This is a genomic window from Flavobacterium araucananum (genome assembly GCF_002222055.1).
Classification (GTDB): domain Bacteria; phylum Bacteroidota; class Bacteroidia; order Flavobacteriales; family Flavobacteriaceae; genus Flavobacterium; species Flavobacterium araucananum.
In genome coordinates this window covers 1-57,671 of the sequence record NZ_MUGS01000015.1, presented here as the reverse complement: position 1 = coordinate 57,671, position 57,671 = coordinate 1, and the positions used below count along the sequence as shown (strand labels likewise).

Sequence of the window (57,671 nt, the reverse complement as noted above, 5' to 3'; positions counted from 1 at the left end):
AACTGTACCTTCAACCCCTAGTGTTGGCGAAACCTGGATTGCAGAAAATGGAGTTGACGGAGTAAGCGGAATTATTGAAGTTACGACAACAGCAGTTGGAAATGTTTTTACACATAATATTGTTCTTAAAAATGTAAAACTGGTAAAAGGCAATAGTTCATTTAAGTTAGCCACTAACTATGTTTTAGGAAATTTAGAAGTGGTTGTTGCTCCTTAAAAAGCTGTTTCAACCAATTGAATTTTACTTTTTATTCTTACAAAAAAACGTCCGTTTTTCAAGCTGATTTCAATAGATAATCAGAAAGAAAAACGGACGTTTTTTTTATATTTTAAAGCTATTAAAAGCAGCCTGAAAAGAGTTCTTATTTAGTATTTTGCCTAAAATAAACTTCAGTAGCCCCTAAGCCATATTTTTGATAATTGGCATCCTGAAAATCTATTCCGTCGTATCGACCCAATAAAAAATCAAGTTCAGCTTTTAGAATTCCTTCACCAACACCATGAATAAAAACAATTTTAGGGATGCGATTTCTAATTGCAAATTCAATGTGTCTTTTTGCCGTTTCAGTCTGTAACGTCAAAATATCATAGTTTGACATTCCGCGTTTATTAGGGACCAGTTTTTCGATGTGCAAATCAAATTCAGGAGCCGAAATTTCGCGCTTATCCTTCTTTTCTTTTACAAAACTTCTCGCTTTTGGCTCTGTTTTCTCTTTTGTAATTTCATCTAAATCAATTCTTTTAATAGAATTCATTAAATTACTGGAGTCCTGAATCTTAATTAACTCGTTGACAAAAAATGTCATCGTAAAACCATCCTCAGTTTCTATCACAACTTCCTTATTTTTTACAGAAACTACTGTTCCGTTTATGGCTTCGTCCAAGACTGAAACCTTATCTCCTTTCGTCAGCATCTTGATTCTCTTTATCTTGGTTTTTACTAGGTGTTTTTGCACTTAACTGCATCATTCCATACATGAAAACTGCAATTGCAATTACCATAATATAGATGTTTTTTTGGGCTGAAACCTGCTCATATAACGCAACCGAAATCGCAAGAATCATTATTAAAATTTTAAAAGCTTTCATGTTTCTAAGTATAAGATTTCAAAAGTATGAAACTTTAAAATAGTACGTCATTACTTTTTAAATCCTATCACACTTTTTTTTTGTAAAATTGCAAAAAAATATCACATTGAATACAGAGCAATACATGATTCCCTGTCTGTCTAAAACACTGTTTGGAGTTGAGTGTTTGGGATGCGGTTTTCAGCGTGGGCTATTCTTACTTTTTCAGGGCGAATTTTTTGCCGCTTTCAAGATGTATCCGGCAATCTATTCTACTCTTTTATTTTTCGTTTTTGTTGCTTTGCATTTCCTGGATAAAAGAAGAAATTACAACAAACCACTTTGGATATTTGGCATTATAAATCTTCTTTTTATGCTTGGCGGATATTATTACAAACACTTTTTGACGTGATTTTTTTAACCGAAATTCTCTTGAAAATTACTTTTTAATTTGATTCAGAATATCGTTCATCATCTCGATTTGCACTTTCTGAATTTCGATTAATTCCTGTTGCTGGTGCATAATCAAGTGATCAATTTTATCATGAATCATTCTAATTTCCAACTCTGATTTAAGGTTGATCATATAATCTTTTTTGGCACGATTTCGATCTTTTTCTTCCTGACGATTTTGGCTCATCATAATTACAGGAGCCTGCAAGGCTGCAATACAAGACAGGATCAAATTCAACAAAATAAATGGATAAGGATCGAAACCTTTGTTGACCAAAATATAAACATTGGCACCAATCCAGACTACGATAAAAAGTAAAAACGAAATAATAAAAGTCCAGCTTCCGCCAAAGTCAGCTACCTGATCTGCTATTTTTTGTCCAAAACTTCTAATTTCTGCCTCATCTTCGACAATACTAACAATTGACTTATCTTCTTTTAGAGAGGATATAACACTTTGCTCAAGATCAGAAAGTGTTCCAATTTCTGTAGATAAATAATTCGAGATGTATTTTTGACGGTATTCATTCAGCTCCTTCACCGCAATACAATCTGTATCATTAAAAGAAGGAAAATCTTTTATAATAAGTCCTAAAATGGGATCGTGAATAGATTTTCCTAAAATTTTCTCATTTTCAGGAAAAGAAAGATCTGAAATAGCACTTTTGAATGTCGAATTATTTTTCATTTTTATAAATTTTACGGGCTAAATTACGCATTTAACTTCTTAAGAATCTTATAAAAAATGAGCTTTTATATTTCTTTTATTTATCACAAATACAATTCTCAAAACAAAATTTCTTTAGATAATTCGTGCCCTTATTTACAAAAAACGCATTACTTTTAACGTTTTAAAATCACCACTCAATTTTGCAATTGTGACGAAAGACAATATCATACAAAATATAAAGGCTCTCAAAAGCCATTCAAATATAAATTACGGGATCAAAACCAAAACGGAAGATTTTACCGAAAAGCTTTTTTATACTCTTTTTGATTCAAATGCAGCCTTAGATGAAAGTATCGACGAGCTCGAAATCAGGTTTAAAGAGATCGCTGTTTTAGCCTGCAAAAAACCACAAGACTTATGCGAATCGATTTGGGATCGCTTTCTGGAAAAATTACCGGGGGTTTTAGAAAAACTGAATCAGGATGCGGAGTATATTTTAGAAAATGATCCGGCATCCAATAGTATCGATGAAGTTTATCTAGGGTATCCGGGTTTTTATGCCATTGCCATCTACAGACTAAGCCACGAGTTATATCATCTGGATTTATTGTTGTTTTCGAGATTAATGAGCGAATATGCACATCGAATTACGGGAACAGATATTCATGCAGGTGCTGATATTGCCTCTCCATTTTTTATTGATCATGCTACCGGAATCGTAATTGGCGAAACAACGGTGATTAAAAAACAGGTAAAAATTTATCAGGGTGTTACTTTGGGCGCATTGAGTGTGAGTAAGGAAATGAAAAATGCCAAAAGACATCCAACGGTAGAAGCGAATGTATGCATTTATGCAAATGCTACTATTTTGGGAGGAGAAACCGTTATTGGCAAAAATAGTATTGTTGGGGGAAATGCCTGGGTGACCAAATCAATTCCCGAAGATTCTATCGTAACCAACACTACAACAACTGAAGTTAAAATAAAAGAAAAAAAATGAATACACAAAAATTGCTAAACCTAATTGGAAATACTCCATTGATGGAAACTGTCAATTTGGTTAAAAATAAAAATGTAAAACTTTTACTTAAACTTGAAGGAAATAATCCGGGCGGAAGCGTAAAAGACAGAGCGGCTTACAACATGATTGCTGCTGCGCTGGAAAGAGGCGATATTAAAAAAGGAGATAAACTTATTGAAGCTACAAGTGGTAATACCGGAATTGCGCTGGCAATGATTGCACAATTGTTTCAGATAGAGATCGAATTGATTTTGCCGGAAGATTCTACAAAAGAAAGAACACAAACGATGCGTGCTTATGGTGCTACAGTTATTTTAACGCCTGCCAGCGAAGGAATTATTGGTTCGAGGGACTATGCCGACAAAAAAGTTGCAGAAGGCGGTTATATCATGCTAAATCAATTTGCGAATGATGACAACTGGAAAGCGCACTACAAAACAACTGGTCCTGAAATCTGGAATGATACTGACGGAACTGTAACCCACTTTGTATCAGCAATGGGAACAACGGGAACAATCATTGGTACTTCGACTTATCTGAAAGAAAAAAATCCTGCAATTCAAATCGTAGGTGCACAACCAAGTGACGGATCTCAAATTCCGGGAATTCGAAAATGGCCACAAGAGTATTTGCCTAAAATTTTTGATGCTTCAAAAGTCGATGCTGTTGTTGACGTTAGCGAAGAAGAAGCCAAAAAAATGACAAAACGTCTGGCGCTTGAAGAAGGTGTTTTTGCAGGAATGAGCAGCGGAGGTTCTGTTGCCGTTGCCCTAAAAATTGCCGAACAATTAGAATCCGGCGTGATCGTAGCGGTTATTTGCGATCGTGGCGATCGTTATTTATCTTCGGATTTATTTGATTAAAAAAAAAGACAAAGGTTCAGAGTTAAAAAGCAGCAAAGGTAAAACTTTGAAATCTTAAAAAAAACTTTGAACCTTTGGCACTTTGCAGCTTTGAACCTGTTTTTTAAACATCAAATTCAATTCTAAACTCAGCACCTTTATTTTTTCCTTCGCTTGTTGCGATTAAACTTCCTTTGTTTTTTTCGATAATTTTTTTGCACAGATACAATCCAATTCCTGTCGAAGATTCATTTGCAGTTCCTAATCGGCTCATTTTGGTGAATTTCTTAAACAATTCATCAATCTGATTTTTATCAAAACCTATTCCTCTGTCCGCAACCGTAATTATAAGTTTTGAGTCTTCGTTATAAATTCTCACTTTGACCTCGCTGTCAAAATAAGAGAATTTGATCGCATTACTAACTAAGTTTACCAATACCTGAATAAGCAAACCTTCATCAATTCTAAGCTTAGCTTCTTCGAGTTCTAAACTCAGACTTAATTTTATATTTTTATCAATCAGGCGTTGCTCTACCTGTTCGTTAATAAAAGGTAAAATGCCGGGAAGCAAAATAGTTCTTATTTCCTGATTGCCTTTTACAACGCGATCCTGTTCCTGCAATAATTTAATAAAATTTTCGATGTATCTAAATTGCAAATTTGTCGATTCGCATATTAACTCAGCCAATTGACGAATAGATTCTGAAGGGTTTTCGTGAATAATAAGTTTTGCCAGACCTTGCGGATTTCCTGCAAAATTTTTTAAATCATGCGAAAGCATATAGATCAAGTCTTGTTTTTCGTTTATAAAACTTTCGGCTTCATAAATCGATTCCTGAATGTTGCACAATAACAATCCTGCTTCATCTGTATACTCTGTTGGTAAAATAGATAATTTTCTATTATTTCTATAATCATCCAGTGATTTTGAAGCAATTGAGATTGGTTTTATCAACTGATTCAGAACCAAAAGAGTTACTAAAGTGGCCAGCAAAGTCATTATTAAGGAAAAAATCAAAATCGAAGTAGGCGAAACACTGTGATTGTAATAAAGGACAAAAAACAAAATCCCGATCAACGGAATGTGTATTCCTATAAATGCGACAAATAAAAATTTGAAGGCATAACTTTTTTTCAAAAAGCTAATTTGTGAAAGATTATGATACAACTTCATAAAAATATAACAATCTATAGATTAAAAATAGCAGATTTGGGCTAATTGCTAAAAACAAAGTTAACTTTTAAACTCAATTAAAATAATAAATTAGGCAATTTGATAAAATATTTTAAAAATTAAATTTGAAAAAGTTTACAAACCCTTATTTTTGCGCTATGGGAAGAAAAAATACAGACAAAGTTGTCTTTCATCAAATTCAGGTTCTGGATGCCGGAGCAAAAGGAGTATCAGTGGCTAAGGCTCCTGACGGAAAAGTAATCTTTATCCCGAACGTGGTTCCGGGTGATGTAGTTGACGTGCAGACTTTCAAAAAAAGAAAAGCCTATTATGAAGGTAAAGCCGTAAAATTTCACGAATTATCAGAACATCGCATTGAACCTATTTGTGATCATTTTGGTGTTTGTGGTGGTTGCAAATGGCAAAATATGAAATACAGCCAACAACTGTATTACAAACAAAACGAGGTAAAAAATCATTTGCAACGTATTGGAAAGGTTGAACTTCCGGAATTCGAAACTATTTTGGGTTCTGAAAAACAGTTTTTCTACAGAAATAAAATGGAATTTTCGTTTTCTAACAGCCGTTGGTTAACCGAAAAAGAAATTGAAAGTACCGAGGATTTAGGAAATAGAAATGCCTTAGGATTTCATATCCCAAAAATGTGGGATAAAATCCTTGATATCAGCAAATGTTATTTGCAGGAAGATCCGTCGAACGCGATTAGAAACGAAATTAGAGATTTTGCCAACGAACATAATTTAGCATTCTTTAATCCAAGAGAACAATCCGGTTTATTGAGAACCTTTATGATTCGTACGGCTTCAACCGGAGAGATCATGGTTTTGATTCAGTTCTACGAAAATGACAAGAAAAATCGTGAACTTATTTTAGATCATCTTTACGAGAAATTTCCTCAGATTACGTCATTACAATATGTCGTAAACTCAAAACAAAACGATACTATCTACGACCAGAATATTAAGTTATATAAAGGCAGGGATTATATTCTGGAAGAAATGGAAGGTTTGAAATTTAGTATCAATGCTAAATCTTTTTACCAAACCAACTCTGATCAGGCTTATGAGTTATACAAAATAACACGCGATTTTGCCGGACTTTCGGGCGACGAAACTGTTTATGATTTATATACCGGAACCGGAACGATTGCACAATTTGTTTCTAAAAAAGCAAAAAAAGTAATTGGCGTAGAAAGTGTTCCCGAAGCCATTTTAGATGCTAAAGCAAATGCAGAACGCAATAATATAACGAATTGTGAGTTTTTTGTAGGGGACATGAAAGTCGTATTTAACGAAAGCTTCATTGCGCAACACGGCAAACCGGATGTTATTATTACAGATCCGCCAAGAGACGGAATGCATGCTGCAGTTATTGATCAAATCTTGAAAATTGCGCCTAAAAAAGTAGTTTATGTAAGTTGTAATTCTGCAACACAAGCACGTGATTTAGCTTTAATGGACGAGAAATACAAGGTAACCCGCGTTAGACCGGTTGATATGTTTCCGCAAACACATCATGTCGAAAATGTTGTACTTTTAGAACTTCGATAATAAATTTTAAATGAAAAAAATAATCTCTCTTTTATTAGTATTTACTTTTGGTTTGTCCAGTTGTGAAAAAGATGATATTTGTGATGCAAATACTCCTACTACTCCCCGACTTGTAATTTCGTTTTATGAGATTAAGGAGCCAACAAAAACCAAAAATGTAAACAATTTGATGGTAATTGGAGAAGGGCAAACAACCGGAATTATTTTCAATAAAAGTGTTGCTGACACTACAAAATATGTGGCAAACGGAAACACCATTTCTATACCGCTAAAAACAGATGCGCTTACGACAACCTACAAATTTGTGTACAACTCGTTAAGTACAAATGCTGCTGCCAGAAATACAGACATTATAAAATTTAATTATACACATCAAAATGTATATGTATCCAGAGCATGTGGTTTTAAAACTACTTTTTTGCTCGATGCCGCAAAACCTTTTGAACAGACAGATCCGGCTGGTGATGGCTTATGGATGCAACAAATTTTTGTAAAAACTCTTAACGTTGAATCGGAAAATGAAACACACATTGAAGTATATTTTTAGTATTTGCTTATTGTTTTCAATGTTTTTGGGTCAGTCTCAGGAAACGGCAACAAAAACAGTAACAAAAGAAACGGCTAAGGCAAAACCAAAAACTGAAACTGCAAAACCAGCGCTTCAGGAAGTAAAAAAAGACAGCATCAAAACAGATCGCTACGGGCTTCGTGTGGGAGTAGATTTATACAAACTTACCCGCGGTTTTTATGACAAAAACTATAAAGGAATTGAAATAGTAGGTGATTTTCGTTTAACCAAAAAATACTATTTTGCGGCTGAACTTGGTTTTGAAGATAAAACTACTGATGATGACAGACTAAACTCTACAGCAACCGGAACGTATATCAAAGCGGGTTTTGACTATAATACTTATCAAAACTGGCTTGACATGGAAAACGTTATTTCAATAGGTTTACGAGGCGGTTTTAGTACTTTTAGTCAGCAATTGAACAGTTATAAAATCTACAATGCAAACCCGTACTGGGGTGAACAACCTGCTATTGTCGATGGCCAAAAATATAGTGGCCTTACAGCAGGCTGGCTTGAAGTGGCAATGGGGCTAAAAGCAAAAGTTTTTAATAATGTCTTTGTAGGATTTGGCGTTCAGCTAAAACTCTTGGTATCTAATACAAAACCATCGGGTTTTGACAACTTGTACATTCCGGGCTTTAACAGAACTTATGACGGAAGTTTTGGCGTAGGTTTTAATTATACGGTTTCTTACTTTATACCGCTTTACAAGAAAAAAACAATTATTCCTGAAATCACAAAAACAAAAGGAACTCCTAAAAAATAGTTCTTCTTAAAATAAAAAAAGCCACGAATTAAATCTTATAATTCGTGGCTTTTTACTTTATGTATATTTTTTAAGACAATTGAAATTGAACTGTTGCATTCGAATGAATCAAAGCAGTATCAAAAACAGGAACAGAAAGATCTTCCGGTTTTATAACCATCGGAATTTCGGTACAACCTAAAATAATACCTTCGGCTCCTTCTTTTATCAATTGATTTGCAATTTCTAAATACCTTTTTTTAGTTGCAGTTGTAACAAGGCCTTTCCCTAACTCCTCGAAAATCGTGGTATGAATAAAATCTTTATCCGCCTCGTTTGCCGGAATTATAGCTTCGATACCCAGATTCTTCAATTTATCTTTAAAAAAATCCAGTTCCATTGTAAATTTAGTACCCAACAAGCCAACCTTTTTTAAGCCTTGTTTCTCAATTTCGATCGCTGTTACAGTCGCAATATGAATAATTGGTAAATCTATCGCTGCTTCGAGTTTATCCGCAATAACATGCATTGTATTTGCACACAAAACAATAGCTGTTGCTCCGCCTTGTTTAAGAAACTGACACCCTTTTAAGAGCATCTTAAAAGTAGAATCCCAATCGTTGGCTTCGTTATTCTTCTTTATATCAGCATAATTAAAAGAGTACAACAAACATTCTGAGAAATTAAGATCTCCCAATTTGTCATTGATACCCTCATTTATAAGTTTATAATAATCAGCCGTAGAAACCCAGCTAATTCCGCCTATAAGTCCAATTATCTTCATAAAAACTAAATTAATTATCCTATTTCTCTAATTCCTTTTATAAAAATCCATTTCATGAACAACTTTTCACCGTCTTTGGTTTTTACAGCCTGAAATTTAGGCGAAATCAAAGTGGCGACAATAAAAGCGGTCATCGGAATCCAAAATCCAGTTAATCCTGTATACATCGCTACCAAATACCTGCCTGCAATAAATAGAATCGCAAAACATCCTAATTGGTATAAAAAAGCTCTTACTTGTAATTTTGACATTTTTTCTTTTTTAAGGTTCAGAGTTACAAAGGTTCAAAGGAACAAAGTTTTTCGCTTTGCTCTTTTGAACCTCTTACTCTTTTATTATTCGTTAATCTGTAGATTTATCATTTTTATTCAGAATCAAAATGACAAAGTATTTCCCTTTGTTCCTTTGAACCTTTGCTCCTTTGCACCTAGTTATTCATTAACCTGAAACTTCGTTCTCTTACTTCCCTCGTACATTTCGTATTTTACCAAACGTGCTTCAAGGCTTGCGTTAAAAAGTTTGATTTTGCGAGATGGTTTTAGTCCTACGAATTTTAGTGCTTCAAGATTTGCTGTAATAAACCAGGCATTTGTTCCCGGATAGCTTTTCTTTAAAGTATCTCCAATATTCTTGTAAAACTCTTCCATGTGAATATCTAAACGCTCATCATAAGGAGGGTTAAAAACCATGTGCAACTTTCCTTCAACAGCTTTTTCTGTATCAAAAAAGTTCTCTTCCTGAATGGTGATGTAATCTTCTAAATTGGCATTTTTGACATTGTCTTTGGCTTTGTTTACAGCGCTTGGCGCTTTATCAAAACCTTTAATCGTATAATGAAATTCTTTTGTTTTTTTCATCAGACTGTTTACAATTTGCTCAAACAAATCATTATCCCAGTCTTTCCATTTTTCGAAAGCAAATTCTTTGCGGTTAATATTTGCCGGAATATTGCAAGCGATCATAGCTGCTTCTGCCAGAAAAGTTCCGGAACCACACATTGGGTCCAGAAAATGACTTTGTCCTTCCCAACCGGACAATAATAAAATTCCTGCTGCCAGAACTTCGTTGATTGGTGCAATATTAGTTGCCGTTCTGTAACCACGTTGGTGCAATGAATTCCCGGAAGTATCTAATGCAACCGAAACCTGATCTTTATCGATATGCACATTGATTCGTAAATCCGGAAATGCTTTATCGATACTTGGTCGTTGTCCTGTTCTTTCTCTAAACTGATCTACAATTGCATCTTTACATTTTTGCGAAACAAACTCAGAGTGGTTAAAATAAGTCGAATGCACGGTTGCATCAATCACAAAAGTTTGATTGGCATTCAATAATTTTGACCAGTTTACACCAGAAATACCTTTATATAATGCCTGCTCATTATTGGCTCTAAAAGAGTAAATAGGTTTTAAAACCTTAAGGGCGGTACGCAACGATAAATTAGCTTTATACATAAAACCTTTATCGCCTTTAAAGCTTACCATTCGCACCCCTTTTTCGACATCCTGAGCACCAAGATCACGTAATTCCTTCTCTAATATTTCTTCAAAACCAAAAAAACATTTGGCAATCATTCTAAAATTTTCTTCCATCTTTATTTTTGTATTAAAAAAAACTCCGATCGTAAACCCATATCTGATTATTCAGGTATCGTCACGAAATAGTTATTTTTCGGCAAAAATACACTAAATTTGCGGTACTTTGAATTAATTGAAATAGAATAAATGTCTGAAGCACCAAACTCATCAACACCAAATCAGGACCGTAACACCGAAAATTGGTTTACTTCATGGTTTGATACTCCATATTATCACATCCTTTATAAAGATCGAAACTATCGCGAAGCGCAGATTTTTATGGATAACCTAACGCATTATCTCAACCTGCCCGAAAAAGCTAAAGTTCTTGATTTAGCATGCGGTAAAGGACGTCACTCCATTTATCTAAATCAATTAGGTTTTAATGTTTTAGGAGCAGATTTATCTGAAAACAGTATTGCCGAAGCGAGCAAAAACAGTAACGAAACCCTGCATTTTAAAGTGCACGATATGCGTGAACCTTTTGAAGAAAAGTTTGATGCTATATTTAATTTGTTTACCAGTTTTGGCTATTTCGAAAACGACGATGATAACCTAACTACCTTAAAAGCAATTAAGGAAAGCCTGTCTGAATATGGTTTTGCCGTTATTGATTTTATGAACGTGGCCAATGTAATCGAAACCTTAGTTCCTGAAGAAGTGAAAACCGTTGACGGAATCGATTTTAAAATTAAAAGATATGTTCAGGACGGACATATTTTTAAGGAAATAGATTTTGAAGATCAGGGACGAAATTATCACTTTACCGAAAAAGTAAAAGCCCTAACGCTAAAAGACTTTGAAGAATTAATGGCCGAAGCCGGAATTTTTCTTCTGGATATTTTTGGAGATTATAAGCTCAAAAAATTTCATAAAACCGAAAGCGAACGATTAATCATGATTTTTAAGTAGCTGTTTAATTGTTTAATCGTTGATTTGTTTAATCGCCAAGCGAACTAAACAACAATTAAGTGATTAAACAAATCAACGATTAAACCAAAACCGGATGAATTACTTACTACCTTTATTTTCTGTACTTTTAGGGTATATTGTGGCTTTGTTTTTAAAACCAAAAAGCAAAACCAATCTAAAACTATTGCTTGCTTTTAGCGGTTCATTTTTACTTTCGTTAACCGTAATGCATCTATTACCTGAAGTTTACGAAACACACAATCATAATATTGGTATCTTTATTATGGTCGGAATCTTATTTCAGATCATCTTAGAATTTTTCTCAAAAGGAGCTGAACACGGGCACGTTCACGGACATGCACAAATGAGTCAGATCCCGTGGTTACTTTTTATAAGTTTGTGTATTCATGCCTTTTTAGAAGGTTTTCCGGTAAGTCATCATCATGGTTTAGCATTGGGTATTGCCATTCATCACCTGCCAATTGCAGTAATTCTGACCACGTTTTTTATCAATGCAAACCTGAATAAAAAAGCCATTTTTGTTTTCATGCTTTCTTTTGCTCTGATGACACCGCTTGGCACAATTGCAGCTGAATACCTGCCTTTTCTAAACGAATATTATACAGAGATTACCGCAATTGTCATTGGTATTTTATTTCATATCTCTTCGACCATTATTTTTGAAAGCAGCGAGGGACATAAATTTAACGTAGCCAAAGTTTCTATGATTGTTCTGGGAATCCTGCTGGCATTCTTTTTATAATCTGGACGTGTCCCGCAAAAATGCGGCTCGGGTCTTCGGCTTAATTCCTAATAAACAAAAACTACGGATAAAAAGCCTTGTTTTTCTAAATCGGGAGATACCGCCTTTACCCTTCACGCAATATAGTATAGCGTAAAAATCATTTTCAGGAGATTCAAAAAACTTTGTAACTTTGTCTTAAAGCTTTGCGATAGCAACTTAGAACCTAAAAAACAAAAATGACCTTTACCAAAACTACAGAACAATCCTCGAAATACGAACATTTAGAAAAAATGTCTGTACAAGAATTATTGACCAATATCAATCAAGAAGACAAAACCGTTCCTGACGCTGTCGAAAAAGCAATTCCTCAAATAGAAGCTTTAGTAGCACAAGTCGTTGCTAAACTAAAATTAGGCGGACGCTTATTTTATATCGGAGCCGGAACATCAGGTCGTTTAGGTGTTGTAGATGCCTCAGAATGCCCTCCTACTTTTGGAGTTCCATTTGATTTAGTAAACGGTATTATTGCCGGTGGCGACACTGCGATTCGTCGTGCTGTAGAAAATGCCGAAGATGATGCCCAACAAGCCTGGATCGATTTGCAAGCCAATGCAATACAAAAAAATGATGTCGTTATAGGCATTGCCGCATCGGGAACAACACCCTATGTTATTGGTGGTCTGGAAACCTGCAATCAAAATAATATCGTTACAGGTTGCATAACCTGCAATGCCGGAAGTCCGTTGGCACTTACCGCACAATTTCCTGTAGAAGTTGTTGTAGGGCCTGAATTTGTAACCGGAAGTTCCAGAATGAAAGCCGGAACAGCCCAAAAATTAGTCCTTAATATGATTTCGACCGCTGCCATGATTCAGCTGGGAAAAGTAAAAGGCAACAAAATGGTCGACATGCAATTAAGCAATATAAAATTAGTAGATCGCGGCGTTAAGATGATTATGGGCGAAATTCCCGTTTCGTATGATGTAGCAAGCGAATTACTCAAAAAATACGGCAGCGTACGAAATGCTGTCGACAATTATAAAAAGTAAAAAGGGTTTCTGTAAAAGGTAAAATCTGGTTTGACAGCTTAAGATTTAACTACAAAGTTTGAAACCTGAAACGGGACTGAAAATCGAACTGGCGAAGCAAATTTGAAACTTTTCAAAACAAAATTAAAAAATGGCAACAAATAAAGAATTACTAGGAAAAGGAATTAAATATTTATCAGGCTCGTTGCCTCTTTTATTTATTGGTCCCTCGTTGATTTATAATGCTTTTATGAATCAGCATACCAATTGGCATTATCTAGTTTTAGGAATTGGTATTACAGCTTGTTTAAGTGCTATGTTTTTAATTTTCTACGGATTGAAAGTCATCATGAAAGGGTTGTTTAACGACTAATAAAGTTTTTATAACAAGCATCAAACCTAACAGGTTTTAAAAACCTGTTAGGTTTAGCTTCTAATTAATTTTAGTATCCCTTTTTACCTTAATAACTCCCCAATAAAACATTCATGGAAAGTCTAATTAACATTCAAAAAACCTTCGAGAAAGTCACTTATATCGATAAAAAAATAAACAATAGGGAGTTTGAAGATTGTGTTTTTAAAAACTGTGACCTTTCAAACAGTAATTTTGCTTACAATACTTTTTTAGATTGCGAATTTATCGATTGCAATCTATCAATGACCAGTTTATTGGGTACGAGCCTAAAAAACGTAACTTTTAAAAATTGCAAACTTTTAGGAATCGCTTTTAACGAATGTGACGATTTTTTATTTCAGGTTTATTTTGAAGAAACAGCATTGGATTACGCTGCTTTTTCGAATAAAAAAATGCCAAAAACTAAATTTATCAATTCGTCTTTGCGAGACGTTACTTTTATAGGATGCAATTTGACAAGTTCTGTATTTGACAACTGCAATTTAGAAGGTGCTATTTTTAACGATACACAATTGGCAAGTGTCGATTTTAGAACCGCATACAATTATAAAATAGATCCGGAATTTAATCCCATGCGAAAAGCTCAGTTTTCGACCCAGGGAATTGTAGGACTTCTGGACAAATATGATATTAAAATAGTCTAATCGATAATGATTTACAACACCTAATTTATGGAGGCAAATGTATCTTACTTAGAAAGTGTAAAAAAACAGTTTTTATATTATAAAATGCTGGGTGAGAAAGCTCTTGCTCAATTAGAGCCCGATCAGCTTTTTGTCGCTGTCAATGAAGACACCAACAGTATTACTACTATAATTAAACATATATCAGGTAATATGCTCTCCCGCTGGACAGACTTTCTAACGTCTGATGGTGAAAAAGAATGGCGTAATCGTGATGCCGAATTTGAAAATGATTTACAATCCGCAGACGAAGTTTTACGAGTCTGGAACAAAGGCTGGGATTGTTTTCTTGATGCTTTGCAAAGCTTAAAACCGGAACAACTATCTGATATTATCTATATTCGCAATGAAGGTCATACGGTTATTGAGGCAATCAATCGCCAACTGGCACATTATCCCTATCATATTGGACAAATTGTTTTTTATGCCAAACAACTAAAAAATACACATTGGGACAGTTTATCAATTCCCAGAAATAAATCCGGAAATTACAATGCCGAAAAGTTTGCCAAAGAAAAAGAAATCAAGAACTTTACCGATGAAGAATTAAAAAGATTGCAATGAAAAGCAGGATTAGCTCCTAAAAAAACAAATTATTTAAAATGAAAAAAATTATATTCTTATTACCCTTATTAGCTTTAGTATCTTGTTATGACGCTGAGCATAATTGCAAAGATTTTAAAACCGGAAAATTCAAGTTTGAATTTAATGTAAATGGCGTAAAAAAAACAACGGTATTTGAGCGAAAAGATGGTATCGAAATAGAAACTTTTGAAGGAAAAACAGATACATCAACAGTACGCTGGGTAAGTGATTGCGAATATATCCTGCAAAAAAAACACCCAAAAAACATGGCCGAAGAAAAAGCGATCAGTATGAAGATCCTGACAACTTCTAAAGATTCTTATACATTTGAATTTGGAATGGTTGGTTCTGACCAAAAGCAACGCGGAACGGTTGTAAAAGTGGAGTAACTAACCTAAATCTTAGGCATGAAAAATACCATTTCGCATCGAGTTGCAGACTTCTTAAAAAGCTTCCCTCCTTTTAGCTTTTTGAATCAAAAGGATTTAGAAAAACTATCTGAACAAATTTCTATTGTTTATAAGGATAAAGATGCCGTGATTTTTGCCGAAAACGACAAAACTCATGACTCCTTTTATGTCGTTCATAAAGGTGCTGTTGCGCTTAAAAAAAGTCCTAAAAATGCTGTTTTAGACATGTGTGACGAAGGCGATATTTTTGGATTGCGCCCGCTTTTGGCACAGGAAAATTATATTATGGAAGCTGTCGCACACGAAGAAACCATCTTGTATGCGATACCCATTGCCGTTTTTAAACCTTATGCGCTTGAAAACAGAACGGTTGGTAATTTTTTAATCGAAAGTTATGCCTCCAACACCCGAAATCCATATTCGGATATTCATAAGGATAAATTATATGGAGATGATTTACTGCATGAAAATCATAATGCCGAAAGGGATTCCTTTGATCTGCAACCCATAAAATATTCTAAAAAAATTGTTACCTGTACTCCTTCTACCACTGCGAGAGATATTGCCAAAATCATGACCCAAAAAAAAGTGGGTGCCGTACTTATTGTAGACGAAATGTTGCCAATAGGAATTATTACGGATAAAGATTTACGCAATAAAATTGTTACCGGCGATTATTCGATCCTGACTACTGCCGAGACTATAATGACCAAACCTGTAGTTACCTATCCTAAAAAAATGACCGTGACAGAGGCGCAAATGGCCATGATGAAAAGTAACATTAGCTACCTGTGCCTGACCAAAGACGGAACAATAAACACAAAGGCGGTTGGTATTTTGTCTAAACATGATGTAATGGTGGCGTTGGGCAACAATCCTGCTGTATTGATCAAAGCACTAAAAAGGGTTAAAAAAACGAAGGAAATAAAACCTATTCGCGCCAGAATCATGCAATTGCTTCAAGGATATTTAGACCAAAATATCCCAATGACATTGATTTCAAAAATTATAACCGAGCTTAATGAAGCTTGTACGACTCGTGTTATCGAAATTTCGCTAGACAAAATGAGCAGTGCACCTCCTGTAAAATTTGCATGGCTTGCTTTAGGAAGCCAAGGCCGAAGCGAACAAATGTTGCATACGGATCAGGATAATGCGATTGTTTATGAAAATGTCTCTGACGTTTTTAAGGAGGAAACAAAAGTATATTTTTTAAAATTTGCAGCTCTGGTCAATAAAGGACTTTTTGAAATAGGCTATGATTACTGTCCTGCCGAGATGATGGCATCGAACCCAAAATGGTGTATGAGCCTGGAAGAATGGAAAAACCAGGTACACCACTGGATTACAAATCCGGGAAAAAATGAAGTTTTACTTTCTTTTATATTCTTCGATTATAGTTTGACGTATGGCGACGCCGCAATTGTTGATGAACTCTCAGAATCTATTTTTGAACATGTAAAGGCAAACCCTATATTTTACGTTCACCTCGTTAGTGGAGCTTTGCAAAGTCCGTCGCCAACAGGATTTTTCAGGCAGTTTCTGGTAGAACAAGACGGAGCCAATAAAGATCACTTTGATATTAAAAGAAGGGCTTTGATGCCCTTGACAGATGCTGCACGTGTTTTGATTTTATCCCATTCGGTCAAGTCGATAAGCAATACTGCTGAACGATTCGAAAAATTAGCCGAGTTAGAACCTAACAACAGAGAGTTATACCTCTCGTGTTCGTATTCGTTTAAGGCTTTGCTGAAATTTAGAACCAAACAAGGGCTTTTGCACCATGATTCAGGCCAGTTTATTGCATTGGAATCGTTATCAAAAATGGAAAAAATTAAACTAAAAAGAACTTTTAAAACCATCAAGGAACTTCAGGAATTAATTTCGGTTCGTTTTAATGTTTCAAACCTGGTATGATAAAGAGTATATTTAATTTTTGGAAAAAAGAAGAAAATCTCTTTGATGAAAATAGTAGTATCGAAGAAACCCGGTTTGTCGTTTTGGATACTGAAACTACGGGCTTTGATTATGATACTGACCGCATATTATGCATTGGCGCCCTGATCCTGCAAAACGGAACAATTGCTATTCAGGATAGTTTCGAGGTTTATCCTGAACAAGATCATTACGACAAATCGACGGCTCAGATTCATGGTATTCTAAAAGCTTTTGTCATACAACGCCCAACCGAATTGGAAGCGTTGCAACAGTTTCTGGCTTTTTTGGGAGATGCTATTATCATTGCGCACCATACTATTTTTGATATTACGATGATCAATAAAGCATTAGAACGAAATGGCTTACCTGCATTGACCAATAAACGTTTAGACACTGCCATTTTATATAAAAAGACCTTAATAAAATCGCATTTGTTTGAGCGAAAAGACCATTATACACTGGATGATCTGGCAGACAAATTTGATATTTCAAAAAAAGACCGTCACACCGCATTGGGTGATGCCTATATTACGGCAATAGCTTTTTTGAAAATTGTAAAAAAGCTCAAAGAGAAAAAACAAACTAATTTAAATTCTTTGTTTAAATAAATGGTATAAAAAGCCTCTATTTAATTTTATTTTTCCCGTTATTTATCTACAGATGGATCGTCATCTAAAGTTTCATTAGGCATTCTGCCCATTTTTTCAATTGAAATAAAAACCTCTTATTTTATTTATTTAAGGGATGGAGTTTGTGAATATCGGCTTGTAAATCTTCAAAATTATTGGTTCTGTATTTTTCAGTAGTAGTGCTTTTCATATGTCCTGCAAAGACCTGAACCACACGTAAATCATGTGTTTTAGGTAAGTTCTTTATAACACTCTGATGAATAGACAAAGAGTTCATTTTGTCTTTTTCTTTTATAATTAATGTATTCATTTACCCATTTTGGACGCAATTTTTTGAACGTATCTAGTTTCGAACAAATATTCGGCTAAAAAAAATAAAAATAGCCACACCGAATGTAAGGTAGTGAACGTGTGAAATGAGGAGCGAGAACGGACCCGCCGCGGCGGGGACTGGTAGCGACGAATGGAACTAAGTGAACGACTGGAATGAGACCGCTTTATTGATTTCCTATTTGCTTTTTCTTTCTTTTCTTTGACTTTTAAAATCTTCTTATAAACAACAAAACCCGCAAAATAGCGGGTTTTGTTGTTTTATACTTTAAGTATACAAGTTAGAAGCTTGCATCGACAGGGAAGTATTATCACCTAATCAAGATTATACTCACCAATGTAAGATAAGTCATTATATTTTTTACTAAATGATGGAGTTTCTATCTCACCAGAATACCAGTATACTGAATTAACAAATTCAATTTTTAATTCTTTACACTTATCTAGCACTTTATCTATATCATCTTGACTGATTGGCACTTGCTCTAAAATTGTTTGAACTGTCATTTCTTCATTAAATCTTAGATAACCTATGAAATCTTCATCATACCATTTTTTACCAATATCTTTACAGAAACCACATATTTTTCTATTATCAATATCTTCTGAATAATCTAATTCAAAATATTCATCAAACTGCTTTTGACTTTTATTTGTTTTACCAAGCCATAAAAAAATTTTATCTAAATAATCCATATTTTCAATATTTTAGTTACATTTTATTTTCATATGAGCATCATGATGCCTTTTAATTATATCTAAAGCATCTTGTTTTGATGTAGCATCATTCAAATCTTTTATTAATTTATTATGAAAATGTCTTCCTGCTCTACTATTATGATGTGGTCCATCAGGAAGTAGATTACCTGCACTATCTGTAACCCCTGAAAAAGTAATTTTGTCTGTATCGACACTCATACTTTTTATATCCTCAGCTGTAAATCCTAATTCTTTAGCTTTTGAAGCAATCGAAACTAGAAACATTTCATGCTTTCCTCCAGGCGCTCTCAAAGCATCTGAAACAGCATCTTTATTATTTATAATATCTTGAACTGATGCATTATTAAACCATTGATTAAATCCTCCGTTAGCCCAAGGTGCTAACCCTAATATATCTACCCAATAATTTGTATCTCGTGTATAGGCATAGAGATTGGGATTATTTCCATGCAATCCAATCGGATCCTGCGATAAGTACAATCCAGTCTCGGGTGAGTAATACCTAAACCTGTTATAATACAATCCCGTCTCTAGATCTTCATATTGTCCAAGTTGCCTAAAAGGAAACCCTGCGTATACTTTTAGTTTTCAAAGAACTATTTATTAAACAAAACCCGCTAAATTGGCGGGTTTGTTGTTTTTATACTCAAATTTCTTTAATGATTCTTGTCGGTGCGAAGTCAGAGACACTCGCACAGCACTTCTAAAGAACTTTTCATACATCGGGGGATTTATATTAAATCTATTAATTCTGCATTAGTTTCTACTAAATTCTCATAAGGTAAATTTCCTTTTTTGTATTCTAACCACAAAGAATTTAGCCAATAATCATTATATTTAACCTGTATAGATTGTACTATTAGTCCAAAATCATCAGATACATACGAAGACAAATCAGAATGATTGGTTAAAGAAAATACTAATTTAAAAACTTTTTCTCTTAAATTGTCTGTAATAGTTTTGTCTATGTTATTTTCAATAACTTTCTCTTTGACAATATTAAATATTTCCATCCATTTTTCAGAAAAAGAATCTTCATCTCTTTGGTCTAAAATCATGTCAAAATCATCCTCAGTATAATTTGCCAAAATTAAAGGTAAATTATTTTCAATAAAAAAGTTTAGTTTTTTTAAAATTTGCTCCATTTTATTATTATTTATTATCAATACAATCCTTCTATTTTTAACCAATCCTGAACTAAATTCACACCTTCTTTAGGGGTAACATTTGTACCTAAATTATGTGTCCCATTAGGAGATAATACATCAACTTTTATATCATCTAAATTTTTATAAGCTTCTCTATAAGCATCAAATAGTTCATCATCTGTCCCTACAAAATCTCCTTGTCTTGGGCCTATAGCATCTCTTTCGGCTTCGTGAAGTCGCCAGTGATCATGCCCTGGATCATCTCCTTTAAAATGAAAAGTTGGTCTTGTTTTATCAGTTCTGGATACCTCAAAAGGTCTATTTTTAGATTTTCTAACAGCAGGTACGTGATGTCCTGAATCGCCTAAATGCATTCTTTTAATTTCGCAATCATTTAAGCCATATATATCCGCTCTTGAATTACTATCAGATACATAACTATAAAGATTCAGGTTATTTCCCATTAACCTTATCGGATCCTGACTAATATACATTCCTACATCAGACGAATAATACCTAAACCTATTATAATACAATCCCGTCTCTACATCTTCATATTGACCAAGTTGCCTAAAAGGAATAAAACTTCTATCGCTACTAAAATCTTTTAAACCACCATAAATATCATAATCTGTCTCCCAGACAACATCCCCTTTCTCGTTGTAAGCCTGAACAGGACGACCAATATAATCGTTGATGATAGAAAATTTCTCATCACCCGCAATCTTGGCACTAGGTACAAAACTAGCCCCCTCATACACCCAGGTAATCAGATTCTCGACAGGTTCTGCTTTATCATAAACCAAATCATCGACATCTACCACAAGCTCAGGTCTTTGTCTCAGATCATACTTCCACTCGTGAATAAGAACATTGCCATCCCAAACATAACGATTTATTTCTTTGTTTGCAATTTTTGCCGTACGTCTTCCCAGAGCATCATATTCAAACAGCACCACTTTCCCATCCGGGTTGGTCACGCTTTCCAGCATTCCGTTAGCCAGCCAGCTATAAGCCGTATCGCCCATTTGCCAGGCCTCATGCTCTTGTTGCAATCTGGTTTCTTCGGCCTTATTGCCCGCGAGTTTATCGATCCAGTTTGTTGGAGCTGCAAAGGTAAGCGGGGCAATAATGTTTCGTGGGCTTTTATGTACCAGATTGCCCAGTTCGTCGTATTTGTAATAATGCGCTTCGTCCTGCAACAGCTTCCCGCCTTTGCCGTATTTACGATCACTTCGATCCGCGGTTTTGTATAAATTACCTACTGCATCGGGCGTTTTATAAAGCTCTCCTTTGCCATCATAATTGGCCTTGGCAAGATTGCCAAAGTCATCATAATCAAAATAGGTCATGCTTTGGGTTAGCTGGTTTACCGCACTTCGCAATTGCTGGTTGGTATCCCAGTTGTAATAACGCGAACCTTTGCGCTCGCCATTGGCAAATACTTCCTGCTCTTTTTGCTTACCACTATTGTTATAGCTTGTTTTTATGTGTAATCCCCCTGTGGCAAAACGCTCGATCTCCCGACCTGACTCATCTCGTTTTAAGGTTGTTTCCCAAGTCTGGTGTTGCTCTTTAAGCTCGTTACTCTGAGCCTCAATGCGCTCAAGTTGTCCTTTTTGGTTGTAATGTGTGCTAATATCAGCTCCAAGACTACTACTCATATTGGTGCGCTGTCCTAAAGTATTGTAGGTAGAGGTTATCGTGATGCCGTTTTCGCTGGCATCAAGCTGTTGCTTCTGAGTTTCCTGCACAATACGCCCCACTGCATCACGCTCAAAGAAGATACTTACGTTTTGGTTGGTCGCTTCTACCAGCTGTCCGTTTTTGTTGTAGCTGTAAATCTCCCACGTACCATCATGATAGTTGGCTCTGGTGATGCGTCCTAAAGCATCCTGCTCATATTCGGTAAATTTGCCATTGCCATGGTCGATTCGGGTGACTTCTCCGGCAAGGTTACGGCTGTATTTTTTTTCGATACCATCAAAAGCAGTTTCTTTTATAATGTGTCCGGCTTTGTTTCGAACAAAATAGTAGGCTTCGTGGTCTTCGTTTTTTATCCCAACGAGTTGCTCCATCTTATCGTAGTCAAAACGTACTTTTACGCCGTTTTGCTCCCGGGTAGATAAACTCCCCAGTGGAGTATAGGTAAACTTTATGTTGTTTTTATTGTCTTTTAGAGCCAATACATCATCATAATTGTCATAAGCAAATTCGATAATATTGCTGTCTTTCTCTACGATTTGCTGTACCCTGTCCAGAGCATCATAACTAAAATAATCCGCCATTTGCATGGGCGTGTAAATCGCCTTTACCCGGCTGCGGTAGTCATACTCCCAAGATTTGAGTTTTTCGTTGTTTTCTCTCCATTCCACAAGGTTGTACTGCTCGTCGTAAACCAGTTGAAGTTTATTGTGGTTTTTGGCCACACTTGCCAGTAGTCCGTTGGCATAATATGTAAAATGAGTACTGGTTTTATCCGGCGCTATGATGGTTTTAAGTTGGTGGGCTTTGTGATCGTGATACAAATAGATTGTTTTTTGTCCCTCAGGATCTATGGCAATCGACGGACGATTCTCCTCATCGTAGAGCATCATTTCCTCTGTACCATCAGCATACGTAGTACTTATTTTATGCCCCATGTCATCGTATGTAAAGCCTAAGATGCGTCCTTCCTGATCGATCTCGCGGTAGAGTTCCATAAACTCCGTATAGTCATAAAAAACACTATTGCCCATAGGATCTTTTACCTGAGTTACAAGCTGGCTTGGCTCATAGTAGTAAGTCGTTACCGCTCCGTTGGCATCCGTTACCAGATTATAACCCAGAGCAGGATGGTATTCGATCCAGCCTTCTTGCCAGCCGCCATCGCCCCAGGTGTGTACACAACGATTTTGATCGTCGTATTGCCAATAAAAAGCTTGTCCGTTACGGTCTGTTTTTTGAACCATCAAGTGATCCTCAAATTCAATCACCGTTGGTTTCTTTAGAGCATCAAGAATCGCGACCATGTTGTACTGCTCGTCATATTCATACCCTACTAAAAGCTCGTCCTGTTCTGGAGTTACAAGTTCTAATTTCTCAATAAGACCCTCCTGGGTACTTACCTTTATAGTTCTGCCTGCGGCATCAATAATTTTATGCAAATGGTACCCTGTAAACTCAAAAACAATACACAATCCGTCAGGATTGCTAATTTGGGTCAGTTGGTATTTTTTACCGTTAAAAAGAGTAAAATCATAAAAAAGTTTGCTTTTATGATCGTAAGCCTGATAACCACTTTCTGTTCTTTTTAAAGTTGTTTTTTCCTGACGCAGGTAAAACTCCTCTCCGGGCAACAAGGTTGGAAAAGCGACGATTCTGCCATCATCCATACGAAGTCCCAAAGCATCATCTTCCGGGTATAACTCTACAGCCCTGTCATATACGCAATGTACGCCATGACCAAGCCAGCCCACATACTCAGAATCCGAGTACCAGCGGCGTTCCCAGCTAAGGCTTATAGGACTTGCGATATCAAAATCGCTGCCTTCATAAATCACGGCACCGTTAATAAGGTTTACCGGCTCAAAGCCTGCCTTACACAACAACTTACTAAGCCAGTTAGGGCCAACAGACCCCTTAAGCAATTTATTAAACGCTTTTTTACCCACTTTCATCAGGGTACTAAAACCAATACTGGCCAAAAGTCCGGTAAGCATACCGCCCCAATCAGGCGGATAAGGACCTCCAACCATTACAGGTTTTCCGGTAGGAATAGGCAAGGAAAATGAGGTTGGGGCAAAAAGGGTGGGGGCAAAAGGTAACATTTTCTTGCCTATTTTGGTTTTACCTATGGACATTGACAAAGGGATTCCGATATCATTGCAAGTCATCAGCATGTGCCCCTTGGGGCTCATTCGGGTACTATCGGAAAAAACAGTTTGTGACGCAAAAAAGTTCATGCTCTCATGACCAATAATAGGGGTCATAAGCCAGGGTGGGGTAAAAAGCGGAATATGCACCAGCGGAATAATAATACCTCCGGTATCTGAGTTGCCGCGTTTAAAACCATTTACATGAACACTGGTTCCTAAAAACGGAATGTAATCTGCAGGATCAATAACAATACCTATATAAGGATGAAAGGGATTAAACGGTGGTAAGGTGGTAAAGTGAATGTCGATACCTACCACAATGGTCAAATGATTATCGGTTAGTAACATAATTAATAGGTGTTGCTTAATTGATATTCTTCCTGGATTTGTTTGGCAATCTGCTTTGGATTATCTCTCCAATTGTCTCCAAAAATAGTTGCCATTCTATTGGCTATTGCCTCTTTATCTGCATAATTTATTTTAGGATCATTCTCTAAATAGCTGTTGGCTATAAAGGTAAAGTTGATTATTTTAAGGGTGGTATCTGTCAGAGCATAACCATACTCAAATGCATCGTTTAGAATTTCGGTATATTGCCCGTCTCTCTTTTTTGCAGCCAGTAACAAGGCATAATTATAACCGTTAATTACCTGCATTTCCTGCTCTGTTTCTTTGGCTATTGCAACGTGTTTTAAAAAGTAAAGTATCGCCAGATCACGATCTCCTGCAATGCTGTAATGAGATCCTTTGTAAGATAACAGTTGCATTAAAATTCCCGCAATATCTTCTTTCTCTTTATAAAAAGGGGTTGTTATTTTTATTCCTTTATCCAATAATTCATGAATAAGTTCTTTTTCGTCTTTAAACTGAAATAAAAAACTGGCATAAATAAGATAGGATGATGCCCAAAAACTGGTTTCTCCAACACTCTTGCTAATATCTATAAGCTCATTGCCCAGTTTTTTTACTTTCTCCTGTTTTTTGCCTTTTGCTGCTTCACCAATTTCAAATAAACACTTTCTGTACCGCACCTGGGGATCATTTGGATTTCCCTGTGTGGCGATTTCTTTGTAAGCGTTATTAATATCCTGATTTGGAATTTCTATTATGATTCCTTTTTCTTTTACGGAATCAATCATTTTATGGTACAGTTTTCTTTCCTGATAATCCAGAAATAAAAAACCAATATCATCGGGTAGTAAGGTTGTAAGTTCTTTTATACTCTCGATTAACAAATCAGGATCACTGGCTTTTTTTATTAAAAAACTAACGATTAACAGGTTATCGGTTTTTGCCTCAAATTTTTTAAAACTTACAAGCAATTTCATATAAAAATCTTTAAGATCCTGGATGCTTAGTTTATTAATTTCAGGCAATACTTCTTTAAAAGTGGCAAAATCTTCCCAATGCCAACCCGGATTTTTTTTCAGGTCTTCTTCAAAGGTTAGGATCCATTGTTCTGTAAGGGTGATGTAAAAATCTTTTTTATCATAAAAATCAATCTCAAAAGCTACAAACGAATCTGCGGATCTACCGTATACAGAACATTCTAATCTGATAAAACCATCTAACAACGGAAAATCGTCAGTAAGACAAACCATACTAAAAATTCGTGCTTTTGGCTTATCTGTTCTGGTTTTATTCCAGATTTTCTGGATGTTTTCGACCCTTACAGCAATTGGATTGTGAGCATTATTCATTTGTGATGTTAATTTAAATTTACAATTCCTCCTTTTACATTGGTCATCGTTTTACCATCTATATCGACAACTTTTCCTTCTGCCAAAATGGTGTTTTTCCCTTTTATATTAATACTTGGTGCTTCATCAGTAATTTGCGTGTTACTTTTTACGGTAACCTCATCAGTACCTGAAACGAGTACTTTTTTGCTATCGACATTTACTTCATTTATTCCGCTAATGTTGACTTTTTCATCTGCAATAAGATTTATTTCTTTAGACTGTATATCGACTTTATTGGGTGCATAAATAGTCATCGTTCCGTCTCCGTTAAGCATGATCATATTGCCACTTGGATCTGTGGCTGTAAAGGTGTTTTTTTCTTCGTCAAGAACAAGCGAAGTTCCGCCTCTGGTAGCAAAGCTTCTTTTGTTATTGTCTTTTCCTCCTCCTCCACCGCTTTTTCCGTGAAAAATACTTCCAAGGATAAAAGGTCTGTTAGGATCGCCATAACGAAAATGAACCATAACGTGATCGCCCACATCCGGTATAAACACCATTCCGCGATTGGTTCCTACTTTATCACTACTTCCTGCATCAGGAGTCATAACACGAAGCCAGGCTGTTTTCATCGAAGTGCCTTGTTGCCAAAGCATTTGTACTCTGATTCTTCCTTTGTTTTTTGGATCTGTATTGCTTTCTACCAGAGCTTGTTGCGTTTGTGCAATTGGATACGCTACATCTGGTTCCGGCAAGCTCAGTACTTTTGAAGGGATGGCTCTAAAATTATTTTCATACTCTCCTAAATGTGTCGCATAATGCGTAATTTCGGTAATGATATAAGAACCTACTTCTTGTGTTATCAAACTTGAGTTTTCTAAAACACTCGATTGTACATTTACTATACTTCCTATTTTTAGTTTTGAGTTTTGTGTAGTGGCCGAAACAAAATTGGTATCGGCAGCAGCACTTTCCTGTTTCTTTTTTAAGAAAGATTCTAAAACCAAATCATCGCCTGTACTTACAATACCGTGCGTGTATGCAGGTGTTGCAAATACGTCTTTTGAAGAGGCAAATGCTTCGTTCCCTAATTTTGGCAAACCACCTACTGTATCTTTAGATTTTGCGGTATAACGCTTATCGGCACTTTCATTGTAGGTAAAAGCACTAAATTTATTAGGTACTGCCTGCACTGATATTTTTAATTTTGAAATATCACTATTGTAGGTTAAAGATATGGGGGAATCGAAACTTTTAGGTTTACCAAAAATCAATTTTTCTCCATCATAATACAACCATTCATTGTACTGTTTTGCCAATCGCTGAATAAATTGAAAATCAGTTTCGAGATACTGATTCTGGTAATCCATTTTGCTGGTATATTCAGGATTTATTTCGTTTTGCAATTGCTCTCCTGCTCCATTTTTTATTACTTCTTTTACGATATCTTTTAATGGTAGTTCTTCCCAGGAATGCAACTTTTCTCCGGACTCTAACAATATGGTTTTAGAATATCCGGATACTATAATGTGATTTCCGGAATGTCCCATTTCCTGATCAAAATCGATATTGGTCACTACGCCCAAAAAATTATTTTTTTCCTCAAGTATAATATGCACCACCTTACCTAACCATCCCTGTGCATTTTCGAGCGTATACGCCAAAGGACTTTCTACAACGGCATGCGGGACACGAATTTCAAATCGATGATGGTCATTTATTACTTGTACCAACTCAATGCTGGTAAAGTGGCTTATTTTTTTAGAATCAATTCCAAAAATGATAGTTGGTGGTGTCATAGGTTCTTTTTTTGTATTAGTAGCTACTCTTAAGGAATGTTATTGTTATTTGTATTTAAAAACTTAAAAAATGCTTCATTGCTATCCAGCATTTCTGAAGTTAAATTTAACTCTTTGGTTCCTTGATGTTTTATTAAACTTTTATCAAGTTTGTAATAATGAACGGTTGTTTTCCCTTCATAATTCAAACTATTTGTACTTATGATTATGTTGCTTTTTTCATTAAAATAAAAAGAATTAATAGCTGTCGTAAGGATATCTGAGGTCTGTTTAAATTGATAATTAATTTCTTTTTTATCTACTAAATCAATTGCTATTAAATTTATTCTATTATTTACTTCGGTTAAGGGCAATAAAAGAATATGATTGTCTGTGATATAACAATCTTTAGATTTATCATTTACGATTAAACCATTTACAGGAAATACTTTGTCTAATCGATCCAGATATCCTATTTTTATAATATTCTTTTTACCCTGATCTACATGGATGCTATCATTATAATACTTAATTGTATATATAATTCCTTCTTTGTCTTTAACTTCTAAGTTTTCAGTTTCAGTTTCAACTTTTTCCTGCTGATTTTTGGTTACCTGTTTTACAACAGCTTTTTCATTGCTTTTTAAATTACATCCCAGAAAGACAAAAACAAGTAGAAATATTTTTAGTATAAAAAAGTTAGTTAATTTCATTTGAAATAGAATTAAATTTTTCGTTTTGGCTAATAAGTGACCTTTTTTCATCTTCTAGTTTAATTTTTCCAGGATCTGTGAATAAAAGAGAATTGTTTGTTAATAGTGTATTTATTTCCTTTAATCTTTCTTTATTGACTTCTATCTGATAATCTAAACTTTTTTTGAAACGTTTTTTAAAATCACCTATCTGGTTTAATAAGTGTTCTCCATAATGATTTTTACCCGCAGCATCCTTATCAGCATTATAGGTATATTTACCGCCATGCCTTTCTTTTTCTGTTGGATAATATTTTCCTGTATTAAAAGCTTTGTCAATATCATCTGCAGTTATAGTATCTTTTGTTATTATAGTAGAAAAATAGCTCCAGTTTTTATCTATTTTATTAAAATAATCCGTCAAAGCGGCTTGGTAACCTCCCAAAGTAGAATAGTCTTTTACAGTACCGTGACTGGTACTCCTTTTAGACGGTTTTCCCATTACTCCAAATAAATTATAATCATCATTTTTTATGGCAGATGCTCCATAACCACTTTCCAAACTTGCCTGCGCCAATACTAATAATGCTCCTTTAGAAGATGCTCCCTTTGCTTTGGCAAAATCATAAATATCGATAGCAATTGTTGTCAAAAATTGGTGGTGAACAGGCTTTTCTTTTTTAGGTGCAGAATTTAAACTTTTATCTTTAACATCCTCTGCGACACGATACCCCTGTGCGCTTCTTCTTTGCATCATCGCACCTAACTTATCTGTGTTTTCCCATTGACCCGTTTGTCTGTTATACTGGGGTCCTTTGACTCCTAATGAGCTGGCATTTTTGTGTTTTCCTGAGGATGAAGATTTAGCCATGGTTTAATTTGTTAATTGGATATAATTCAATACTTGTAAAAAAATATCGCCTTTTACTGTTTGATTCTATTAGGAAATAATCTGATATATAAAACTGATGGATAATCCGATCGATCAATTATTAAAAACCGTTTATGATTTTGCAATAGGTGAAAACCCCATAGAATTAATAATAGCTTTGAAGCAAAAAAGTTGAAATTATTTTTATAATAAAATAAAAATAAACCAGTGATTGAGGTTGCTAATATTATCTTTAAAATATAGAAATATGCTGCTAAGAAGGTTTTGTATATAAATTCAATATTTACTATTATAAAAGAAGAATAGATATAATAGTATACAAATGAGGATAGTGCCAAAAGTACAGACAACATTTTTTTTAAGAAAAAATTCTTATCTATACTATTATAAACAAAATCTTGTAGTGGCATCATCTTATTTATTTATAAACTGTCCTACGAGGAACTCTCCAAATCAATCCAATAAAAAAGAATCTTATTAATGATTAAAGTATATCGAGTGACCAGAATCAATGACATAAACATTCTCTGAAAATTACTTTGTCTAGTAAAGACTCCTTAAAATTTAGAGAAATAAAACAAATCTTTATTTTCTTTCTACAGATCATCGTAAAAAGAGACTAAGATATATAGAAACAAGAAGCGGTTATTGACCGCTTCTTGCTCAATAGGGAAAAATTAAATTTTAGCCCAATTGTTATCTAATGTAGCATTACCTAATGTAATTTTCTCTGCTGAGAAAGTGATCTCAGTAGTCATTGGAGTTTCAGCCAAAGCATCTAATTGCTCGCTGAAGAATACGATGAAAGCATTCTCAAAAGAAAGTTCTTTCATTACTTGCTCAGAATCAGCTTTAAAAAACTTTACTTTTCCGCTTACCGGTTTGTGCTGACTGTTTACTGCCTGTTCGATAACAGTAGTATTGTCTGTAGATTTTAATCTTAGATTTAATCTACCTCCTTTAATTTCAGATGAAACTGCTCCTTTTCCGTCAGTATGTCTTAACATATCTACTTTTGAAAATAATACTTGGTACTCGTTTCCTTCGAATTCTAAAATTGATTTAAATGCCATAATAAAATAATTAAGTTGTTAAAAATTGTTTTTTTAGAATCCTCTTCTTTATTGTCTTACTAGTATTGACAAAAAAAAGAGGTATTCTAATTGATTTTAGAATACCTCTTTCTGTACTTAAAAAGTACTTTTTTTGATTTGCTTCTTTTAGGAAGATGAAGAGGTTTCGCAATCAATTATGTACGAATATACAAATATATTTTTAATATATCCATTTAATTAATAATATTTTTCATAAAAAATAGAAAAATAAATCCTAACAGCACAACTGTAATATGCAGGATGATAGCATTTACCTGCGGTTGCAAAGAATTTATCTGAGTTTTTATATCTAAAGTTGCAGTGGTATGAATTTCATTTATTTTGTTTACCTGTTTCTGCAAAGAATCAATTGTCTTGTTTAAATATAAAATATTTTGATGCTGATTAGAAAACAAGCGTTTTACCTCTTTATCAGATAGCGCTGCTTTTTTCCTGATAACTCCGGTTTTAGGTTCTTTAAGAGTTAACTCACTCACATCTTCGATTTTGTTGTTATTGACTTCGAAGCTGTTGTTTAACTTGTTTACCAAAAAAAAGATAAAAACGATATAAGAAAGCAAAAGTGTAGGCAAAATATACTGAACAATTATCTCCAGAGGTTTTGGCCTGACTGCATTATGAATGTTATTTATGGTACTGTAATTCGTAAAAAAAATAGGTTCTTGTTTTTTCTCTTTATTCAATCTTTCGGTTTTAAATTTTTCTTCTAAATCTATAAGTTCAAAACGGTCCAAACTGTAAAGCCCCAGACCTTCATTGAGTTTTTTATGATGCACCATCCAGTTCAGCACCTCTTCGATTTGATATTCGGTAATGCTGGGGTCTTTTAGTTTCCATAAAATTTCTTTCTTGGTAAGCTCACAAGGCTTTCCTTTGCTTTCAAAATAAAATAGCTCTAAAATTATTTCATGCAAGGGCTTTGCCATATCTATTGTATTGATAATCTCCATAATCGTTATTTTATAATAGAAGTTTTTTTGATATATAATAATATTTCGTCTGAGATTCATCATCAAAAACCTCAAAAGTATTATTGCGCTGCATTTTTTCTAAAACCTCAACTTTAGCATTTAAGTTTGTAAAAATTGTCCTGAATTCATCCGGTTTTTTCTTAAACTTTCTAATATCCTTAATTCTTATTTCGTGCAACTCAGCACTATTTACAAATATTCTGGTTTTATAATAAAGTAAATCTGCCAAAGAGTTTCTCGATCTTATATATTCTGTTTTTCTAATGTTTTTAGCAAACATTTTACACCTGTCCCTAAAGCTCAAAATCTCGACTTTGTCAATATTTACGTTAGTATATTCTTTACTTATTAACTCTCTGTAGTTCTCGATAAGCTGCTTGATTTCGCCCTCGGTAAGTAAAATATTTACCTTATTTTCTAAAATACTGTTCAGAGTATCTTGCGCATTTATTACAAATGTTTCGCTTTTGTAGTTTTTGGGAATTTCTGTACCAATACTATCTTTTCGCGGATAATTTTGAACAAGGCTTTTTATGGTTCCACTTGGCACACTTCTTAGAAAGCTAAATTCATTTTTGTATTGCGTCAACGATTTTAATAATGCATTATTTGTTTTTATCGTTTTACTAATAACGCTGTCAATTGCTTTATTGATCGTCTCAGGAGTAAGTTCACCATTTAGCTTAGGGAATATAATACCACCGTTAAAATTACTTTTTAAGGGAGCATTGTAGATATAATCATTATCTACATCGCCATTATAAGTAAACTCATCATTTTTTGTAACCAATTTTGGGTCTACATAATAGTTCTGGATATTTCTTTTATTGGCATTACTCGCTTCGCTTAAATACATTTTACTTTGTAGAATAAAATCCTGGTTATCAGCGCTGTTTTCATTTTTAAAAAGTATGAACAATAACTTTGCATTGTTTTTTGCCAATATGCTAAAGCTATCCGGAAGTACCGAATTTATAGAGCCTTCTAAACCTGTCAGGATAAAAAAGTTGTTCTCAAAATTGGTATCCTGATTCAAGAACTGACTAATGCCCGTATTGTTGTTAGGCAAAACATTCTCTTTTGTAATTTCATCCGGAGTTTTGATACTTTTTTCAATCAAATCAAACCATTTCGAAAAAGACTGTGATTTTATCAGATAATAACTTTTAGACTTTCCTTTTGCGATAAACGAATACGTAAAAGTATAGTTTGCGTATAATTCGCTATTTGTGGTTAGTTTAAGATTCTGTAATGCCGAGAGGGTTTTCTTTAAATATTGTTTGGTCGAATTGTTATTCTCAAAAACATAATAAAAGTTAATACTCTTGCTTTGCAAAGCGATTTGCTCAATAGTTTTAATCGAAATATCATCGCCTTTTAGGTTTGTTATTTTGTTTTTGTCGTGGTTCCAAACATTTACAGGCAACGAAATCTTAGTCATGTTACCAAACTTGACAGGGTCACTTGTTTGATTTTCGTTTACAAAAAAAGTATTCTTGTAAAGTTCATTCGCCAGAAAATTAATTTTTCCCGAAGAAAATTGTAATGTATCCGTAGGATTCAGTTTTACAACCACATTATCCTCTATAGGATTTAAATATTGCAAAGGAACCCAACCGTATTTAAGATTTGTTGTATCCTTTGTCATCACATCATCAAAATTGGATACAAAGGCTGAATTGGTTGTTTTATTAATTTTGTACACGTATACAAAATCATTTAGCTTAATATTTTTCTTGGCTACAGATTCTAAGTTTGGATCATTTTTTAATAAAAGCGTACTTTTTTTGACATTTTTACTACTGGTAAATAAGTTGTCCAGGGTATTGCTCGCCACAAAATATTTTACATACTTTAAATTGGTCTGATTTTGCATTGCCCTGCTGTACTCAATTACATTATCTTTTTTTATCCAACCCAAATATTGTACTTCTTTGGTATTCGAAAAGTGATTTTTTTTACTTCGCAAAACAGCCAATGTTCCTTTGGGTTTACCAATAAGTTTCTTATCAGCAACCACAACTTCATAATAATTTTTATCTTCATCGATCACATACATCGGAGCCAGAATATTTGCCTTGTTTTTTACTCTGGCGCCATAAGGTTCTTCATATATATTATTATCGCTTCTATCCGAAAAAACCAATTTAAGCTCTGATCTTTCGCTTTCTTTTTGCGGTTCGTTATCATAAGTGTTAACTGTTTTTTCTGTTTTAGTGAGAACGCTCGTACTATTTTTAACCTGCGAAAAAACAGCACTTGTAACCATTAAGCACAGCAAAGAGGTATACCTACGTAAAATGCTAATTTTCATCTATTACTTTGTTTTTTTAGTTTTTTGGGTAATATTCATTTGCTTAAAGCATTTTATGGTATCTAGCTTTACTTCCTGAATTATAGTCGAATTTCCATCCAGATAATGAAGCCCCTGACAATAACTTAAAAAGTCATTGTATTTTTCTTCGTTTACCACAACTACCACATCAGATAAATCATTGCATATATATTTATTTTTTAAATAATTAACCTGCTCTTTATACGTTCTGGTATCTCTTGCACCCAGATTGGCAATGATTTGAAGTCGTTTTTTTATATCATTCAATACAATTCCGGCAGAATCAACAACTTCCGGTTCTTTGAAGGGTTCATACAATTGAAGAATTTCTATTTCTCTTGTTATTGGATATCTGGTTTTATCAGTTTCTAACTTTACAGTATAAATACCCGGTTTGGTAAAAACATAGATGGCCTGTTTCTCATAAGAATCAATCGTTCCTGTTTCGCCAAATTCCCAATACCAATTGTTAGAACTTGGTGAATATGCTGTAAACACAATTTCTTCGCCTACATAACCAAACTCTGAGCAAAATATTTTTGGGATAGAATCTTTTGCTGTCATCGCTCTTCCATTGACAATATTAATTTGTTTTGAAAAATCAAATTTATTATCAATTTTTAACGTCACTAAGTATTTGCCCACTCTGTCGTAAGTATAATTTACGCTTCCTTTGCTAACAATTGAATCTCCATTACCAAAATACCAAACGGCTTTTTTATCTGATATTAAAGTACTGTCATTAATTTTAAAAGATAACTTCTCGTTCAATTCATATTGATGATTATCGTTATCATCTACTATCGAAAAATCAAGATTACTCAATCTTTTATTATAAGGAAATAGTAATGCTACTATCACTAAAATTACCGCAACGCAGAACAAAAGGATAACTACTGTTTTATTTTTAATGTTCATTTTTAAAATTTGCTTTACATTCGTTAAGACTCGTTTGTACAAGAGTATCGTTTTTTCTAACGGTACTTTCTTCAAGGTTTATCTCTAAAAAAACATTTAATAAGTTCCCGCCAATCAAGCAAAAGTTATACGACGAATGAAATTCGTTATCCTTATACAATTGTTTATATTCTGATATATTCCTTTTTACCTCATCGATTCGCTGCACCTGATTGATATCATACTTTATAGTATCTATAGTCTTGAAAATTCGCTTGGATTTATTAGCATAATCTATTTTAATCTTCTGCATTTTTTCATAATCATTAATTCTGTTAAGCATATCTGTATTGTTAAAATTGGGTGTTTTCAATAAAAACTTGGTAACACCAATAAATATAACACAAGCACTTATGATAAATAATAAATTGAATTTTACTTTTTTCCAATATGTTTCATCAAATTCTATTATATTCTTCATGACTCTGGGATTATTTTTTATTATTTTCCTGATTGTGTTTATCGATACATTTTTTAAGCTGAGTTTTATTGATATCGTAATTTGTCTCGGCCTCTTTCAAAACATCAATTTTGGTTTGAATGCGTTGCAGTTCGACTAAAAACTCCTCGTATAAACCAAAAGAATTTGTTAGATTGGTTTTTGACTTTTGAATCTCGTTATTGATCGCGAATCTTTTTTCGTTGATCAGAGACTGAAGATTTTTACGCTCGTTTAAGGTTCTGTCTTTAAATCTTAAATCATTGATTTCTATTAAGATTTCGTCCAAAAGCAAGTTCATTTCGCCTTGTTTTACTGCAATATCATTATAGTATTTATGTTTTTGTTCCAGCTCTGCAACACCTTTGTTTGCAGTTACTAACGTGATATACAGACAGCCAAAAATAAAAGTGAATGTTACAAAAAATATGATCAAAAACTTTCGCTTTTTTTTACGTATTGTAGGATAATTAAGTGGTTTCATAGTTGTTTGTTTAATCTAGTATTGACCACGTATTGCTTTTTGGCGCTGACACTTTGGTTTCTTCACTAATTACAATGTTTTCTTTTCTAACCCCGATGTATTCTAATTCGCTTAATTTTTGCCATAAACGTTTTAGAATTCCTAAAAACTGATTTAGCTTTTCGAGTGTTTGCGCAATATCATTGTGGTCGTAAACCGCACTTTTTGCTTCGAATAAAACACTTAATAATTCTGATGGTTTTACGTCAATCCATTCATAATAATATTGCAAAAGGACTTCTTTCTCTTTGTCATCCATCAATGTTAATGTCGAAATAAGATGATTCGCCAGAACAATTATTCTGTCAAACATATAAACAGGAGATTCTTCGGGAGCGATATTTTTAAGGTAAAAACAGTGCTCAGCATAATAATCGATTATTTTGGTACACAAACTAAAGGTGTTAGACACCAATCTGTTATTAGAAGAACTCTGTACATTTTTTTTATGAATCTTTATCGAAAAATCATTCAACTGATACAATTCTGTATTTACTCTTGCAATGAATTGATTTAGAATTTCATTATTTTTTGTTTTTACAACCGGAGCTATATATTTACCATCTTCAATGAAAGTTCCGTTTTGGAAGGCAATTTTTTTGACAATCAAAAAGTAGCCTGACAAAAAATTATCATTTACTTCATTTTTTTTGATAATATGCAATTTGATTTCCGGAAGTGCATGTGGGTGATGTAACGGAATTATCTCCGGATCAGGAATACCTACAGGAATCAGATCATAAGGGTTTATAGAAACAACAACATAGTAGTACTCAAAAGAATTTCGATCTAAATCATTGGCATTAATACTTGCTTCAGGAAGTTTGGTCCCATAGATATCCTGATTAAAGGAGATTACGTAGCCATTTTTAGCAATTAAGTCGCATTTTTTTAAATATGCAACTAATTGTCCTCCTTCTATTTTTACTTCAATATCTATAGATTTGTTACCTGCCGGCTGGATACAGCCATAATTAAAATTGTTTAACTGAACTTTATTGTAATCGCTAACAATTGTTACAAAGTTGAAATAATTATTAATAAAATGGTCTTTGGTCAGTTTTACACCATCTGTCCAGTTAATTGGTAAATGTATGTTTGATTTCATAATTGCTACGTTGTTTTATTCTAGTATTAGTTAGTTTCTATATTTTGTTTTTTTAAGCCAACAAGGATTAAAAAGATCAATTTTAATTATTCCTCAGTCTCATTTTGCTGCCTGTTCAAAGTAACTCTCTTGGCAAAAATGGTTTGTTTGTTTTTCAGCTTACTCTCAGAAATTGTCTGATGAGGGCTCAGATTTCTTATAAACAAAGGAAATCTGAAATATTTTGACGTATAAAAAGTCCAGCCCGTATCCTCATTCTCAGCACTCGATTCGATCGCATCATTAGGAAATCTATAATTCTGGTCTTCAATAAACTTATCAAACCAATTACCCAAATTGACATCCTGGGCAATTTTTACATCAAATTTTGAAAAGAATTCAGAGTTGGCTTTTTTCCTTATGTTTATCGATACCTGCATCAAACGAAACTTATCGATATTGTCCCAATACTCAATATCCTTACGTTCTTTCCCAACTCGCCAGTATTCATAAAAAGCTTCTGGAATTTGCAGATATTTTTTCTTTGATTCCTGAAAAAATATGGGTGCAAACAACCATAAAATATTAAGCATACTTATATAAGCATAACTGGATATGGCGATATAATTAAACGCGAGATAGTATATCCAGGAAGCGAGAATTATTACAATTAAAAAAAGGAAAATTTTGGCAAGCGGATTATTTTGTATTCCCACCTTCTGAAATATTTCAGAATTCATGAAATACAACAACAAAATACCGATGAATAAATAGTAAAAGACAGAAATCAATAAGCCAAACCAAACATACTCATTGTTAAAAAAAGCAGATAAACAAGGTGCAGCCGCAATAAGCGAAAAACATAAAACAAAGATTATAGCTCCTTTTGTTTTGATTTTTATATTCGAAACCTGGCTCATAATAAGCGTTACAATAAGTATCAAAAACGGGGCTAACAGATATTTTAAAAAAAATGGTAGTATTGTATTCATAGTAGAATGTATCTCTTTATTATGGTTTAAAAATTATAAAATGGTATTAATACCCAAATAGTTCTCGTCTAGTTTTATGCCCAGTTGATAGTTATTAAAAAATACAATATCAACTTTTCTGGTACTAATAATAAAAAATTCCAGCACCTTGCGCGTTAGGGCCATCTTGTGTTCTAAAATGGGGTAATCAATATTACCTTCAAAATATAAAGTGACCTCGACATCATCGATCTCACTTTCTACAGATCCGCAAAGCCCTAAATCAAACCCCAGAGTACCCTGGCTTAATTTTAAAAAAGGAGATGCCTTAAAAACATGTTTTTTATATTTTAGTTTTACCTCGTTACCCAGTAACATTTCCAGAACTTTCTCCAGTTCCGGCAGGTTTTCTTTTAGCTTGTCAGCCTCACATAAATAAATGAACAGATTCTTTTTTTGCTCTTTAGACAAATCAAATTCAATACCCACCAACTCATCAACTACATTAAGAAACAAGTCAATCTTATCATTAAACAAGTGAAGACTCCTGATGGCAAAGTTTGCATTTGCCGAAAAAAGCTCGTTATCAAAAGGCATAAAGAAATCTAAAACATCGTTTTCTGTTTCTTTATTTTCCTTTACAGCTTCTACAATCTCCTTGTTAGACATTGTAGAATTACTAACAGACAGGGGATGAAAAAGTAGTTCCGGCAAATTATGATAAATGCTGTTCTTCGCCAGATGTAAAACAAGTGCTTCCTTAGTAAATCTTGAATCTTCCTGGTACAACATCGACGAGATATCAATAGCATCTCTCGAATTATTCCGTTTCGAAAGACCTTTGTGCCGAACAAAAACTTCGGTATCATTTTTTAGAATATTCTGCAATTCATAAAAAAGAATTTCACCTCTTAAATTAAAATTAACCTGCTGTTTTAAAACAGTAATATCTTGTTCCATAACTTATTTTTTTCCGTCGATATCTTACGAATCCTTTCGTGTGGCTTTATTATTTAAATATTAACCTTCTTAAAAATTACTGCCTCGTATCTCTTACTATCTTCTCTTACAATTACTTTTTAGTAGCTTCCCCACTATACTTACTTTCTAACCTTTTTTCATTCTCATGAGATAATTTGTCTACTTATCTCTCTCCCTCTTGGCGCGTGCGTCACATTGGTGTTAATGGGAAAATTTGTTTATCTTCCTATTTTATTTACGTTTTAAATATATTGTGTCAAGCATAATAACATTATCTTCTATTTTTACTTCTGTGAAATCTATAGTGTCATTAACAAAATTTGGACATGTAACAATTATTTTATTTGAAGTAGGAGGACCTTTCGGCTTTTCTAAAGCGGGCAAAGCCCAATCTCTAGATGAAATTTTAGAAAACAAAAACTTTCCGTTTAAATTTGTTGAAATTGTATCAGTAAAATCTTCTTCAACTGGAAGAAAATAAAGTTTTGCTACAATTGGTTCTCTGATTTGATCATCATAAACATATCCTTTTATTTCAGGCCTAAATACCCATTCATGGTAACAAGAATAAAAGATAATTGATAAAAAACACAGCCAAATAATTTTATTTTTCATAGCTATTTTATTTTAATTTTTGTTAACCAAATTAAACTTAATACGTCTCTTTCGGATGCAACTAGCCGTGTAATATCTTTAGGATTTGGTTCGTTATTATAGTATTTCATTAAATCTATTTCTCCTTTTTTAGGATAATATTCTCCCGAAGTTTCAGACATTTCATCTAAATGAAAAATTTTGTCACTAATTGTTTCAGACCCTTTTATCGGTTTAGTATCTTGTGGCAAATAATATGAGCTTCCTTTATGTTGCCAAGAAAACACCGTTCCTGCGTATGCTTGCAATAATTCATGTCCTAATTCATGAGCAGCAGTTTCTTTAAAACTCGAAATAGCATCATAAGCTGTGTTTACATCATTTTCTAAATGATATCGCCAACCATCATGTGGATCTCCTTTCCAGTCATGTTTAATGTGTCCTGCATTATAAGATAACCTTTGTATAACACCTAAATCTGGTAAAGCATTTAAGAAATTGTCATCCAGATTACCATCAGAATAGCTCCCACCTGGATTTCCTGAACGCATCCAGTCTCTATTAGTATTATACACTAATGGTAGAGAATGTAAAGCATTTTTAGAAGTATCTATAGCTTTTATATAAACTTCATAAGCCTCAACAATATTGACATTCTTACCAACTATATTGTTTTTGTTTCTTCCCCAATATTTTTCTAGACCAGCAAAAGCCATTTTCTTCAATTCATCAAATGTTTTTGTCCTGCTTTTAATAACAGGATGACTCGGGTTTATTACTTTAGCAGGAACTTTATCCCAATCACAAGTTGTAATTTTTGTCCCTGCAAGAGGATCAACACCTGTTGTTGGTGTAAATGTTTCGTAACTAGCTTCTGTATCTATTGTATAGGTACTGCAATCCAGTCCTTTTGCTCCACCATCTTTAAGATTTACTCTTAAAGTAACATCAATTCGTTTTGATTTTTTGTCAATTTTTACATCCGTCCAATCTACTTGGCTGTATTTTGTAGAAAAATCTACAACAATACTTTTTTGCATTCCGTTTTTTATTGCCGTAATTTTTGCTTTTAAATCTTTACCATTAAATCTGGTGCTATCATAAATTCCATTAGTATCAAAACCATCCCAACTTATAATGTAACTTCCCATAGTTGTATAATTTTTAGGCTCAAGATCAGGACTACCTACAGGTCTTTCTGCAGAAACCATCGGGATATGCGAGGTCTTTTTGGACTTAAATAGCTTTTCTTTAGTTTCATTGTTAATAATTACAGGTTTTAGCCAATTATTTTCATATAGTAGATCTCCGCCTTCGCTAATTATCTCAAAATAAAAGGCATCTATGTTAGACTCTTTAAGGCTATATTTAAATCTAAAAAATTGATTCTCTATTTTTTTTTCAAAATCTAATATTCCAAATGGCACTATTGTATTTTCAGTTTTGTCCAACTCAAATTTGATAGTAAAATCAGGTGCATAACCTGGCACAGGTGCGCCTGTAACATCAAGATTTTTTATCTCGTTGCGTTGTGCACAATCTGTAATTTTAATTGCAACGCCTCCATATTCGCATTTTATAGTACTTTTAAGAAGTAGCGGAAACTTTTCCTGAAAATATACTGTACCAACATCTTTCCAATCAGCAAGTTTCATCACTGAGGCACAGGGGCTGGAACTATTGGGGCTTTTCTTGCAATTACCTTTAAAGATTACGCTTTTCTTGTCTTTCTCTACCACCGTAGCTACTTTTTTGTCTTGTATGGTAGGTGTGTCAAAATTTACTTTTAAGTCACCTTCCGGAACAGTACACAAGTCACATTTGAGTTTGGCTCCGTTAATTACAAATTTTAAACCATCCTCGGCCTTTTCTTTTTCCTCACGTTGTTTTCGTTTTAAAGTATTATCTGGCTTTGCCATTAAAATGATATTTTATTAATGCGATAAAAAATAGACGCTTTTTCTTTTTCTAATATTGTTCCTTACTTTTTTTCCCAAATAAACTCATCCTCTTTTATATCCAGAACAATAGCTTCATTCTCAAGAATGGCTTCGGATATAATTAATTTTGAAATTGTTTTCTTTAGATACGTTCTTACGATTCCTGCAATAGGTCTGGCTCCGTATTTTTTAGAAAATCCTTTATTTGTCAGATATTCTAAAGCACCCTCTGATATATCAAACGAAATATTTTTGATCCCTTTTAATTGTTCTTGCAGGCGGTTAAGGTGTAACTTAAAGATAGCTTTGGCAATTTCTATGTTTATTGGTGCAAACGGAACAACCTCTGTCAAACGTCCTAAAAATTCAGGTCTGAAATGCTGACTCATAATCTCTATCAATTGATTAGAAGTAGGCAAATGCCCGCCTTCTATTTGCTCCTGAATCCATTGACTACCAATATTTGAAGTAAAAATGATGATCGCCTTAGAGAAATCGCCCTCACGACCCAACTTGTCATGAATTTTTCCTTCGTCCATAATTTGCAAAAACACATCATAAACAGAACTGTGCGCTTTTTCGATCTCATCAAAAAGTACAACCGAATAAGGTTTTTGCCTGATTTTATTAACCAGCATCCCTCCTTCTTCATATCCTACATATCCCGGAGGAGCACCGTATAATAAAGCAGCCGAATGTTCTTCTTTAAATTCTGACATGTCAAATCGAATCATTGCATTTTCATCATCAAACAACAATTCAGCCAGTGTTTTTGTTAACTCAGTCTTTCCTGTCCCCGTTGGTCCTAAAAAAAAGAAGGATCCAATAGGTTGTTTAGGGTTACTCAAACCACTTCGGGATTCGATAATCGCTTCAGATAATGTTTTTATAGCATGCGCCTGTCCTTTTACTCTTTCCTGCAATTTGTCTTCAATCGTTAAAAGCTTTTCTTTTTCGCCCGCGCCTATTTTTCCTAACGGTATTCCGGTTGCATTAGAAACAACTGCAAGAATCTCCGCTTTTGTAACAACTGTAATTTTATCTTTTGCAATAGCTTCAATGTTTGCCGCTAATTTCTCGACATCATCAAAAGTAACGGCTTCATTTTTTTGTCTTTTAGAACTTTCGGCAGCATCAATTTTACTCGTTACAATACAGCTTATTCTATTGTATATTTCTTTTTCCAGCAAACTCATTTTTGATTCATCGGCTGGATCAGATTCTTTTATCTGTTCTTTTATTTTTACAATTTCGACTAATGAATTGGCATTAGAAACAATTACAGACGAAGCCGTCCTGTCTAATAAGTCGATGGCTCCGTAAGGCAATTTTTTTTCTTTATAAAATCTTTTAGACAAATGAATAGCTTCTTCTATTACCTCGTCATTGATCCCTATTTTGTAATGTTTTTCTAATTTATTTTTATAAATATTCAAACATTCTATCAATAAAGAATAGTCCAGCTCTTCGATGAAAATGTTTTCGAATTTTCCGTTTATTGTCGTTCCTTCGATAGATTTTCTATACGAATCAGCATCAATTGAGGCAATGATATTAATGCTTCCCTGAGTCAATTGCGTATTTATGATATTGATTACAGCATTTGATTTTGAGCTTGATGAGTTTAGTAATACCTGTATATCATCAATAAAAAGTATACTCTTTCCGTTTTTGGCTAATTTTTCAAAAATTTCAATCAGCTTTTTCGAAATCTCATTCTCATTACTGCAATTTGCAACGAGCTTTGCTACATTTAGAGATAAGACAAGTGTTTCTTCAAAAAAGTTAGGATCAGTTTCATGCAAACTGTAGATAAGATTTTTGATGATACTGGTTTTTCCAATACCGGATTCCCCAATCAATAGAATACCGTGGTTTTCGTATCGTTCTATATTTTCAAGTATCAGTCTTACCTCTCTGTTACGGCCAATAATGCTGCTGCCTTCTTCAATAATTTCTTTTTTGTATAAGGTCTCGCAATAGCTAATATCGATTGTTTCCTGTTCGTCGCTATTATCTGCCAGACTAAAACTCTTTTGATTATTTCTAAGCCCAAAGTGTTTCAAAAGTTCCTTATCGCTTAAATCTAAACCATCGATTTGTTTGTCGCTATAGACCAATCCGGGTTTTATAATAGCTATAAAAACACAAAAAGCATCGATAGAATCTGCTCCTAATCTAATTTTATTGAAATTTGATTCTGTAAAAACATGCTCAACTTCAGTATCACTTATAATAATATTATCATTGCTTTGAGCAGAAGTATACACCTCTTTTCTCACATCAAACCATTCTTTTATATACTCTGTATCTTTTGATAGTGATTTTAAAACTTCTGCTAATCCTGTTGGTTCAAATAATAATGCATACGCTAAATGAGCCACTCCATATGTACTGTGCCCGTCCTGAATTGCTAACGATTTGGCAGATTTAATGGCAGATAGTAAGCTTGGACTATAATCTAATTCGTTCATAAGTTTAGTTAATTGTAATTTGAAATGGAATGTTCATAACGGATTGTTTCTCTAAAGTCTCTTTTAAAAACAGCTCGATTTTTTTCTTATTCTCTATCTGCAAAGCATATTTTTCCTGCAAAATAACTTCAATGTCAATGGTTCTAAAAACCCCTTGTTTTCTCTGGTTGCTTATCCCAACTCCATCAGTAATCAAGACCTCTTTTGTAATGTCTCTTAAATGATAATGTACCGCTGATCGTATGTCTTGTTTGGTTACTAACCTTTCTTTTGATAAAAAACCGTAACGTAAATTGATTAGTTTTTCGACTTTATTATTTCTGTAAATCCCCCCAACTGAGCTTGCTTCAAAAATGGTAGAATCCTGTGCCAGTTCAGACAAAGAGGTTTGCTTAAGAATGGTGCCTTTTTTCAAGTTATTTGCCACCTGCCCGTTCGAAGTCCAATACGAGTAATAAAGAATTTTAGATTTATCGGTTTCATGAATCAAAGCATACACTTCCTCTTCATTAACCTGACTGTAGCTGCTGTTGATTTTACTTTCGATCGAATTAAGTTCTTCATTAATTCTGGTCATGGTAGCATCAATATAATCTGCATTTATATTAGAAAAAGAACTAATATCCTCTCTTAATGCCCTTGCTAATTTTTTAAGGAAAAATTTCGCATTTCGGGAATCATAATTTTCTAATCCGCCATAAAAAATAGTAAATGTATTTGCGGTAAGAGCATTTGCCTGCTTGATACCATTGATGAATTCAATATTCTTTTCGTTAAAAATTTTCATAACATCAAGAAAATGAGTATGTCGCTCTGCTTTCATCGGAAAAAGTCGCCCTTCGATCTGTGCATTATGCACCCTGTTGTTTAACTTTCTGTTGACAATAGGAAATGTGTTTATTTTTATCTGAATTTTATCAAGTTCTGCTTTAGTAAAAATTTCAGGAAATACAAATTCCAGCCAAATCAATCCGGTATTCTTTTTTCCGGATTTTAACTCTTCTTTCTCAATATTAAATTTGTCTAATATCGATTCGTATACCAGGTTTTCAGGATCCAGCTTTAATTTATAAATAAAATTTTTATAGAATGATTTTATGTTTTCAGTATAGTGTTTATTGTCCTGAACTTCATCAAAAGTTTCATTTTCGAAATCAATATTATTTCCTGCGGAATCTTTTACTGTTACAAATTGCAAAAAAGCATCCAAGGATGAATCGCCAGTTATAAAAGTAAATTTCAGTGAGTTAATTTTTTCCAGATTTTCTTTAGCAACATCTAATCCAACCCAGATGCGATGGTCCAAAACCTTGTGTTGTGTGGGTAAATGCTTTATATGTTTAGCAGAATCGATCAAAAATGAGTCATACATTTGAAAGCTAATTTCGCCTTCAACAATATTTTCATTGGTAAAAGGCGTAAAATAAATATCATAATCAACATTCGTGACCATGCCTGCTTTTACCACAAATTCAGTATCATTATTGAGTAACACAATACCTTTGGTAGCAATTGTACTTGCCATAGTATGGGCCGGCATGGGCAAATTCCATTGGCTTGGTACAATTTCCTGAGCAATACGTTCGATAATTTTATTATCAGATTCAATTCCTTCCTGATACAAATAGTAAAGTTCATGAACAAAAACATCTAACAACATCATGACCAAAGGATCAGCCATATTAATATCTTCAATTCCCCAGATTTCTAAACATTTTTTTTGAATCCTGTTCTTTATTTCGATAAACTTAACGTCTTTCATATTTTATTTTATTGTGAAATTGGGCTTATATTCAACTTTGTGTGAAAATTAAAAGGAATTAAACTTTCAATAATGGAACCTTTTACGACAATATTGGCTTTTCTTCTTATGCTTGAACCTAATTCTTTATCGTCAATTTCATCCAAAGAGATCGAAACTTCGGTTAGAATTAATCTTTTTTCAAATTCTTTAATTGATTCGTATAATGATTTTCTGACCAAATCTTCCCAGTCTCTTTTTTTGATATGTTGATTAAATTCTAAATCCCAAATAATCGTCCCATAGCTTGGTGTCTCTGGGATTTCTCCAAAAGATGTCGTAATAATCATCATAATATTATAAGCAATGGATTCGTCGATCTTACAAAAATTCTCCTGCGAGCCTTTTAGCAAAGTCTTAAAATTAACAGGATATTTCAGGTATTTCATAATTTCATTGCGATAAGTTGATTTTTAACAAAATTAAGTCTTTTTAAATTTTTTAACATAGTACGACAAAAATCCAAATAAAATACTTACAAATCAATATTATTTAAAACTTTTTTTTTATTAGTTTTACAAAATTAACTAAAAATCTTATAAAATTATGAGCATGTTCAATTATGGTATTGGTGGCAATGAAGTAAAGATTGATGCCAGTGAATCGATTTTAGAAATTCCTTCAAACAGAACGTTACTGATTCAAAAACTTACAAATGAGCAACCGGTAGGACCTGAGGCTGTGTATGATTTACAAACGGTAGAAGCAGTGTTTGAAAAGTACAAACCAAGTGTAGATTTCGAATTTACAACTGAAGAAGGTTCAGATTTAAATGAATCGATGGTATTTCAAAACTTAGGAGATTTTGGAGCAAAGTCAATTAAAGAGAATAGTCCTTTTTTGAATAAATTAAACACCGAAAAAGAGCAAGCTTACAAAATTGTGCGCCAACTTTCGAGTAATAGAGGCCTAATAAAAGCTATTCAGGACCCAGCTGTAAAAGAGGCTATAATAGAATTACTGGAAAACGCTAAGAATGAAATTAACAACAACAAACAATAATTATGGCAACTCAAACTAAAGAACAAAAGAGTCATGGTTCTTCAACCGAACAATTGCTACAGGAACAAGGAAGTAGCAAAATCAATTTATTAAACGAATACGGAGGTTTTGCCTTTTTAGAAAACGTAATTGACGGATTATCAAACTTAAACCCTACCAGAAAAGCAAGAAAAAATATTTTTCTTAATGACGCGCAGTGGGAAAATGAGAGAACAACTCTTACCAACAGACTTGAGTTATGGCTGGATTTACTAAAAGGCAATGATTCTGTTGAGTCGATGATCGAAGTAGCAAATACAAAAGCTACATCTGCAGATACAACTTTAAACAGAAACCTGAAGTATGCTTTGAATACTTCAAGAGAGTTAGAAACATCATACAGAAGTGTTGCTTTATTCTACAAAAATGCTGAAAGTGATAAAATTAAGAACGTAACAATTGTAAATGCAGATATATCTCAATTGAAAGATTTAGATAATACTTTGTTTATTGATTATGTTTCAAATGAACTAAAACAAAATTTTGACAGATTAGATTTAAGAAAAAATTACTCTATACTTTCAGTACCTGGTTATTTAGGTTCTAATGCCGTTTTAGACAAATGGTCTAAAATAGCGCATGAAAACAAAACTGTATTATTGACTGATTTTCAAGATCTTGAAACACCGGATGATGTTATCGATATCTTCTTTAATGCAAACCATACAGGTGGTGATACATACAAATCCAATACAATAATGACTTGTAACTATTTGCTAGGAAGAAGTAAATATGATGAAGTTGGAGAAGAAGACAATTTATACGTACCACCATCAACTTCATTAGCCGGTAAAATATACAAAACGTTAATGTCTCAGGTTGTTGCAGGTAAAAAATTTGGAGGTCTTAACGAAGTCGAAAGTGTTCGTTTTGATTTGAAAAAGAGCGAAATCTCAGAACTTGAAAAAATGGGCTTGGTACCAATGGTTAATGAGTACAGCAAAATCATGGCTTTCTCTGCAAAAACATTGTTTAACGGAGATAACTTAGGTTTACAAACATACTCAGTAGTGAGAGTATTTGATCACATTACAAAAGTACTTTTCGATTTCTTAAACAGAAGAGCTTTCGAAAACTGGACTACCAGAACAGAAGCTGATTTAAGAAGCCAAATCATCAAGTTTCTTGACGGAATCAAAGGGCCAACTAATCTTATTGAGAAATTTACAGTAATGAAAATTGAACAAGATAAAACTCAGAAAGACAGAATTTTATTAGACATTCACATTACACCTTATTTCCCTGCTAAAAGTTTCGTAATTCAATTAGACGGTCACAAAGGAGATGGTCCTGAAGAAGCTGTTTGGCATAGTGATTACAAACAAGTTTAATACAACTAATTTTTACTTTTTTTCTCTACCACAGAAAAATTTGACCCTATTGGAGTGTTTTTTTTGGTTTTAATTCAACTTTATAAGGCAAATAAATAAGTTTTTTACATAATATATTCTTCTTAAAAAGATAAATCTGTTATACTATTAAACTTTAAAATTTAGTTATAAAAAAACGCTAAGATATACTTCTTAGCGTTTTTTATATTTTAGTCTAAAACCAAACCTATTTGACCGTCATCATCCAGTTCTGTTTCGACAGAATCATCTTCGGGCAATTCCGGTTTTTCGGGAATTTCTTCGACAGGTTCATCATAAGGCAACGGTTCTAATAAATTAACTTGTTTTAACTTATCTGCCGTCAATTGATTTCCTAATGCCTTAAAGCCTTTTACAGCAATAAAATCCTCAACATCAATATGCAAATCCTCTTTTTGAACTCCTTTTACTTTGGCAAATACCAATTGTGCCAACGGACGATAATCGGTTGATACAATTTCTAATTGCGAATTAGGATGTTCTGTAATAAATGTTTCTTCTTTATTTTCGGTTTCAACAAGAAAACGTTTCAGGAAATAACGTTCTTTTTCTCCATCAAAATAAATGGCAGAGATTGGTTTTTTAGGATTCCATTTCTCCAAAACAATCATATCTTCATCAAAATGAGTCGATAATTCTGGGATAATTACCTTTAGTTTACCGGTTTGATTAATGATTAAGATCTTATCACTTGGTTTAAATTCCCCCAGTAACTCACCTCTTGCATCAACATTTAAACGTTTTACCGTATCATCAAACCAAACTTTTCTTGGTAATAAAGTAGAGATTCCTTTCTCTTTTAACTCAATTTTCTTGATCGGATATTTGGTTACCAAATTCCCTTTTGACGCTCGGCCCTTAATAGCTAACTTGGCAAAATCAATATCAAATTTCAATTTTTTGATCGTTCCTACCTGACGCAATAAAATGGTAATAACCTCAGCTTCTCCGTTTGGATTATGCGAAAAATAAACGACCTGAGAACCATTGGTTTCGTTCGTTAAATCATACGGTTTATCGCGTGTTACGCCCGAAACATTGAAACGTTTGATATAAGAAGGTCCGGATTTACCATCACGATACATCATGTTGTAAATCGTTCGTTTGTCGCTTTTATCAAAAATAGCAACATGAATAATATCTTTGCCCACAAATGTTTTGGAATCTACTTTTGTAACCAGCATTTTTCCGTCACGCAAAAACACAATTACATCATCAATATCAGAACAATCTGTAAGATATTCGTCTTTTTTTAAACTCGTTCCAACAAAACCTTCCTCACGGTTTACATACAGTTTTGTGTTACGCAACACTACTTTTGTAGCCTCAACATTATCAAAAACACGAAGTTCTGTCTGGCGTTCGCGGCCTTTTCCATATTTTTCTTTTAGCTTGGTAAAATAAGCAATCGCAAAATCAGTTAAATTCTCCAGATGATGCTGTACCTCTTTCATTTCGTCTTCTAACTTCGAGATAAAATCATCGGCTTTATCAGAGTCAAAACGGGTAATACGAATCATTGGAATTTGAGTCAATCGTTGCAAATCATCGTCGTTGATGTCTCTGACAAATGATTTTTTGAAAGGCTCGAATCGATCATATAAATATTTGTACAGCGATTCTCTGTCTGAATATAGTTTGAACTCAATGTACATTTCTTCACGAATGAAGATTTTCTCTAAAGTAGAAAAATGCCATTTATTTTTTAATTCTTCTAACTGAATTTCTAATTCCTGACGCAGTAAATCCTGGGTTCTGTTTGTCGAAATCTTCAACATTTCAGAAACCCCGATAAACAACGGTTTATTATCTTCGATCACACAACCTAAAGGCGCTACAGAAGTTTCGCAAGCAGTAAAAGCAAACAAAGCATCAATCGTTTTATCGGGAGAAACACCCGGAAATAAGTGAATTAAAATCTCAACATCGGCTGCTGTATTGTCTTCAATTTTTTTGATTTTGATTTTGCCTTTATCATTGGCTTTCAAAATACTGTCAATCAAAGTCGTGGTATTGGTCGAAAACGGAATTTGCGTAATCACCAGGGTATTCTTGTCCAATTGTGCAATTTTCGCACGAACACGAACACGTCCGCCACGAAGTCCATCATGATAATTAGACACATCGGCAATACCTTGTGTCATAAAATCAGGATATAAGGTAAAAGCTTTTCCTTTTAAAATCTTGATCGAAGCATCAATTAACTCATTGAAGTTGTGTGGTAAAACTTTAGTCGAAAGACCAACTGCAATACCCTCTGCTCCTTGTGCCAATAGCAACGGAAACTTTACCGGAAGATTATTGGGTTCTGCACGACGACCATCGTACGAAACACCCCAATCGGTAATTTTGGGAGAATATAAAACCTCCAAAGCAAATTTAGACAAACGCGCCTCGATATAACGGGAAGCCGCAGCTCCATCGCCTGTTAAGATATTACCCCAGTTTCCCTGACAGTCAATCAATAAATCTTTTTGACCTATTTGTACCATTGCATCTCCAATACTCGCATCTCCGTGTGGGTGATACTGCATGGTGTGTCCAACAACATTGGCAACTTTATTATAACGACCATCATCCAACTCTTTCAAAGAGTGCATGATACGACGCTGAACCGGCTTAAAACCATCCTCAATTGCCGGAACTGCACGTTCCAGAATTACATACGAAGCATAATCCAGAAACCAGTCTTTGTACATGCCCGTTACTTTCGTAATAACGTCATCTCCTTCCTCCTCTTGATTTTCGTAAAAATGCTGTCCTTCAAAATTCTTGGCATTTACACTTATAATTTCCTCAGAATCATCTCCGTCCTGATTATCGTCAAGTTGGTTTTCTTCAGAATTATTTTCGTCGTCGTTTGGAATGATGTTATCGTCTTCTTCGTCTTTCATTTAATTATATTCGAAATTATAATTTTAATATTATTTGTTTTCGATGAGTTGTTTTAAAACTTCAACGCTTGGCAAAACGGTTTTATATTTACTGGCAAAAATTTGCTCGTTGTTTTCCGGCAAAGTATATCTTACTACAGATTCGCTTTTATTTTGACAAAGTACAATCCCTATTGTTTTGTTTTCATCTTCCAGTCGCATTTCTCTGTCATAATAATTGACATACATTTGCATCTGACCTAAATCCTGATGTTTTAATTCGCCTATTTTCAAATCAATAAGCACAAAACATCTTAAGATTCTATTATAAAAAACCAGATCTATTCTAAAATGTTTATCATCAAATGTAATTCTTTCCTGCCTTGCAACAAAAGTAAAGCCATGACCTAATTCTAGTAGAAAATGCTCCAGTTTATTAATAATTTCTTGTTCTAATTGAGATTCTGAATATTGATGTAGCTCCGGTAATCCTAAAAATTCAAGTATATAAGGGTCTTTAATAAGATCCTTCGGCTTTTCAATAATCTGACCTTTTTCAGAAAGTTTTAATATTCCTTCTTTATCTCTGCTTAATGCTAATCTTGCATAAAGTGCCGAATCGTATTGACGTTTCAATTCACGTACACTCCAGTTGTATTTTTCAGATTCTATTTTATAAAAACGTCTTTCTTTTTCATCATCAATTCGCATTAAAAAAACATAATGCGTAAAAGTCAATTTAAAAAACGAAGCCAATGTTTGATAATCCAGTCTTTTGAATTCCTCAGTCAATGACTGGGGTTTTTGAATTTGCAAAATCCTAGTCAGTGACTCGGATTTTGAGTAAGTCAAATAAAACTTTCTAATATTCTCCAAATTAACTACAGAAAATCCTTTTCCAAACTCTTTAGTCAATTGTTTCGAAAGATCTGTTAGAAGTTTTTTACCATACTCAGCTCTATCTTTTCCATTTTGTTCTTCTTCAACAATAATTCTTCCTATTTCGAAATAAGTAATTGTCATTGTTGAATTTACGGTACGTAAAACCTGTTGTCGGGCAGTTTGCAATAACTCCGCAACTTGTTTAAAAATGACTTTATTTTGAAGACCGTCTGACACTATATTCTACTTTAATTTAAGCTTCTGCTTCAACCGCATCCAACTCTACTTTCAGGTTCTTGATGATAAACTCTTGTCTGTCCGGAGTATTTTTTCCCATATAGAAAGATAACAATTGCTCAATCGAGGTATTTTTGTCCATCATAATTGGGTCAAGACGAATCGTTTCTCCAATAAAATTCTTGAACTCATCCGGAGAAATTTCTCCCAAACCTTTAAATCGGGTGATTTCGGGTTTTGGTTTTAGTTTTTCGATCGCATCTCTTCTTTCTTCCTCAGAATAGCAATAGATGGTTTCTTTTTTATTTCTAACCCTGAAAAGTGGTGTTTGCAGAATATACAAATGTCCTTCTTTGATTAATTCCGGAAAAAACTGCAGGAAAAAAGTAATCAATAACAAGCGAATGTGCATACCATCGACATCGGCATCGGTTGCGATTACGATGTTGTTATAACGCAATTTTTCCAGTCCGTCTTCGATATCTAAAGCTGCTTGCAATAAGTTGAATTCTTCATTTTCATACACGATTTTTTTCGTCATTCCGTACGAATTCAAAGGCTTACCACGTAAACTAAATACGGCTTGTGTATTTACATCACGTGATTTGGTAATAGATCCGGAAGCCGAATCTCCCTCGGTAATAAAAAGGGTACTTTCTAAGTTTCTTGGGTTTTTAGTATCCGGAAGATGTGCACGACAATCTCTTAATTTTTTATTATGAAGATTTGCCTTTTTAGCACGATCTGTCGCCAGTTTTCTAATTCCGGATAACTCTTTACGTTCTCTTTCGGCCTGCAAAATTTTGCGCAATAACGCTTCTGCCGTTGGAGGATTTTTATGTAAATAATTGTCTAATTTGGTTTTAATAAAGTCGTTTACAAAAGTACGAACTGATACTGGCGGAGTTCCATCATCAGAACCCATATCTGTAGAACCCAATTTGGTTTTGGTCTGCGACTCAAAAACCGGTTCCATAACCTTAATACTAATTGCACTTACGATTGATTTACGAACATCAGACGCTTCAAAATTTTTGTTGTAAAACTCCCTGATTGTTTTTACAAGTGCTTCTCTGTACGCTGCTAAGTGTGTACCTCCCTGTGTGGTATTCTGACCGTTTACAAAAGAGTGATATTCTTCGCTATATTGTGTTTTACTGTGCGTTAAAGCAATCTCAATATCGTGTTCTTTCAAATGGATAATTGGATACTCTAAGTCTTCTGCACTAATTGTTTCTTCTAATAAATCTCTAAGACCATTTTCTGAAAGATATTTTTCTCCATTGAATAAAATAGTCAAACCATTGTTTAAGTAACAATAGTTTTTGACCATTTTGATCACGTATTCTAAACGGAATTTATAGTTTTTAAAGATCGTTTCATCCGGCGTAAAAGTCACTTTTGTTCCTTTTCGCTTGGTGGTATCAATGATATCTTCTTCCAGAATTAAATTTCCTGCCGAAAATTCTGCTGCTTTTTGCTTATCATCACGAACAGATTCTACACGAAAAGCACTCGAAAGTGCATTAACAGCTTTTGTTCCTACACCATTTAAACCTACTGATTTCTGGAAAGCTTTAGAATCGTACTTTCCTCCGGTATTCATTTTCGAAACTACATCGACCACTTTCCCTAACGGAATACCACGTCCGTAATCACGAACAGATACCGTTTTATCCTTGATTGTCACCTCAATAGTCCTACCAGAGCCCATTACGAACTCATCGATACAGTTGTCTAAAACCTCTTTTAAAAGAATATAAATACCATCATCCGGCGAAGAACCATCTCCCAATTTCCCGATATACATTCCGGGACGCATACGGATATGTTCTTTCCAATCGAGTGATCGAATATTATCTTCGGTATATTGATTTTGCTCTAGCATAAAGTAAATTGGATTTTTGGCTAATGTACCATTTCTACGTAAAAAATAAAAGCGTATTCATTTTTTGTTATGATTAATAACAGCTTTGAATTCTATTTAAATTGATTTTAAAATAATGCGACCTTTAAAAATATAAAAAATCAGCTTTTAAATAAAAAAATACTATTTGATTCCCAGCACTTCTTTTGCCAAAGCAATCATTTCGGGAGTTCCCGTATTTTTGTTTTTTTCGTCAGAAAGTTTCACAACACCTTGCCAATGGGTATTATCGAGTTTGACATCTGTAAGCTTTACCACCATATTCATAGAGGGCAAACCTACATCATTGGTAAAGTTGGTTCCAATACCAAATGACATTTTTATTTTGCCTTTACAAAAATCTGTAATGCTTTTTACTTTATTATAATTCAACGAATCTGAGAAGACAATGACCTTAGATTTTGGATCGATTCCCATTTTTGTGTAATGCGTAATTACTTTTTGTGCAAACTCAATTGGGTCACCACTATCATGACGAACACCATCAAAAAGTTTAGAATATTTTTTATCAAATTGCTCAAAAAATACATCCGTCGTATAGGTATCCGTTAGTGCAATTCCCAGATCACCGCCATAAACTTGTGTCCAATGTTCTAAACTAATCAAATTAGCCATTTTAAAACCATATTGAGCGGCATGAAACATGAACCATTCGTGTGCATGCGTTCCTAAAGGTCGTATGTTGTTGACCATTGCAAAATGTACATTACTGGTTCCTATAAAACTTTCTGAACCAAAATTATGAAGTGTTTCGTTTATCAAAACATGTACATCATAAGAATGACGACGTCTGGTGCCAAATTCTAATATCGAAACACCTAATTTGTTATAGCTATCGATCTTGTCTTTGGTAATGGTTTTTATCGCATCATCATTTAAACGAATTAAATGATTTGACTTGTAAAAAAGCTCCGAAATCAAAGCCATCAAAGGCACTTCCCATAAAATGGTGCGATACCAGAAACCTTCTATTGTTACTTTTATTTCTGATCCCTCCTGTGTAATCTGAACTTCTGAAGGATCATAATTGTACCCTTGCAAAAAATCTAAATAGGTAGGATCAAGATAAGGGCAATATTTGGCTAAATATTCTTTTTCGTTTTTTGTCAATCGCAAATTGGCCATTGCATCTACCGATTTTCGAAGTAAATCAGCAAAACCGGGCGGAAACATATGCTTTCCTCTATTTATAAAACCATACCGTACTTTTGCTTTAGGAAAAAGTTTTATTACAGCATGTTGCATCGTAAATTTATAGAAATCATTATCAAAAATTGATTTCAGGAAAGTTGTCTCCATATTCTGTTACATTTCAACAGTTAATTTTACTGTTATCATTTAAATTTCGTAGCTGCTAAGATACGGCAATTTAATAAAAAGAAGAAAATTCTTTATAAAAAATATCCCCTATGGTTTATTTTTGAATTATTTTGAAGGAAACAATGCTAAACGTATCTAAATAGATCGTAATATAATCGCCTATATTTTTATCATAAGTAATTTGAAACTCTAAACCTCCGCGTCTTTCTTTAGAATTTAGAATTTTTACGGGTTGATTTTTTTTATTCAAATAGAAAATAACATCTGATTTTGAAACATTCTTGATCTCAATAGTTATTTTATCGCCATATTTTGCTTCAATTATTCCGGAATCCGGCGATTTAATTTTATAATCACCCTCTATTGTTTTATTATAAATCAAAGGTCCGTCAAGAAAATCTTCTTTGCTTAGTTTATTTCCTAAATATGAACCTGAATCAGGAAAGTGTTTTGCAAAAAAATAATCAGGATCTGTATCAAAATAAATGGGCGAAAAATCATTTACCATTCTCCCTTTACTACTGTCATAATATCCCTGACCCCAGGTAACATCAATCAAGCGCCATTTTTTATCAATCAATACCATATTCCAGGCATGATTTGAAGAGGTGTTTTTTCGACCAATATCTGCTAATCTTATTTTAGAATCTCCACGAATAATTTCTGATTTCAAGCCTGTTAATCCTGCCAAATGCTGGTACAAAGCTGTAAAACCTTCGCAAACTGCTTTTTGGGAATTAAACGTTTTCTGAATCAATTTATCATTAATCTGCTGGATTTTCCTTTGTTTATCGGCCTCGGTAGAGTAACTAAAGCCTTGCGTTCGTGGCGGATTTAAAAAAACAGCGTAATCGTATTTTATATTAAAGGCAATCCAGCTGTAAATTGCTCTCGCCTTATCACCATCTGAACTAAAATCTTTTTGAATTCTGTCTGCCAGATCCTCTGTCGAGCTAAAGCTTTTTGGGTATTTTAAAACCGTTCTGTCAACATCATTATACTTTTGTGAGTACGAAGAATGCATAAAAATAACATTCAGTAACAAAAATATAAAAGCATTTTTTTTTATTATCATGGGTTAAAAACTAGACTTAATAATGTCTTTTAATTCTTTATCTAACTCAGCATTTGAGATTTTATTTCCTTCTAAATCAAAATTTGCATTAAAAGTTGGCAACGAAAAAGTAGCTTTTATTTGTGCACCATATCTTGGCAATGCATTGTTGGCAATCTCGAGAACTGATGCTCCGCCTCTTGGACCCGGTGAAGTTGCCAGTAACAACATTGGTTTTTGCTGAAAAACCTCTTTGGTAATTCTCGAACTCCAATCAAAAATATTTTTGAATGCTACAGAATAGTTTCCGTTATTCTCTGCCAACGAAACAACCAGAAGATCTGCACTTGCAATTTTTGCCAGAAATGCTTTTGCAATTTCATGTTGCCCTACTTGTTTTTCGAGATCTACACTAAATAATGGCATCGCATAATCGTTTAAATCCAAAATTTCGACTTCGCCATTTTCAAATAAACCTGCTGCATAAGTAGCTAAATGTTTATTAATAGAATGCTGACTGTTACTTCCTCCAAAGGTTATGATTTTCATGATTGTTGTTATTTAATGTTTTACCATAAAAGTGATTTAAGTTTGTTTAAATAATACTTAAACATTCTTAATTTACCGTAAAGATACACTTGTACAAATTCATTTAAGTAAAACTTTCATTATCTTAAAGTACTTATATGGTCAAAATTTTATTTGGTTTCGATTTCATAAATCTCTTTCTGAATCTCTACTGAGTATTCATTAGGATAAATTTTACCTCCGTAAGATTTTGCATATACTTTGGTAAATTCGGCTCCAAAATACAGAATAATCGCGGAATAATATACCCAAACCAAAATAATTATTACAGATCCCGCCGCGCCGTATACTGAAGCAACTGTAGAGCTTCCTAAATAAAATCCGATTGCAAATTTACCAATCATAAATAATATGGCAGTCACCGTTGACCCTATAAAAGCATCTTTCCATTTTATTTTCCCGTCAGGCAATGTTCTAAAAATAATAGCAAAAAGCAATGTTATACTCGCCAATACAATGAATATATTGACTATGTAGAACAAATAAACCGTGCTTTCAGGAAAATATATTTTTAACCGTGCACTCACCAAATCTAATGTGGTACTTATAAACAGACTGACCAACATCAAAAAACCAACCGAAGCAATCATTGAAAATGACATTAATCGATTTTGAATAAATTTTTTAATCCCTTTATCCGGTTTTGCCCGCAAGCCCCATATAAAGTTAATAGAACTTTGTATTTCTGCAAAAACTCCTGATGCTCCAATTAACAACATTGTAATTCCAAATATTGTAGCAAAAATGTTATCTCCGGATAATTGCACATTTTTTATAGCTTCCTGAATCTGGATTGCAGCACCGTTACCTACCAAACCGTTTATTTGTCCATAAAGCTGACCTGTTACAGCATCTTCGCCAAAGAAAAATCCGCATATAGTGATAATGATAATTAACAAGGGAGGAAGTGCAAATATGGTATAATATGATAATGCAGCACTGAGTTTTATAGCATTGTCATCATTAAATTCTAAAAAGGTATTCTTGAGCAGAAACCATGACTTGGAGAATATATTTTTTATTTTCACGATACTTCTGGTTTTTAGATATTCATTCAAATTTAATAAATAATCGAAAAATTAGGATTCTCGTTTTTTAGGTAAATTTTACATTTTTACCATGTTATTCAAAACATATTTTGATTTTGTTTGTTTCTTCTTAACTTAATGACATTTACTTCTATTCCTCACGCGAAACCGTTAAACAAGATATTTGGATGTTTGGATGTTTGGATCATTTTGGACAGATTAAAATCCGTCCCTACAAAATAA

54 protein-coding genes and 1 pseudogene (1 of these 55 running past the window's edge) are annotated in these 57,671 nt (G+C 33.8%); 18 read left to right on the top strand and 37 right to left on the bottom strand.

The annotated features are described in order from the left end of the window. A protein-coding gene (locus B0A64_RS10325) for a hypothetical protein (protein ID WP_089479437.1) crosses the window boundary here: on the top strand, positions 1 to 217 show its final stretch. The gene continues 770 nt to the left of window position 1, outside the view; the window shows 217 of its 987 coding nt (coding positions 771–987); its start codon lies off the left edge, out of view; it ends in the stop codon at positions 215 to 217. A gap of 145 nt (positions 218 to 362) precedes the next feature. On the opposite strand, the gene B0A64_RS10320 is transcribed toward B0A64_RS10325, so the two are convergent. Beyond that, positions 363 to 914: a Smr/MutS family protein gene (locus tag B0A64_RS10320; RefSeq protein WP_089479436.1), complete on the bottom strand. Its 552-nt coding sequence runs from the start codon at positions 912 to 914 to the stop codon at positions 363 to 365. Next, positions 895 to 1,089, bottom strand: coding sequence for a hypothetical protein (locus B0A64_RS10315; protein ID WP_089479435.1), 195 nt, complete (start codon positions 1,087 to 1,089; stop codon positions 895 to 897). The genes B0A64_RS10320 and B0A64_RS10315 overlap by 20 nt, the downstream gene beginning before the upstream one ends. A 124-nt stretch (positions 1,090 to 1,213) precedes the next feature. Between B0A64_RS10315 and B0A64_RS10310 the strand changes: the two genes are divergently transcribed. Beyond that, a complete protein-coding gene (locus tag B0A64_RS10310) occupies positions 1,214 to 1,480 on the top strand; it encodes a DUF2752 domain-containing protein (RefSeq protein WP_317045001.1) in 267 nt (88 codons plus the stop codon). Positions 1,481 to 1,507: 27 nt separating this feature from the next. Here the strand turns inward: B0A64_RS10310 and B0A64_RS10305 are convergent, their stop codons facing one another. After that, entirely contained in the window at positions 1,508 to 2,209 is a 702-nt protein-coding gene (locus B0A64_RS10305; protein ID WP_089479434.1) for a DUF1003 domain-containing protein, read from the bottom strand. Between the two features lie 190 nt (positions 2,210 to 2,399). Here B0A64_RS10305 and epsC point away from each other — a divergent pair, with 190 nt between their 5' ends. Both epsC and cysM read left to right on the top strand, forming a co-directional pair. Then, a complete protein-coding gene (epsC, locus tag B0A64_RS10300; protein WP_089479433.1) occupies positions 2,400 to 3,191 on the top strand; it encodes a serine O-acetyltransferase EpsC in 792 nt (263 codons plus the stop codon). Further along, positions 3,188 to 4,075, top strand: coding sequence for a cysteine synthase CysM (gene cysM, locus B0A64_RS10295; protein WP_089479432.1), 888 nt, complete (start codon positions 3,188 to 3,190; stop codon positions 4,073 to 4,075). The genes epsC and cysM overlap by 4 nt, the downstream gene beginning before the upstream one ends. Positions 4,076 to 4,178: 103 nt before the next feature. Here cysM and B0A64_RS10290 read toward each other — a convergent pair whose 3' ends face one another. Then, positions 4,179 to 5,192: a sensor histidine kinase gene (locus B0A64_RS10290; RefSeq protein ID WP_244285390.1), complete on the bottom strand. Its 1,014-nt coding sequence runs from the start codon at positions 5,190 to 5,192 to the stop codon at positions 4,179 to 4,181. A gap of 194 nt (positions 5,193 to 5,386) precedes the next feature. On the opposite strand from B0A64_RS10290, the gene rlmD reads away from it, so the two are divergent. From rlmD to B0A64_RS10275, 3 genes are read left to right on the top strand one after another with little or no spacing between them, the layout of a single operon-like run. Further along, positions 5,387 to 6,799: a 23S rRNA (uracil(1939)-C(5))-methyltransferase RlmD gene (gene rlmD / locus B0A64_RS10285; RefSeq protein ID WP_089479430.1), complete on the top strand. Its 1,413-nt coding sequence runs from the start codon at positions 5,387 to 5,389 to the stop codon at positions 6,797 to 6,799. A 10-nt stretch (positions 6,800 to 6,809) separates the two neighbouring features. Continuing rightward, entirely contained in the window at positions 6,810 to 7,346 is a 537-nt protein-coding gene (locus B0A64_RS10280; protein ID WP_089479429.1) for a DUF6452 family protein, read from the top strand. Beyond that, positions 7,318 to 8,136: a DUF6048 family protein gene (locus B0A64_RS10275; protein ID WP_089479428.1), complete on the top strand. Its 819-nt coding sequence runs from the start codon at positions 7,318 to 7,320 to the stop codon at positions 8,134 to 8,136. Before B0A64_RS10280 ends, B0A64_RS10275 begins: the two co-directional genes overlap by 29 nt. 70 nt (positions 8,137 to 8,206) lie before the next feature. On the opposite strand, the gene B0A64_RS10270 is transcribed toward B0A64_RS10275, so the two are convergent. The 3 genes from B0A64_RS10270 to B0A64_RS10260 all read right to left on the bottom strand — a co-directional run bounded on the left by B0A64_RS10270 (position 8,207) and on the right by B0A64_RS10260 (position 10,494). Further along, positions 8,207 to 8,899, bottom strand: a complete 693-nt coding sequence (locus B0A64_RS10270; RefSeq protein WP_089479427.1) for an aspartate/glutamate racemase family protein — start codon at positions 8,897 to 8,899, stop codon at positions 8,207 to 8,209. Positions 8,900 to 8,913: 14 nt separating this feature from the next. Then, positions 8,914 to 9,150, bottom strand: coding sequence for a hypothetical protein (locus B0A64_RS10265; RefSeq protein WP_089479426.1), 237 nt, complete (start codon positions 9,148 to 9,150; stop codon positions 8,914 to 8,916). A gap of 180 nt (positions 9,151 to 9,330) precedes the next feature. After that, a complete protein-coding gene (locus tag B0A64_RS10260) occupies positions 9,331 to 10,494 on the bottom strand; it encodes a THUMP domain-containing class I SAM-dependent RNA methyltransferase (RefSeq protein WP_089479425.1) in 1,164 nt (387 codons plus the stop codon). Between the two features lie 132 nt (positions 10,495 to 10,626). On the opposite strand from B0A64_RS10260, the gene B0A64_RS10255 reads away from it, so the two are divergent. The 9 genes from B0A64_RS10255 to B0A64_RS10215 all read left to right on the top strand — a co-directional run bounded on the left by B0A64_RS10255 (position 10,627) and on the right by B0A64_RS10215 (position 17,803). Beyond that, on the top strand, positions 10,627 to 11,391 hold the full coding sequence (locus tag B0A64_RS10255; protein WP_089479424.1) for a class I SAM-dependent methyltransferase: 765 nt from the start codon (positions 10,627 to 10,629) through the stop codon (positions 11,389 to 11,391). A 94-nt stretch (positions 11,392 to 11,485) separates the two neighbouring features. Beyond that, positions 11,486 to 12,154 carry a ZIP family metal transporter gene (locus B0A64_RS10250; protein WP_089479423.1) on the top strand — a complete coding sequence of 223 codons (669 nt, stop codon included), beginning with the start codon at positions 11,486 to 11,488 and terminating at the stop codon, positions 12,152 to 12,154. A 218-nt stretch (positions 12,155 to 12,372) separates the two neighbouring features. Next, positions 12,373 to 13,185, top strand: a complete 813-nt coding sequence (murQ, locus tag B0A64_RS10245; RefSeq protein WP_089479422.1) for an N-acetylmuramic acid 6-phosphate etherase — start codon at positions 12,373 to 12,375, stop codon at positions 13,183 to 13,185. A 130-nt stretch (positions 13,186 to 13,315) separates the two neighbouring features. Next, positions 13,316 to 13,537, top strand: coding sequence for a DUF6095 family protein (locus tag B0A64_RS10240; protein WP_089479421.1), 222 nt, complete (start codon positions 13,316 to 13,318; stop codon positions 13,535 to 13,537). Between the two features lie 113 nt (positions 13,538 to 13,650). Continuing rightward, positions 13,651 to 14,223, top strand: a complete 573-nt coding sequence (locus B0A64_RS10235; RefSeq protein ID WP_089479420.1) for a pentapeptide repeat-containing protein — start codon at positions 13,651 to 13,653, stop codon at positions 14,221 to 14,223. A gap of 27 nt (positions 14,224 to 14,250) precedes the next feature. After that, on the top strand, positions 14,251 to 14,826 hold the full coding sequence (locus B0A64_RS10230) for a DUF1572 family protein (RefSeq protein WP_089479419.1): 576 nt from the start codon (positions 14,251 to 14,253) through the stop codon (positions 14,824 to 14,826). Between the two features lie 38 nt (positions 14,827 to 14,864). Beyond that, positions 14,865 to 15,236 carry a DNA topoisomerase IV gene (locus tag B0A64_RS10225; protein WP_089479418.1) on the top strand — a complete coding sequence of 124 codons (372 nt, stop codon included), beginning with the start codon at positions 14,865 to 14,867 and terminating at the stop codon, positions 15,234 to 15,236. Positions 15,237 to 15,254: 18 nt separating this feature from the next. After that, on the top strand, positions 15,255 to 17,174 hold the full coding sequence (locus B0A64_RS10220; RefSeq protein WP_089479417.1) for a DUF294 nucleotidyltransferase-like domain-containing protein: 1,920 nt from the start codon (positions 15,255 to 15,257) through the stop codon (positions 17,172 to 17,174). Next, positions 17,171 to 17,803 carry a 3'-5' exonuclease gene (locus B0A64_RS10215; RefSeq protein WP_089479416.1) on the top strand — a complete coding sequence of 211 codons (633 nt, stop codon included), beginning with the start codon at positions 17,171 to 17,173 and terminating at the stop codon, positions 17,801 to 17,803. Before B0A64_RS10220 ends, B0A64_RS10215 begins: the two co-directional genes overlap by 4 nt. 121 nt (positions 17,804 to 17,924) lie before the next feature. Here the strand turns inward: B0A64_RS10215 and B0A64_RS10210 are convergent, their stop codons facing one another. From B0A64_RS10210 to B0A64_RS10100, 23 genes and pseudogenes are all read right to left on the bottom strand, one after another. Beyond that, positions 17,925 to 18,134: a hypothetical protein gene (locus B0A64_RS10210; RefSeq protein ID WP_089479415.1), complete on the bottom strand. Its 210-nt coding sequence runs from the start codon at positions 18,132 to 18,134 to the stop codon at positions 17,925 to 17,927. 335 nt (positions 18,135 to 18,469) lie between these two features. Next, on the bottom strand, positions 18,470 to 18,850 hold the full coding sequence (locus B0A64_RS10205; RefSeq protein WP_089479414.1) for an immunity 22 family protein: 381 nt from the start codon (positions 18,848 to 18,850) through the stop codon (positions 18,470 to 18,472). A 12-nt stretch (positions 18,851 to 18,862) separates the two neighbouring features. Further along, positions 18,863 to 19,423: pseudogene (locus B0A64_RS25515) on the bottom strand (RHS repeat-associated core domain-containing protein); the annotation flags it as partial. A gap of 182 nt (positions 19,424 to 19,605) precedes the next feature. After that, positions 19,606 to 20,019 (bottom strand): hypothetical protein, encoded by a 414-nt coding sequence (locus tag B0A64_RS10195; protein WP_089479412.1) that lies wholly within the window; start codon positions 20,017 to 20,019, stop codon positions 19,606 to 19,608. 17 nt (positions 20,020 to 20,036) lie between these two features. Further along, positions 20,037 to 24,227 (bottom strand): DUF6531 domain-containing protein, encoded by a 4,191-nt coding sequence (locus B0A64_RS10190; RefSeq protein ID WP_089479411.1) that lies wholly within the window; start codon positions 24,225 to 24,227, stop codon positions 20,037 to 20,039. Between the two features lie 2 nt (positions 24,228 to 24,229). Then, a complete protein-coding gene (locus B0A64_RS10185; RefSeq protein ID WP_089479410.1) occupies positions 24,230 to 25,579 on the bottom strand; it encodes a hypothetical protein in 1,350 nt (449 codons plus the stop codon). Between the two features lie 8 nt (positions 25,580 to 25,587). Continuing rightward, on the bottom strand, positions 25,588 to 27,357 hold the full coding sequence (locus tag B0A64_RS10180) for a type VI secretion system Vgr family protein (protein ID WP_089479409.1): 1,770 nt from the start codon (positions 27,355 to 27,357) through the stop codon (positions 25,588 to 25,590). A gap of 29 nt (positions 27,358 to 27,386) precedes the next feature. Continuing rightward, positions 27,387 to 28,049 (bottom strand): hypothetical protein, encoded by a 663-nt coding sequence (locus B0A64_RS10175; protein WP_123875909.1) that lies wholly within the window; start codon positions 28,047 to 28,049, stop codon positions 27,387 to 27,389. Continuing rightward, the gene (locus B0A64_RS10170; RefSeq protein WP_089479407.1) at positions 28,036 to 28,899 is read right to left on the bottom strand and encodes a glucosaminidase domain-containing protein; all 864 of its coding nucleotides are present in this window, start codon (positions 28,897 to 28,899) and stop codon (positions 28,036 to 28,038) included. Before B0A64_RS10170 ends, B0A64_RS10175 begins: the two co-directional genes overlap by 14 nt. A 698-nt stretch (positions 28,900 to 29,597) precedes the next feature. Further along, positions 29,598 to 29,993, bottom strand: a complete 396-nt coding sequence (gene tssD / locus B0A64_RS10165) for a type VI secretion system tube protein TssD (protein ID WP_089479406.1) — start codon at positions 29,991 to 29,993, stop codon at positions 29,598 to 29,600. Between the two features lie 215 nt (positions 29,994 to 30,208). Continuing rightward, positions 30,209 to 30,985 carry a DUF5457 domain-containing protein gene (locus B0A64_RS10160; protein ID WP_123875908.1) on the bottom strand — a complete coding sequence of 259 codons (777 nt, stop codon included), beginning with the start codon at positions 30,983 to 30,985 and terminating at the stop codon, positions 30,209 to 30,211. 10 nt (positions 30,986 to 30,995) lie between these two features. Beyond that, entirely contained in the window at positions 30,996 to 33,320 is a 2,325-nt protein-coding gene (gene tssR, locus B0A64_RS10155) for a type VI secretion system protein TssR domain-containing protein (RefSeq protein ID WP_123875907.1), read from the bottom strand. Positions 33,321 to 33,323: 3 nt separating this feature from the next. After that, positions 33,324 to 34,259, bottom strand: a complete 936-nt coding sequence (locus B0A64_RS10150) for a PKD domain-containing protein (protein WP_089479403.1) — start codon at positions 34,257 to 34,259, stop codon at positions 33,324 to 33,326. Next, positions 34,249 to 34,719 carry a type VI secretion system TssO gene (tssO, locus tag B0A64_RS10145; protein ID WP_089479402.1) on the bottom strand — a complete coding sequence of 157 codons (471 nt, stop codon included), beginning with the start codon at positions 34,717 to 34,719 and terminating at the stop codon, positions 34,249 to 34,251. Before tssO ends, B0A64_RS10150 begins: the two co-directional genes overlap by 11 nt. A 10-nt stretch (positions 34,720 to 34,729) precedes the next feature. Next, on the bottom strand, positions 34,730 to 35,221 hold the full coding sequence (locus B0A64_RS10140) for a hypothetical protein (protein ID WP_089479401.1): 492 nt from the start codon (positions 35,219 to 35,221) through the stop codon (positions 34,730 to 34,732). Between the two features lie 10 nt (positions 35,222 to 35,231). Then, positions 35,232 to 36,368, bottom strand: a complete 1,137-nt coding sequence (locus B0A64_RS10135) for a hypothetical protein (RefSeq protein ID WP_089479400.1) — start codon at positions 36,366 to 36,368, stop codon at positions 35,232 to 35,234. 86 nt (positions 36,369 to 36,454) lie between these two features. Then, positions 36,455 to 37,339 (bottom strand): TssN family type VI secretion system protein, encoded by an 885-nt coding sequence (locus B0A64_RS10130; protein ID WP_165769793.1) that lies wholly within the window; start codon positions 37,337 to 37,339, stop codon positions 36,455 to 36,457. A 33-nt stretch (positions 37,340 to 37,372) separates the two neighbouring features. Next, a complete protein-coding gene (locus B0A64_RS10125; protein WP_089479399.1) occupies positions 37,373 to 38,278 on the bottom strand; it encodes a hypothetical protein in 906 nt (301 codons plus the stop codon). Positions 38,279 to 38,530: 252 nt separating this feature from the next. Beyond that, positions 38,531 to 38,914, bottom strand: coding sequence for a hypothetical protein (locus B0A64_RS10120; RefSeq protein ID WP_089479398.1), 384 nt, complete (start codon positions 38,912 to 38,914; stop codon positions 38,531 to 38,533). Between the two features lie 2 nt (positions 38,915 to 38,916). Further along, positions 38,917 to 40,812 carry a DUF4280 domain-containing protein gene (locus B0A64_RS10115; protein WP_089479397.1) on the bottom strand — a complete coding sequence of 632 codons (1,896 nt, stop codon included), beginning with the start codon at positions 40,810 to 40,812 and terminating at the stop codon, positions 38,917 to 38,919. A gap of 62 nt (positions 40,813 to 40,874) precedes the next feature. Further along, on the bottom strand, positions 40,875 to 43,307 hold the full coding sequence (locus tag B0A64_RS10110) for an AAA family ATPase (RefSeq protein WP_089479396.1): 2,433 nt from the start codon (positions 43,305 to 43,307) through the stop codon (positions 40,875 to 40,877). A 4-nt stretch (positions 43,308 to 43,311) separates the two neighbouring features. Continuing rightward, positions 43,312 to 45,069: a hypothetical protein gene (locus tag B0A64_RS10105; RefSeq protein ID WP_089479395.1), complete on the bottom strand. Its 1,758-nt coding sequence runs from the start codon at positions 45,067 to 45,069 to the stop codon at positions 43,312 to 43,314. Between the two features lie 8 nt (positions 45,070 to 45,077). Beyond that, positions 45,078 to 45,497 carry a GPW/gp25 family protein gene (locus B0A64_RS10100; protein ID WP_089479394.1) on the bottom strand — a complete coding sequence of 140 codons (420 nt, stop codon included), beginning with the start codon at positions 45,495 to 45,497 and terminating at the stop codon, positions 45,078 to 45,080. A 157-nt stretch (positions 45,498 to 45,654) separates the two neighbouring features. Between B0A64_RS10100 and B0A64_RS10095 the strand changes: the two genes are divergently transcribed. Next, a complete protein-coding gene (locus tag B0A64_RS10095) occupies positions 45,655 to 46,110 on the top strand; it encodes a hypothetical protein (protein WP_089479393.1) in 456 nt (151 codons plus the stop codon). Positions 46,111 to 46,112: 2 nt separating this feature from the next. Further along, positions 46,113 to 47,480, top strand: a complete 1,368-nt coding sequence (locus B0A64_RS10090; RefSeq protein ID WP_089479392.1) for a DUF5458 family protein — start codon at positions 46,113 to 46,115, stop codon at positions 47,478 to 47,480. Positions 47,481 to 47,689: 209 nt separating this feature from the next. On the opposite strand, the gene B0A64_RS10085 is transcribed toward B0A64_RS10090, so the two are convergent. The 7 genes from B0A64_RS10085 to B0A64_RS10055 form a co-directional block, all read right to left on the bottom strand. Further along, entirely contained in the window at positions 47,690 to 50,413 is a 2,724-nt protein-coding gene (locus tag B0A64_RS10085; protein WP_089479391.1) for a DNA gyrase/topoisomerase IV subunit A, read from the bottom strand. Positions 50,414 to 50,443: 30 nt separating this feature from the next. Further along, positions 50,444 to 51,511 carry a PDDEXK nuclease domain-containing protein gene (locus B0A64_RS10080; protein WP_089479390.1) on the bottom strand — a complete coding sequence of 356 codons (1,068 nt, stop codon included), beginning with the start codon at positions 51,509 to 51,511 and terminating at the stop codon, positions 50,444 to 50,446. A gap of 16 nt (positions 51,512 to 51,527) precedes the next feature. Next, positions 51,528 to 53,399: a DNA topoisomerase IV subunit B gene (locus B0A64_RS10075; RefSeq protein ID WP_089479389.1), complete on the bottom strand. Its 1,872-nt coding sequence runs from the start codon at positions 53,397 to 53,399 to the stop codon at positions 51,528 to 51,530. A gap of 162 nt (positions 53,400 to 53,561) precedes the next feature. Next, the gene (pncB, locus tag B0A64_RS10070; RefSeq protein WP_089479388.1) at positions 53,562 to 54,737 is read right to left on the bottom strand and encodes a nicotinate phosphoribosyltransferase; all 1,176 of its coding nucleotides are present in this window, start codon (positions 54,735 to 54,737) and stop codon (positions 53,562 to 53,564) included. Between the two features lie 115 nt (positions 54,738 to 54,852). Continuing rightward, positions 54,853 to 55,782 (bottom strand): transglutaminase domain-containing protein, encoded by a 930-nt coding sequence (locus B0A64_RS10065; protein WP_244285389.1) that lies wholly within the window; start codon positions 55,780 to 55,782, stop codon positions 54,853 to 54,855. 54 nt (positions 55,783 to 55,836) lie between these two features. Beyond that, positions 55,837 to 56,361: an NADPH-dependent FMN reductase gene (locus B0A64_RS10060; RefSeq protein ID WP_089479386.1), complete on the bottom strand. Its 525-nt coding sequence runs from the start codon at positions 56,359 to 56,361 to the stop codon at positions 55,837 to 55,839. Between the two features lie 149 nt (positions 56,362 to 56,510). Continuing rightward, positions 56,511 to 57,428, bottom strand: coding sequence for a YihY/virulence factor BrkB family protein (locus tag B0A64_RS10055; RefSeq protein ID WP_089479385.1), 918 nt, complete (start codon positions 57,426 to 57,428; stop codon positions 56,511 to 56,513). Positions 57,429 to 57,671: the final 243 nt, after the last annotated feature.

Excerpts from the sequence above, each read along its gene's own strand:
- B0A64_RS10240 (WP_089479421.1), top strand. The coding sequence starts at position 13,316 with ATGGCAACAAATAAAGAATTACTAGGAAAAGGAATTAAATATTTATCA.
- B0A64_RS10090 (WP_089479392.1), top strand. The coding sequence starts at position 46,113 with ATGGCAACTCAAACTAAAGAACAAAAGAGTCATGGTTCTTCAACCGAA.
- B0A64_RS10100 (WP_089479394.1), bottom strand. The coding sequence starts at position 45,497 with ATGAAATACCTGAAATATCCTGTTAATTTTAAGACTTTGCTAAAAGGC.
- B0A64_RS10065 (WP_244285389.1), bottom strand. The coding sequence starts at position 55,782 with ATGCATTCTTCGTACTCACAAAAGTATAATGATGTTGACAGAACGGTT.
- B0A64_RS10260 (WP_089479425.1), bottom strand. The coding sequence starts at position 10,494 with ATGGAAGAAAATTTTAGAATGATTGCCAAATGTTTTTTTGGTTTTGAA.
- B0A64_RS10255 (WP_089479424.1), top strand. The coding sequence starts at position 10,627 with ATGTCTGAAGCACCAAACTCATCAACACCAAATCAGGACCGTAACACC.
- B0A64_RS10115 (WP_089479397.1), bottom strand. The coding sequence starts at position 40,812 with ATGGCAAAGCCAGATAATACTTTAAAACGAAAACAACGTGAGGAAAAA.
- B0A64_RS10110 (WP_089479396.1), bottom strand. The coding sequence starts at position 43,307 with ATGAACGAATTAGATTATAGTCCAAGCTTACTATCTGCCATTAAATCT.
- B0A64_RS10075 (WP_089479389.1), bottom strand. The coding sequence starts at position 53,399 with ATGCTAGAGCAAAATCAATATACCGAAGATAATATTCGATCACTCGAT.
- B0A64_RS10135 (WP_089479400.1), bottom strand. The coding sequence starts at position 36,368 with ATGAAATCAAACATACATTTACCAATTAACTGGACAGATGGTGTAAAA.
- B0A64_RS10140 (WP_089479401.1), bottom strand. The coding sequence starts at position 35,221 with ATGAAACCACTTAATTATCCTACAATACGTAAAAAAAAGCGAAAGTTT.
- B0A64_RS10060 (WP_089479386.1), bottom strand. The coding sequence starts at position 56,361 with ATGAAAATCATAACCTTTGGAGGAAGTAACAGTCAGCATTCTATTAAT.
- B0A64_RS10125 (WP_089479399.1), bottom strand. The coding sequence starts at position 38,278 with ATGGAACAAGATATTACTGTTTTAAAACAGCAGGTTAATTTTAATTTA.
- B0A64_RS10250 (WP_089479423.1), top strand. The coding sequence starts at position 11,486 with ATGAATTACTTACTACCTTTATTTTCTGTACTTTTAGGGTATATTGTG.
- B0A64_RS10320 (WP_089479436.1), bottom strand. The coding sequence starts at position 914 with ATGCTGACGAAAGGAGATAAGGTTTCAGTCTTGGACGAAGCCATAAAC.
- B0A64_RS10190 (WP_089479411.1), bottom strand. The coding sequence starts at position 24,227 with ATGTTACTAACCGATAATCATTTGACCATTGTGGTAGGTATCGACATT.
- B0A64_RS10280 (WP_089479429.1), top strand. The coding sequence starts at position 6,810 with ATGAAAAAAATAATCTCTCTTTTATTAGTATTTACTTTTGGTTTGTCC.
- cysM (WP_089479432.1), top strand. The coding sequence starts at position 3,188 with ATGAATACACAAAAATTGCTAAACCTAATTGGAAATACTCCATTGATG.
- B0A64_RS10160 (WP_123875908.1), bottom strand. The coding sequence starts at position 30,985 with ATGGAGATTATCAATACAATAGATATGGCAAAGCCCTTGCATGAAATA.
- B0A64_RS10175 (WP_123875909.1), bottom strand. The coding sequence starts at position 28,049 with ATGAAATTAACTAACTTTTTTATACTAAAAATATTTCTACTTGTTTTT.
- rlmD (WP_089479430.1), top strand. The coding sequence starts at position 5,387 with ATGGGAAGAAAAAATACAGACAAAGTTGTCTTTCATCAAATTCAGGTT.
- B0A64_RS10305 (WP_089479434.1), bottom strand. The coding sequence starts at position 2,209 with ATGAAAAATAATTCGACATTCAAAAGTGCTATTTCAGATCTTTCTTTT.
- B0A64_RS10275 (WP_089479428.1), top strand. The coding sequence starts at position 7,318 with ATGAAACACACATTGAAGTATATTTTTAGTATTTGCTTATTGTTTTCA.
- tssO (WP_089479402.1), bottom strand. The coding sequence starts at position 34,719 with ATGAAGAATATAATAGAATTTGATGAAACATATTGGAAAAAAGTAAAA.
- B0A64_RS10195 (WP_089479412.1), bottom strand. The coding sequence starts at position 20,019 with ATGGAGCAAATTTTAAAAAAACTAAACTTTTTTATTGAAAATAATTTA.
- B0A64_RS10315 (WP_089479435.1), bottom strand. The coding sequence starts at position 1,089 with ATGAAAGCTTTTAAAATTTTAATAATGATTCTTGCGATTTCGGTTGCG.
- B0A64_RS10130 (WP_165769793.1), bottom strand. The coding sequence starts at position 37,339 with ATGAATACAATACTACCATTTTTTTTAAAATATCTGTTAGCCCCGTTT.
- B0A64_RS10270 (WP_089479427.1), bottom strand. The coding sequence starts at position 8,899 with ATGAAGATAATTGGACTTATAGGCGGAATTAGCTGGGTTTCTACGGCT.
- B0A64_RS10235 (WP_089479420.1), top strand. The coding sequence starts at position 13,651 with ATGGAAAGTCTAATTAACATTCAAAAAACCTTCGAGAAAGTCACTTAT.
- tssD (WP_089479406.1), bottom strand. The coding sequence starts at position 29,993 with ATGGCATTTAAATCAATTTTAGAATTCGAAGGAAACGAGTACCAAGTA.
- B0A64_RS10170 (WP_089479407.1), bottom strand. The coding sequence starts at position 28,899 with ATGGCTAAATCTTCATCCTCAGGAAAACACAAAAATGCCAGCTCATTA.
- B0A64_RS10310 (WP_317045001.1), top strand. The coding sequence starts at position 1,214 with ATGATTCCCTGTCTGTCTAAAACACTGTTTGGAGTTGAGTGTTTGGGA.
- B0A64_RS10085 (WP_089479391.1), bottom strand. The coding sequence starts at position 50,413 with ATGAAAGACGAAGAAGACGATAACATCATTCCAAACGACGACGAAAAT.
- B0A64_RS10120 (WP_089479398.1), bottom strand. The coding sequence starts at position 38,914 with ATGAAAAATAAAATTATTTGGCTGTGTTTTTTATCAATTATCTTTTAT.
- tssR (WP_123875907.1), bottom strand. The coding sequence starts at position 33,320 with ATGAAAATTAGCATTTTACGTAGGTATACCTCTTTGCTGTGCTTAATG.
- B0A64_RS10220 (WP_089479417.1), top strand. The coding sequence starts at position 15,255 with ATGAAAAATACCATTTCGCATCGAGTTGCAGACTTCTTAAAAAGCTTC.
- B0A64_RS10230 (WP_089479419.1), top strand. The coding sequence starts at position 14,251 with ATGGAGGCAAATGTATCTTACTTAGAAAGTGTAAAAAAACAGTTTTTA.
- B0A64_RS10215 (WP_089479416.1), top strand. The coding sequence starts at position 17,171 with ATGATAAAGAGTATATTTAATTTTTGGAAAAAAGAAGAAAATCTCTTT.
- B0A64_RS10185 (WP_089479410.1), bottom strand. The coding sequence starts at position 25,579 with ATGAATAATGCTCACAATCCAATTGCTGTAAGGGTCGAAAACATCCAG.
- B0A64_RS10210 (WP_089479415.1), bottom strand. The coding sequence starts at position 18,134 with ATGAATACATTAATTATAAAAGAAAAAGACAAAATGAACTCTTTGTCT.
- murQ (WP_089479422.1), top strand. The coding sequence starts at position 12,373 with ATGACCTTTACCAAAACTACAGAACAATCCTCGAAATACGAACATTTA.
- B0A64_RS10180 (WP_089479409.1), bottom strand. The coding sequence starts at position 27,357 with ATGACACCACCAACTATCATTTTTGGAATTGATTCTAAAAAAATAAGC.
- B0A64_RS10095 (WP_089479393.1), top strand. The coding sequence starts at position 45,655 with ATGAGCATGTTCAATTATGGTATTGGTGGCAATGAAGTAAAGATTGAT.
- B0A64_RS10150 (WP_089479403.1), bottom strand. The coding sequence starts at position 34,259 with ATGAACATTAAAAATAAAACAGTAGTTATCCTTTTGTTCTGCGTTGCG.
- B0A64_RS10225 (WP_089479418.1), top strand. The coding sequence starts at position 14,865 with ATGAAAAAAATTATATTCTTATTACCCTTATTAGCTTTAGTATCTTGT.
- B0A64_RS10105 (WP_089479395.1), bottom strand. The coding sequence starts at position 45,069 with ATGAAAGACGTTAAGTTTATCGAAATAAAGAACAGGATTCAAAAAAAA.
- B0A64_RS10205 (WP_089479414.1), bottom strand. The coding sequence starts at position 18,850 with ATGGATTATTTAGATAAAATTTTTTTATGGCTTGGTAAAACAAATAAA.
- pncB (WP_089479388.1), bottom strand. The coding sequence starts at position 54,737 with ATGGAGACAACTTTCCTGAAATCAATTTTTGATAATGATTTCTATAAA.
- B0A64_RS10265 (WP_089479426.1), bottom strand. The coding sequence starts at position 9,150 with ATGTCAAAATTACAAGTAAGAGCTTTTTTATACCAATTAGGATGTTTT.